We start from the raw sequence: 50,788 nt of genomic DNA, 5'->3' as shown, positions 1-50,788 counted from the left end.
GGTCATCATCATGTCCTCCGTTTAAATGGTTTCTTGGTCGAAAACATTGTATCACGGGTCATGGTGATGACCTATTCTTTTTACACAATTATATGGACTTAATCGACTTTCTCGCTTCGAGGGCTTTATTCCAGGCGAATAGTTACCTGTTTTTGAATTTTCCCCTCTCAAGGGCACTATTCACAGCGAATAGGTACCTCTTTCAGGACTTTCTCCACTCAAGGGCTTTATTCCAGGCGAATAGGTACCTCTTTCAGGATTTTCTCTGCTCAAGGGCTTTATTCCAGGTGAATAGTACCTGCTTTAACCTTTTTCCCCACTCAAGGGCTTTATTCATGACGAATAACTACCGCAAAACTTAATTTCTCATTAAAAGGTCACTATTCTTAAAGAATTCGACTAACCCTTTCGCCCACCACGTTTTTTCCTTGCTGCTGAAGACTTGTTGTCGTATGATTTTTTCTTTTTCTTGCGTGGTGGTCTTGTGCTCCATTCTCCGTCGTCGAATGAATTATTCACTTCGGAATTGTTGTCGCGAGCTCCACCTTTTTTCGTGGAACGATCATCTCTCCGTCGTCCTTTGCCGGTGCCACCATCATTACCTGCGCTCTTTAACTTTACGATTCGTGGTTTAGAAGATTCATCTTCATTGCGCTTGCGATTATTTTTCATTCCGACTATCTCAAAATCGATGTCATGTTCGTCTTTGTTAACTTTAATTACACGGACCGTAATTTCGTCCCCGATTCGGAAGACGTTACCTGTTCTCTCCCCAATCATGGCGAAATGACGTTCGTCGTAACGATAGTAATCATCCGTCATATAGCTGACATGGACAAGACCTTCAATAGTATTTGGAAGCTCGACGAACATACCAAAGTTCGTAACAGAGCTAATTATCCCATCAAACTCTTCGCCAATTTTATCTTCCATAAACTCAGCTTTTTTCATTTCATCTGTATCACGTTCAGCATCAACAGCACGGCGTTCACGCTTAGATGTATGATCCGCAATATCAGGAAGTAATGCATTCCACTTTTCACGTGTTGCATCGTCCAGCTTGCCTTCGATTAAATATGTGCGTATTAGGCGATGCACAATTAAATCTGGGTAACGGCGGATTGGTGATGTAAAATGTGTGTAAAAATTCGTCGACAATCCAAAGTGACCGAGACTTTCAGGGTCATATTTTGCTTGTTGCATGGAACGGAGCATAACAGTAGAGATAACCATCTCTTCTGGCTTTCCTTGCACAGCTTCAATAATTTCCTGCAAAGCACGTGGGTGAACAGCATTTGCAGTACCACGTACAATCAAACCAAAATTCGTAATGAATTCAAAGAAGCGTTGCAGCTTATCTTCTTTCGGATCTTCATGGATACGGTAAATGAACGGCACATCTAACCAATGAAAATGCTCGGCAACTGTTTCGTTTGCGATAAGCATAAACTCTTCGATTATCCGTTCTCCGATTGAACGTTCACGAATGACCACATCTGTTGGTTTCCCGTCGTCATCCACTAGAACTTTAGCTTCTTTAAAATCAAAATCAATTGCGCCACGTTTCATCCGCTTATTTTGCAAAACACCTTGCAGTTCTTCCATTAACTCAAACATTGGCACAAGAGATTCGTACTTATTACGCAACTCTTCGTCTTTTTCAATTAATATTTTATTAACATCAGAGTAGGTCATCCGCTCGGTTGTTTTTATCACACTTTGAAAAATTTCATGGCTGACAACTTCCCCTTGATCGTTTATTTCCATTTCACAGGAAAGTGTAAAGCGATCTACTTGCGGATTTAATGAACAAATCCCATTTGATAAGCGATGAGGAATCATCGGAATCACGCGGTCAACTAAATATACACTTGTACTACGCTCATAAGCTTCCTGATCAATCGCTGATCCTTCCTTCACATAGTGACTTACATCTGCGATATGTACACCAAGTTTATAATTTCCATTCTCTAACTTCTTCAACGTGACCGCATCATCAAGGTCTTTTGCATCTGCACCATCAATGGTTACAATGGTTTCGCCCCGTAAATCACGTCGCTTTGGAATATCTGCTTCATCTACCGTCTCCGGAATTTGATTTGCTTCATCCATCACTTCATCTGGAAATGCTAATGGTAAATCATGCTGGTGGATAATCGATAAAATATCCACACCTGGGTCATTTTTGTGCCCAAGAATTTGAACAATTTCTCCTTCAGCGTTTTTACGTTCTTCTGGAAAAGTTGTAATGTTGACGACAACTTTATGACCATCAACCGCACCCATATCAGCACTCTTTGGAATAAAAATATCATCTGCAATCTTTTTATCATCCGGAATAACGAACCCAAAGCTTTTACTCGCAGAATAGGTTCCTACAATTTTTTGAGAACCACGTTGCAGAATTCGCACAACAGCTCCTTCACGACGTGTACCCGAACTTCCAATTGCAACACGAACTAATACACTATCACCATGCATCGCACCATTTTTCTCATGAGGAGGGATGAAGATGTCATCTAAACCTTTTTCCTCTGGAATTAGAAATGCAAAACCTTTCGCATGGCCAGATAATGTCCCTCGAATCAGATTCATCTTCTCCGGAAGACCATAGCGATTGCTGCGAGTTCTAACGACGAGACCTTTCTCTTCCATTTGGACAAGTGTTTTTACAAGATCTTTAAAATCCACGGCATCTGTAATTTCAAATGCTTCTTCTAGTTCTTGTACGGTTAGAGGCTTATATGCTTCTTCCTTCATATAGGACAAAACTTTTTCCTCAAATTCTTTTAGCTTTTCGCTCATCTTCGTCCCTCCATTCGACTATACCGACCAATCAAGACTTTCTAAAAATTGATAGATGTCTTCATGTAACTCTTCCTTTTCTGGACCAAGCGTAATAACATGTCCAGAGTTTTCATACCATTTTAATTTTTTCTGAGTAGATTCTGCCTGCTCAAAAATAATATTTGCACTGTTTGTGTTAATCATTTTATCGTGTCTCGCTTGTACAACAAAAAGTGGGGCATATGTCATGTCGACATTATCTCGTACATCAGCCATTAATTGTTGTAGTGCTTTTAAAGTATTCATTGGTGTTTTCCGAAATTCCTGCATCTCTGCTTCTATTTGGTCTTCCTCTTTACCTTCGAATTTCTTGAAGTCGCGAGCATATTCTAGAACTCCTTCATACATCACTTCTTCACTTTTTATATACATAGGTGCACACATTGGAATTATTCCCTTTACAGGTACAGTGTAACCTAGTTTTAAAGAAAATACCCCGCCTAATGATAATCCAGCAACAGCAATCTCTTCATATCCTTTATCTTTCAGTAAATTGTATCCATCCATCACATCTTGCCACCAATCCTCCGGACCAGTATGGACAAGCTGTTCTGGTGGAACGCCATGGCCTTTATAATGTGGTGCATGGCTTGTATATCCCTTTTTCTCTAAAAACCTTCCTAGCATCCTTACATCTGCACTATTTCCAGTAAAACCGTGTAATAGTAAAACCGCACGTTTGCCAGCCTCAAAGGTAAATGGCTGTGGTAGTTTCATTCTCATATGTATAAAACCTTCCAATCTGTTGTACTAATTATTATTTGTCTATCTTATTTTTATCAAACTATACAAAAACAATCCAGAAATACGTTTATTATGGTTATTGTATTATTTTATATTGAAACCCTCTTTTATTGAAAAATAAAAAACCTGGCCTACTAAAGACCAGGTTTGTCCGTTTGCTTTATGCAGATACCATTGTAACTCCTATTGTTAATAGGAAGAAAAGTACGGATAGCACTACAGTGATACGGTGAAGGATCAAGTCCATTCCTCGTGCTTTTTGCTTTCCGAACAACTGCTCAGCACCACCAGAAATCGCTCCAGAAAGACCAGAACTTTTTCCTGATTGTAATAAAACGACAGCAATAAGTGCAATAGAATCAATAATAAGTAGTGTTAATAATAATGCTTCCATTGAAGTGCCCCCCAAGACGAACATAAAAAGATACTTTAAATGTACCATAAACACGCTATCAGTACAAGCACATTTTAAAAGGGGTAGTTCATTGGAACCACCCCTAAAAAATTACTTGGAAATGTTATAGAATGTTTTTGCTCCAAGGTATTGTGCAGTGTCAGCCAATTGATCTTCGATGCGAAGTAATTGATTGTATTTAGCTACACGGTCTGTACGTGATGGAGCACCAGTCTTGATTTGACCAGCATTTGTAGCAACAGCGATATCCGCAATTGTGCTATCTTCTGTTTCACCAGAACGGTGAGAGATAACTGCAGTGTAACCTGCACGTTTTGCCATTTCAATTGCATCAAATGTTTCTGTTAAAGTACCGATTTGGTTTACTTTAATTAAGATAGAGTTACCAACGCCTTCTTCAATACCGCGAGAAAGCTTTTCAGTGTTTGTAACGAATAAGTCGTCACCTACTAATTGAACGCGATTTCCGATACGCTCTGTTAGAAGTTTGTGTCCAGCCCAGTCATTTTCATCTAAACCATCTTCAATAGAAACAATTGGGAATTTGTTAACTAATTCTTCATACCAAGAAACCATTTCTTCAGAAGTTCTAACAATACCTTCACCTTTTAGGTGGTATTTGCCATCTTCTTTGTTGAACAATTCAGATGAAGCAACGTCCATTGCTAGTTTTACTTCTTCGCCAGGCTTATAACCAGCTTTTTCGATTGCTGTCATGATTGTTTCAAGAGCTTCTTCATTAGATTTTAAGTTTGGTGCGAAACCACCTTCGTCACCTACAGCAGTGTTAAGACCTTTTTCTTGTAATACTGCTCTTAAGCTGTGGAAGATTTCAGCGCCCATACGTAGTGCTTCTTTGAAGTTTGGAGCACCAACAGGCATAATCATGAATTCTTGGATATCTACGTTGTTATCCGCATGCTCTCCACCATTTACAATGTTCATCATTGGAACTGGTAGTTGTTTTGCATTGAATCCACCTAGGTATTGATATAACTCAAGGCCTAAGAAATCAGCTGCTGCACGAGCTGCTGCCATAGAAACACCAAGAATTGCATTTGCACCTAGTTTTCCTTTGTTGTCTGTACCATCAAGTTCGATTAACGCTTTGTCAATTCCAATTTGATCTGTAACGTCGAAGCCGATAATTTCTTCAGCAATAATATCATTCACGTTGTTTACTGCTTTTTCAACACCTTTTCCAAGGTAACGGCCTTTATCACCATCGCGAAGCTCAACTGCTTCGTATTCACCTGTTGATGCACCACTTGGAACTAGTGCACGACCAAATGCGCCAGACTCTGTATATACTTCTACTTCTACTGTTGGGTTACCACGGGAATCTAATACTTCACGTGCGTATACTTGTGTAATGAATGGCATGTAAAATCTCTCCTTTTATATAAAAAATTTATTTTTCAATCAATGTGCTACCTGTCATTGCTTCAGGTTTTTCAAGTCCTAATAAGTCTAACATGGTTGGTGCTAAGTCTGCCAAGATTCCGCCATCTCTAACTGTAACACCTTGTTTCGTTACAATTACAGGAACTGGGTTAGTCGTATGAGCAGTCATTGGTGCACCATCTAATGTAACAACTTCATCTGAGTTACCATGGTCTGCTGTAATAATAGCTGATCCACCTTTTGATAGAATCAAGTCTACTACTTTTCCAAGGCACTCATCTACTGCTTCAATAGCTTTTATCGTTGGCTCTAGCATACCTGAATGTCCAACCATATCAGGATTTGCAAAGTTTAAGATAATCGCATCAGTAGTTTCGTTTTCAATTTGCTCACAAAGTGCTTCCGTTACTTCATAAGCACTCATTTCTGGTTTTAAATCATAAGTCGCAACTTTTGGTGAATCGATTAAGATTCTATTTTCACCCGGGAATGTTTCTTCACGTCCACCACTCATAAAGAAGGTAACATGAGGATATTTTTCTGTTTCAGCAATTCTAATTTGTGATAAACCGTTCTCTGAAATCACTTGGCCAAGTGTTTGATCTAGGTTCACTGTTTTAAATGCAACGTACCCATTAACAGATTCAGAGAAATGAGTCATACATACGAAATAAAGATTTTTTGGCATATTTGGTCCGCGGTCAAAGCCTAAAAACTCTTCATTTGTAAATACATTTGAAATTTGAATTGCACGGTCAGGTCTGAAGTTATAGAAAATAACTGCATCCTCATCATCTACAGTAGCAACTGGCTTCCCATCTGCATCTGTCATCACAGATGGAATCGCAAACTCATCAAAAATTCCGTGATCATAAGAATCTTTGATCATCTCTAATGGATCAGAATATACTGGTCCTTCTCCATAAGCCATTGCACGGTAAGCTTTTTCTACACGATCCCAACGCTTGTCTCTATCCATGGAATAAAAGCGCCCTGAAATCGTAGCAATTTTACCTACACCGTATTCAGCAATCTTTTCTTGAGTTGCTTTAATATATTTTTCAGCGGTTTTTGGTCCAACATCACGGCCGTCTAAAAATGCATGGATGTATACATCTTTTACATCTTGATCCGCAGCTAATTTTAGCAAAGCAAAAAGATGTTCAATATGACTGTGTACGCCGCCATCTGAAAGTAGACCGAATAAATGAAGCTTTTTGCCGTTTTTCTTCACATGATTAATTGCTTCTTGGAATGTATCATTTTTTACAAATTCTCCATTCCGAATCGCAAGGTTTACACGTGTTAAACTTTGATAAACAATTCTTCCTGCACCGATATTTAAGTGACCTACTTCGGAATTCCCCATTTGTCCTTCCGGAAGGCCAACAGCTTCACCACTAGCAGTGAGCTGATTATGAGGGAATGTATTCCAATAACGATCAAAATTCGGTTTGTTTGCTTGAGCTACTGCATTACCCATTGTTTCAGTACGGCAACCGAAACCATCTAGAATAATGAGTGCAACTGGTGCTTTCTTACTCATTGCCACTTGCCTCCAATAATTGAAGGAAAGAAGCAGCTTCTAAACTCGCACCACCAACAAGTGCTCCATCAATATCTGGTTGATTCATATATTCTTTAATGTTTTCAGGTTTTACACTACCACCATATTGGATTCTAATCGCATCTGCAGCTGCTTTAGAGAATAATTTCTCCACTACTTGGCGGATATGTGCGCAAACTTCATTTGCATCTTCTGCTGTAGAAGATTTACCTGTTCCAATTGCCCAAATTGGTTCATAAGCAATAACAGTTTCTTTTACTTGCTCTTCAGTTAAACCTTGAAGTGCTTTTTCCACTTGAGTGCCTACAAGTTGCGTAGTTTCATTATTTTCACGTTGTTCTAATGTTTCCCCTACACAAACAATTGGTGTTAAACCATGTTTGAAAGCAGCGTGTGTTTTTTGGTTAACTGTCTCATCCGTTTCAGCAAACATTTCACGACGCTCAGAATGACCTAGAATAACGTAAGAAACACCAAGATCTTTTAAAGCAACCGGGCTAACCTCACCAGTAAATGCACCATTTTCTTCAAAATGCATATTTTGAGCACCTATTTTTACATCAGTATTAGCAACAGCATCAACTAATTGACCTAAAAATAAAGCTGGTGAACAAATAACTGCATCTACTTTATCTTGTGAAGGAACTGCTCCTTTTACTTCATTTGCAAAATCGAGTGATTCCTGTAATGTTTTATTCATTTTCCAGTTACCGGCAATAATCGGTTTTCTCATACGATTTCATCCTTCCATAACAGAGAACGCATAAAGCGTCCTTATTTTAAAACTTATTTATCATCAAGTGCCGCAACGCCAGGTAATGTTTTACCTTCCATAAACTCTAGAGAAGCACCGCCACCTGTAGAAATATGACTCATCTTTTCTGCAAGACCAAACTTTTCTACTGCTGCTGCTGAATCTCCGCCCCCGATAATCGAATATGTATCAGTTGCTTCAGCAAGGGCTGTTGCTACTGCTTTCGTTCCATTCGCAAACGCATCTATTTCAAATACTCCCATTGGTCCATTCCAAATAACTAGTTTTGAGCTTTGGATAACATCGCGATATGCTTCACGTGTTTTCGGTCCAATATCAAGAGCTTCCCAGTCAGCAGGAATTTCTTCAATAGATACTACTTTTGTATTGGCGTCATTAGAGAAGTCGTCTGCTACAATTACATCTTGTGGCATATAGAAGTTTACACCTTTTTCTTTTGCTTTAGCGAGGAATGATTGTGCAAGCTCCATTTTGTCTTCTTCTAATAGAGATTTACCAATTTCATGACCTTGTGATTTGATAAATGTATAAGCAAGACCACCACCGATAATGAGGTTGTCCACTTTATCAAGTAAATGTTCGATAACACCGATTTTATCTTTTACTTTCGCTCCACCAATAATAGCTGTGAAAGGTCTTTCTGGATTAGATAGTGCTTTCCCAAGAACTTCAAGCTCTTTATCCATTAAGAATCCAGCTGCTGATGGTAAGTACTTAGCAATACCTTCTGTTGAAGCATGTGCACGGTGAGCTGCACCAAATGCATCATTTACATATACATCTGCAAGTTCAGCAAAAGCTTTTGCTAATTCAGGATCATTCTTTTCTTCTCCAGGATAGAAGCGAACATTTTCAAGTAAAAGAATGTCCCCTTCATTTAATTCAGCAATTTGTGCTTTTACACTTTCACCATGAGCTTCGTCAGCCTTCTTTACATCCTTACCGATTAACTCAGCTAAACGATTTGCTACAGGTGTTAATCTTAACTCTTCTTTCACTTCACCTTTAGGGCGTCCAAGATGACTTGCTAAAATAACAATAGCACCTTGTTCAGATAAGTATTGAATAGTTGGCAATGCTGCACGGATTCTTGTGTCATCTGTTACATTACCATCTTCCATTGGAACGTTGAAATCAACGCGGCAAAATACACGTTTCCCTTTTAGTTCAATATCTTTGATTGACTTTTTGTTCATGGTGCCTGCCTCCTCTTTGGTCATACAGAAACAATGAAACTTTATTATTTCTGTTTATTTACACAAATAAAAGGAGGGGGATTGTTCCCCGCTCCCCGTCACACTGTTATTATAGTTATCACTGCAAAATTTATCCGATTACCGATTAAAAAATGCTCGGTTCAGATTATCTTACAGTCCTTGTTTTGCAATGTATGCAGCAAGGTCTACTACGCGGTTAGAGTATCCAGTTTCATTGTCATACCAAGAAAGAACTTTTACCATGTTACCTTCCATTACCATAGTAGATAATGCATCAATTGTAGAAGAGTGAGTATCACCATTGTAGTCAGTTGATACAAGTGGCTCTTCAGTATAAGCTAAAATACCTTTTAATTCGCCTTCAGCTGCTGCTTGAAGAGCTGCATTTACTTCTTCTGCAGTAACATCTTTTTCAAGTTCAGCAACAAGGTCTACTACAGATACGTTTGGAGTAGGAACACGCATTGCCATACCGTTTAATTTTCCTTTTAATTCAGGAAGTACAAGTGCAACTGCTTTAGCTGCTCCTGTTGAAGTAGGAATAATGTTTTCAGCTGCTGCGCGAGCACGACGGTAATCTTTATGTGGTAAGTCTAAAATTTGTTGATCATTTGTGTACGCGTGAACTGTTGTCATCATTCCGCGCTTAATACCAAATTTGTCATTAAGTACTTTTGCAAATGGAGCAAGACAGTTAGTTGTACAAGATGCGTTAGAAAGAACATGATGACTTGCAGCATCATATTTATCTTCGTTAACACCCATAACGATTGTGATATCTTCACCGTTTGCAGGTGCAGAAATGATTACTTTTTTAGCTCCAGCTTCGATGTGTTTTGCAGCATCATCGCGTTTTGTGAAACGACCAGTAGATTCAACAACGATATCTACGCCTAGATCGCCCCATCCAAGTTGAGCTGGGTCACGTTCAGCAAGAACCTTAATTTTTTGATCTCCTACAACAATTGTATCACCGTCAACAGAAACCTTTTGATCTAGTTTACCGTGAACAGTGTCATGTTGTAATAAGTGTGCAAGCATATTAGCATCTGTTAAGTCGTTAACAGCTACAATTTCAACTTCAGGATTGTTTAGTGCTGCACGGAAAACATTTCTCCCGATTCTTCCAAAACCATTAATACCAACTTTTACTGCCATGTTAATATCCTCCTTTAATTTGAAACATTAAAATTAAAATCTATATTTAAAAGGATACATCTAGGATGCGCCTTTTAAAAACTCTTTAGCTGCGCCTTCGTCTGTAATTAGGATTGTTTTAGTTGGGGCACTTTTTAAATAGGACTTAATAGCTTTTGCTTTTGATTTTCCACCAGCAGCAGCAATCACATAGCGTTTACTTTCTAAGTCTTCTATCTGCATGCCAATAGTAGGTACCTTATGTACTATTTCCCCATTTTCGTTAAAATAGTATCCAAATGCTTCACCAACTGCATTTTCTTCTACTATTATTTTCATGACAGATTCTTCTGTTCTTCTTCGTTGCGCCATTGTAATAGCATCCCCAATTCCATGAAGAACTATTGAAGAAGAATTAATAATATCTAATACTTCTGTGATAGTTGGTTCTTTCAATAGGGATTCATATGCTTCTCGACCAACTTGATCAGGTACATATAGAACTCGATGTGTTCCGCCTGTTTTTTCGGCCATTGTTGCACAGATAACATTTGCTTGGTTTTTCACATCTTCACCGATACCACCACGAGCAGGAACGAACAGCATTTTCCTACCTTCACCCATTTTCCTCGTTAGCATTTGTGCTGTACATGCCATTGTTGTACCACCAGTAACGGCAATTATATTTTCTTTCCCTAGACAACTGGCGAGCATGTCGGCACACGCTTTTCCAATTTCCTCTTTCACGAAATTGGTCTCGTCACTGTCTCCAGGTACAATAATTACCTTTTGGATACCGAGAATCTCAGTTAATTGTTCCTCGATTAAATTGATACCGGAAATTTCCCGCATCATTTCTTCGAGTTCAATTAGTAGTTTTTTACCTTTTGCTGTTACAATCATTCCGATGGTTTTAGCATCGATTAACTTCTGCGTTTTTAAAAATTCTGCTTCGCTTCTTAGAACTCGCTCTGTCATCCCTAGCATTTCTGCTAAGGTTCGGCGCCCGACAGGCTCTGTCATATTTATGGAGCGAAGGATTTGATAACGCTTCTGCATCTGCTTTAGCATATCAGGCACAAGGTAAGATTGCATCTTTATTAATTTGTGCATTTTATTGCTCCTTTAAAACTGTTGGTCGCTATGTGTCCCAGTAAGCCATATTATGTCCCATAGTCATAAAAAAATTTACCAACTGACATTTATTTTAGCACTAATGTCGATAATTATCAATTTATTCCTTTTTTAAATCTTTCTTCTATTGTAAATGGGTCAATGATGCCATATTGAATAAGCTCTCCATTCATTTCGACCACTGGGATCATTAAGCCATATTTTTCTGTCCATTCATCCTTTTCTTCAATGTTTCTTTCATCAATGGTTAATGCAGGATATTCTTTTTTCAATTCAAGTAAAACTAATTTCGCATCCTGACAAAGTGGACATTGATTTCGAGTATAGAAAGTTATTTCCATCTTAAAACACTCCTGAATATATTTGTATATTGATTGATTCTAATCTTGACTGTTGATTTCCGCTGTAGGGGCTCGAATCAGAACATGTGCTTGTCGCCGATTAGTAGGCGCCTAACACTTTTCTACGCCCGCGGAAAGCGATAAAAATGAATTACTTTATTGAAGAAAAATAAACATCTAGAGTATATAAAGCAATTAAAAAATCCGCTCCATATTGATTATAAATAATGCAAAGCTTATTGTCTTACATATTGCATCAATTAATTTCTTTTTGTCTTTTAAGCAAAAATACTTTCCATTTGATTTCAAGGAATTTTATAATCATTTAAAACAATGAGGATTAAGAAAACATACTTTTGAATAACATGTATTATTAAGGATAAAAAAAGAAGGACACTCATAAAGTGTTGATAAAATCAACCTTTACAAATGTCCTTTCATTATTTGATAATTAGATTTATATACGCCCTCGGAGGGAATCGAACCCCCATTACAAGAACCGGAATCTTGCGTGTTATCCGTTACACTACGAGGGCAAGATTTGGAACCGTACGATAAATGATTATATGCTAAAAAAATATCCTTGGCAAGTAGATAAAAGTTTAAAATTTGCGAATTTGGATATTATGTTTTATATAAATGCTACTCATTTGACCTTTACTGACCATTATTGTATGATGTATTTACATAAGTTTTATTAACATTTCATCCATAATAGGTCAATACCTAATAAAAGGAGGAGAAAGAATGAATTTAATTCCTACAGTTATTGAACAAACAAACCGCGGAGAACGTGCATATGACATTTATTCTCGTTTATTAAAGGATCGTATTATTATGCTTGGTAGTGCAATCGATGATAATGTTGCAAACTCCATCGTTGCCCAACTACTTTTCCTAGAAGCAGAAAATCCTGAAAAAGATATATCCATTTATATTAATAGCCCTGGTGGAAGTATCACTGCTGGAATGGCAATATATGATACAATGCAATTTATTAAACCTAATGTACAAACAATTTGTATCGGGATGGCTGCATCAATGGGAGCATTCCTACTAGCTGCTGGTACAGAAGGTAAACGTTTTGCACTTCCTAACAGTGAAGTAATGATTCACCAACCACTAGGAGGAGCTCAAGGTCAAGCAACAGAAATTGAAATTGCTGCAAAACGCATTCTTTTCTTACGCGAGAAATTAAATAAAATCCTTGCAGAACGTACTGGTCAACCATTAGAAGTAATCGAGCGCGATACAGATCGTGATAACTTTATGACTGCTGAAAAAGCACTCGAATACGGTTTAATTGACCACATTTTACACCGTAACGATATTAAAAAATAATATATAATCTAAGAAACAGGTGGAGAATATGATGTATATTCTCCACCTGTTTTTATTTAGACGATCGAACTCCATCTTTTCTAGTGTCCGATTTGTTGGAATTGGATATGATGCAGATTTGCAAAAATACCGCCTTTTTCAACTAGTTCCTCATATGTGCCATCTTCCGCAATTCCATCTTCTGTTACGACAATAACGCGATCGGCATCACGAATGGTTGCTAATCGGTGTGCAATAATTAATGTTGTCCGATTTTCTGCAAGCTCATTTAGTGCTTGTTGTATGATTTTCTCTGTTTCCGTATCGAGAGCCGAAGTTGCCTCATCCAAGATTAAGATTGGTGGGTTCTTTAAAAACATCCTTGCGATGGCTAATCTTTGTTTTTGACCACCTGAGAGTTTTAAACCACGTTCTCCTATTTGCGTTTCATATCCATCTGGGAGTGACGCAATAAAGTCTTGTAAGTGAGCTTTTCTAGCAGCCTCGTAAATTTCACTATCCGTAGCATCTAGTTTCCCATATGCAATATTTTCACGTATTGTTCCGGTAAATAAAAATACATCCTGCTGAACAATTCCTATTTGTGAACGTAGTGAATGTGTCGTCATATCACGAATGTCAATACCGTCAATCATAATTGCCCCTTTGTCCACATCATAGAAACGTGGGATTAAAGAACAAATGGTTGTTTTACCAGCTCCTGAAGGTCCAACGAAAGCAACTGTTTCTCCAGGACGAATGGCTAAGTCAATCCCCTGAAGGACTTCCTTATGTTCATCATACTTGAAGTGCACATCATCAAATATAATATTACCATGTAAGCTTTCTACTTCTACTGCATCAGGGCGGTTTTTAATTTCGGGCTCTTGATTGATTAAATCAAGAAATCTCTTAAACCCAGCCATTCCTTTCGGATAAAGCTCCAGTAGAGCACTAATTTTATCCACAGGCTTAATTAATACATTTACAAATAATATAAAACTAACAAATTCTCCATACGACAAATTGCGATTAAAACTAAACCATGCACCTACTACTAAAATGACAAGTGTTACAAGTCTAGTCATCATGTATATACTCGAATGTGTTCCTGCCATTACTTTATAAGCCTTCAGCTTCGCTAGACGAAAGCCACCATTATCTACTTTAAAACGATTAATTTCAAATTCTTCATTAGTAAAAGATTGCACTACTCGTGCACCTGATACACTATCCTCTACTCTTGCATTAACGTCTGCTATTTTACTATACATGTTCTTCCAAGCTTGGTTCATTTTTATATTACAATAGGCAACTAACCAACATAAGAATGGCACCATAATTACTGCAATAACAGCAAGTTCTGGATTAATCTGAAACATGATAGCGAACGCACCGAAGAATGTCATGATAGCAATGAAAAAATCCTCTGGACCATGATGAGCTAACTCTCCGATATCGAATAAATCATTTGTAACGCGACTCATTACATGTCCCGTTTTTGTATTATCAAAGAAACGGAATGATTGCCTTTGGACATGTGTGAATAATTGTTCCCTCATATCAGTTTCAATATTGATTCCGAGTTTATGACCTAAATAACTAACGATAAATTGTAGAACTGTACTTAAAATATAAACGAGTAATAATAAAGCACCTACTGTTAAAATTTGATTCCAATCCCCACTAGGTAATAACTGATCAATAAACCATTGAACAGCTACTGGAAAAGCTAACTCTAGTATTGCGACTACAACCGCACTAGTGAAATCAATAATAAATAATCGTTTATGCGGTTTATAATAAGAGAAGAATTTTCTAAGCATGAAGATGTACCCCTTTTTGTCTAAAAACCGAAAAAAGAGTGCTAAATGATATTCATTTAACACTCTTAAGTTTTTTAATTCTCATTTTCTATTAATTTGGATAATGCAGCAATTGCTTCTTCTTCATCTTCCCCATCAGCAGAAAGATTAATTTCAGTATCTGGTCCAATTGCTAGACTCATTAAGCCCATGATACTTTTAGCATTTACCTTTCTTCCATCTCTTTCCAAAAAGATTTCAGAAGAGTAACGACTTGCCTCCTGCACAAAAATAGATGCTGCTCTTGCTTGTAATCCTGCTTTTAATTTAACCTCAATACTTTTTTCAACCAAATCTCCCACTCCCTTATGAAATTATATTTTTTTCTCCCTCGCCTCTGCGAATCTTGTCTGCAATTTCATCAATTTTGCGTAGACGATGGTTAATACCAGATTTACTTATAGGTCCACTTGAAACCATCTCGCCAAGTTCCTTTAAAGTCACATCTTGATGTTCAACACGGAGAATAGCAATTTCACGTAGTTTTTCTGGTAATACTTCTAAGCCAGCAACCTTTTCAATATAGCGAATGTTTTCTACTTGGCGAAGTGCTGCACCTATTGTTTTATTTAAGTTGGCAGTTTCACAATTAACAAGGCGATTGACAGAATTTCTCATATCCCTAACTATTCTTACGTCTTCGAAGCGAAGTAGTGCATTATGCGCTCCTATTATATTGAGAAATTCCGTTATTTTCTCAGCTTCTTTCAAATATGTGATGTAGCCATTCTTTCTTTCTAATGTTTTACTGTTTAAACCAAAGTCGTTCATATGTTCACATAATGAATCATTATGCTCTTTATATAAAGAGAAAATCTCGAGATGATAGGAGGATGTTTCCGGATTATTAACAGAACCACCTGCTAAAAAGGCCCCACGTAAATAGGAGCGTTTACAGCATTTTTTCTTTATTAAGCTTTCTTCAATATTATGAATGAGAGTGAAGCCCTCGCCTAAAATTTTCAATTCCCTTAATATATTTTCCGCGTTCTCTTTTAACCTTACAATATACACATTATTTTTCTTGAGACGCATTTTCTTTCTTACAAGTAATTCTACATTTACTGCAAATAGTTTTTTAATCAATATATAAATACGACGTGCAATCGCAGCATTTTCCGTTTGAATATTTACGATTAACAATCGATTGGAAAATGAAAGCGATCCATTCATTCTAATTAGAGCTGAAAGTTCAGCTTTTGCACAACAATCTTTTGTTTCTAGAGTTGTAAGTTCCTTCTTAGTCTCTGAAGCAAACGACATCCCTTTCACCCCCTATCCCTTTTACAAAGGTTCATTCTCTAAGTCTTATTGCTTAGGCAAAAGTGAATATAGTATATTAGCTACTTTATCTGTGTCATGTCTAATTAAGCTACCATCATAGCTAATGATTTGATCTGGAATTACTTCTAATCCTAAATCAAGTAAACGTTCTATATCATAGCGAACTGGCTGTGCCATTTCTTCTTTATAGCGATTTTCTATATCTTCAGGTACTGTTTCATTATTTACGAGTGCTATATCGATGAAACGACGATTCATATGGTCATTCAATGCTTCCACATGATTACTTGCCGTGTATCCAAGTGTTTCACCTGGTTGAGTCATTAAATTACAAATATACACTTTTTTCGCTTTCGATTTACACACTTCTTCCCCAATTCCAGGGACGAGTAGATTAGGCAGAATACTTGTATATAAGCTTCCTGGTCCGATGACAATTAAATCTGCTTCTCGGATTGCGCGAATTGATTCTGGTAAAGGTGTGATATCATCTGGTGTTAAAAAAACACGCTTAATTTTCTTTCCTGCTTCTGGAATTTTAGATTCCCCCTGCACAATTGTACCATCTTCCATTTCTGCATGGAGGACAACACTTTGATTTGCAGCAGGTAGAACCTTTCCATGTACATTTAGTACTCTGCTCATTTCTTGTACAGCATGAACAAAATCACCTGTAATAGAAGTAAGTGCAGCAATTATTAAGTTGCCTAAAGAATGTCCCGCTAATTCATTTGCTGTTTTAAAGCGATGTTGGAACATTTCTTCTACTAGTGGTTCGACATCAGAAAGCGCAGCTAGTACATTTCTAATGTCACCTGGGGGTGGAATTTCCATTTCATTTCTAAGTCTTCCTGAGCTTCCACCATCATCTGCTACTGTTACAATAGCGGATAAATCAACTTGTAGTTTTTTTAACCCGCGTAGAAGTACAGGAAGACCTGTGCCACCACCTATTACCACTATCTTGGGCTTATTTAATTGCTTCATTTAGCCAAGTCCTTTCTATTCTGAATATCTCGATGCGTAACTTGTGTATGGTAGTCATTCTCAAAGAATTTCGCGAAATACTCTGCAAGTGCTACAGATCTATGTTGACCACCAGTACAGCCAATAGCAATTACAAGTTGACTTTTTCCTTCCCGCTTATAATGAGGAAGCATAAAGGATAGTAAATCTGTTGTTTTTGCAAGGAATTTTTGCGTGTCATTCCATTTTAAAACATAGCTAGAAACGTCTTCTTCTAAACCAGTTTTCGGTTTTAAATGCTCTATATAATGTGGATTAGGTAAAAATCGAACATCAAATACAAGGTCAGCATCAATTGGTATCCCATGTTTAAAGCCAAAGGACATTACATTCACGGTAAAAACCGTTTGTTTATTTACTGCGAATTCGGATATGATTTTCTCGCGTAATTCCTTCGGTTTCATATTAGATGTGTTATATATTGTTTGTGCGCGACCTTTTAAGTCACTTAACAAATTTCTTTCTTGCTTTATTCCCTCGAGTGGTAGGTTCGCAGGTGCAAGTGGATGTGAACGTCTAGTTTCTTTATATCTTCGAACCAATGCGGCATCATCCGCATCAAGGAATAGAATTTGTGGAGTTACCCATGTAGACTCAGATAATTCATCTAGCACAAGTAATAATGTATCGAAGAATTCTCTACCTCTTAGATCCATTACGAGCGCTACTTTATTCATTTTATTACCGGATTCTTTCATTAATTCTAGGAATTTCGGCATGAGCGCTGGTGGCAAATTATCCACACAAAAGAAGCCAAGGTCCTCAAAACTATGAATTGCCACAGTTTTTCCAGCTCCAGACATTCCCGTAATAATTACTAATTGTATTTCATCTGCTGTCACTGCGTTCATTTCTCCCACTCCAATTCAGTAAGTCGAATGTTTTACTTATGTCTATTATACAATTTATATGAAGCAAATAACAGTTCTTTACCAAGAAATGCGGAAGGCGCCTCTAACCCGTAGGAAGACAAAAAAAGAGCACGAGCATAGCCCGTGCTTTAGAAGGGATATTGTATAAAAAGGGGGTCAATATCTCATATATATAATGTACCCTAAAATCATTTCACTACTGTTACAATACTATTAAGACCTGATTACTTTTTTGTAAGTATTACGTTAAACGGTTGCCAACTTTTCTTTTAATTCTTCTACATACAGTTGAGCACTTTGCGCTGCAATACTTCCATCACCAGTCGCTGTAACAATTTGACGTAATAATTTTTCTCTTACGTCTCCAGCTGCAAAAATTCCTGGGATTTTTGTTTCCATTACTTCATTTGTTTCAATATATCCTGCTTCATTTGTAATTCCTAAGTTTTCAAATGGCGCTGTCAGTGGATCCATACCGATATATACAAATACTCCATCAGTCTTAAATTCTTTTTCTTCACCATTTTCTGTAGAAACAAGCGTTACAGAGCCAACTTTACCATTTTCCCCATTAATTTCTTTTACCGTATGGTTCCAAATAAAATCTACCTTTTCGTTTGCAAATGCACGATCTTGAAGAATTTTTTGAGCACGTAATTCATCACGACGATGAACAATAGTAACTTTGTTCGCAAATCTTGTAAGGAATGTACCTTCCTCAACAGCGGAATCCCCGCCGCCAACAACGACTAAGTCTTTGCCTTTAAAGAAAGCACCATCACAGACTGCACAATAGGATACACCGCGTCCACCTAATTCTGATTCTCCTGGAACACCTAATTTACGGTATTCCGCACCAGTTGTAATGATGATAGCACGAGTTTTATATTCTTTATTCCCAGCTTTTACAATTTTATATTCTTCACCATTAATGACTTCTTTAATATCGCCATAAGCATACTCTGCTCCAAACTTCTTCGCATGCTCAAACATTTTTGTAGATAAATCTGGTCCAAGAATGTTATCGAAGCCTGGATAATTTTCTATATCTTCTGTATTCGCCATTTGTCCACCTGGAATACCACGTTCAATCATCAAAGTTGATAAATCAGCACGTGATGTATAAACAGCAGCAGTCATACCAGCAGGACCGGCGCCAATAATAATAACATCATAAATTTTATCTTCAGACATAGTTGTTACACTCCTTATTGCAAGCCAATGTTTGCAGTTTTCATCTTATCATTATCCTATAAGACAACTGCTCCATAAGTCCATGTTTTTGCTCATACCAAGTGAACTTCTAGTAATTGGATGTATTTCCTCAATGTAGATGGCGAAATAGCATATTCTTCTGCAATTGTCTTTTGTGTTTTCTTATTATTTCTGTGTTTTAGCCAAATATACTCTACCGCTGCAGCAATTCCTAGCGTATTACGTAAAGTCTCTTCAGCTTTCATACAACTAATAAAGATGGAAAACCAAGATAGTAGTAAATTGCGAGATAAATATCCTTTATCCTTATATTTTTCATACAAGATTAGGGCCACTTCATGACAACGATTTATATCGCCTTCAGGATCTACTTTATCTTTATTTCCAGTTTGAAGCACAATCGCTAAATATATTTTTTCTGTTAATGAAAATTCATCTATTTGTTTAAAATCAGCATGTGTGATTAATTCTTGTTTGCGATTCGAAATTGCAATCATAAATATGCCGTACAACCGTTCTTCTAAACGATCACTTCTTAGCATTTTCATAATCGAGGAATCCCCATCACTTGTCCGCGGATCCTGTTTCGTAATCTCGTTCCATGGCTCCATTTTTTCATAATCAGGATTCAAATTGGCAAGATCTTTCCACGCGTGCTGAGCAACTTTTTCATTTCCTGTAAAATAGGCTGACTTAGCAAGCCAATAATAAAAACCAGGATCCCCGTGGAAGCCCTGTTTTTGAATTTGACGTAACCAATAGTACGCTTGTTCATACTTACCAGTTAATGCAAAGGTTGCACCTAATTTATATCTATGTTCTAGTAATATTGGTTGCACTTTTTCAAGAGCTGTAAGCAATTCTTTTAGTTTTTCCGTTTCATGTTCATAGAAAAGAAAAACCGCTAAATTACAAAGTGCATGTAAATTGCCAGGGTTATTCTCAAATACTTTTTCTAAAACCCCTGTAGCTTTTCCCGTATCCCCTTCATAAAAGTACGCTAAAGCTAAATTATTATGGGCTGGCCAAAATTCAGGATAATCAATAACTGCCTGCTCCAACATTTCAACTGCTTTGTTAAATTCACCTGTCTCTAAAAGAAGTCTCGCTTCATCTAGTCTGTTAATAATTTCATCTTGCTTCTCAAGAACCTCGATGTTTTCATCATCAAATCCGATTAGACTCATCAGTTCTTCCGCATCTTCAGCAAATTCTCCAACTGTATCATTCTCTAAGTAAAGCTGAGCATGCTTATAGCTTTCTGTAAACATACCTAAATGAGCGAAGTTGTTAGCAATGAAATAATGACACTCGGTCATTCTTGCATCTAATTCTTCAAGGACTGTAAATAACAACCTATTAGATTCCTCATACTCTTCTGCTTCTGTATATACAATAGCGAGTTGACAAGCAATCATTGGCTCATAAGGCTCTAGTTCCCAAGCCCTTTTTAAATATTTCTTCGCTTTGTTTATATCATAGCGGTCATATGCTTTTAAGCCTTTATTAAAATAATATTCACCTGTTGGTATAAACGGGAGAATTTTTGCTTTCTCAGCGTGTGCTTTCGAGTCTTTAAACATGCAGATCCTCCGTTGTTATATTCCTATGTCGCTTTTTGTAGTATAACATATTATATGTGCTGTTTTAAACCACGTTAACGACTATAAATGCTGGAAAAATTAATTCCAAGCCCTTTTCTTTGTCATATTAAAAACCTGATGCATGGACGCATCAGGTGTCATCTTCATTACTTCCATATATAAAATCATCTTTCCAACGAGCAGCTAATTCTTCCTTTGTATAAATAATCTTCATTGGGTTTCCCCCAACAAAGGCTCCTTCAGGAACATCTTTATGAACAAGGGTCCCAGCAGAAACAATGGCATTGTCGCCAATGTTAACTCCGGGCAAAATGGTAGAATTAGCTCCTATCATCACACCACTACCTATCTCTACATTACCTAGACGGTATTCTTTAATTAAATACTCATGAGCTAAAATAGTAGTATTATAGCCTATCACTGTATTTGTGCCAACTGAAATTTTCTCAGGGAACATAACATCGAGCATCACCATTAATGCAAATGATGTTTGATCTCCAACCTTCATTTTTAAGAAAACTCGATACAACCAATTTTTCACACGTAAGAAAGGTGTGTATCTAGCAATTTGAATAACGAGGAAATTACGGACTACCTTCCAGAACGGCACTGTTTTATACACGTGCCAAAGAGAATTTGCACCTGTTACTGGAAATCGTTCCGTTCTTCTCATTGAGGAGTTACCTCTACAATATCAAGAAGTTCAGACATATTTTCAATAATATAATCTGGGTCAAATTGTTCTAAATACTCTCTTCCTTTTAATGACCACGCAACACCACAAGTAAATGTACCAGCGTTTTTTCCACCATCAATATCATGGTGGTTATCGCCTATCATGATTGCTTCACCAGGTTCTGATTCTAGTTGAGATAGGGCTTTAATCAATGGCTCTGGATGTGGCTTTGGATTCTCTACTTCATCCAAAGAAATGACGACATCGAAAAACTGATCCAAATTAGTAAGTTTGAGCCCTTTCATCACGGTACTTCCAACTTTTGTTGATACGATTGCTAATTTATAGCCATTCTCGTGTAGTGTCCTTATCGTTTCAAAGACACCATTGAATTCTTTTACTAATAAATCATGTTTTTCCAGATTATACTTTCGGTATACCGAAATCATTTCCTCTGCTTTTTCAGGATTTATCCCCATGAAAACATCATGTAATGTTGGTCCCATAAATGGCAACACATCATTTCTAGTATATTGACCCGGATAATATTGTTCCAGTGTATGTAGATACGAAGAAACAATTAGTTCATTTGTATCAATCAAGGTTCCGTCGAGATCAAATAATAATGTGGTAATTTTCTTCATTAAGAAACTTCCTTTCTGCTGTCCAATCTGGGATGCTTATATTTTTACTTTTCGTAGTAGCGTTTATTAGCTAAGCCGGACATTCTTCTATATACCCATATGATTATCGCAATAATGACAAGTGATACAGAGAATACTACAGCAAATTTCAAATCACCTAACATTAAGCTATCTGTACGCATGCTTTCTATAAAAGCTCGTCCAATGGAATACCAAATCACATAACTTAAGAATATTTCTCCCCTGCGAAGATTTACTTTACGTAACAATATTAAAATAACAAAGCCGATGATATTCCAAATGGATTCATATAAAAAAGTAGGGTGATAATACACTCCCTGAATATACATCTGGTCGATAATAAATTGTGGTAAGTGTAAGCTTTCTAAAAATGCTCTAGATACCTCACCACCATGTGCTTCTTGATTGATAAAGTTTCCCCAACGACCTATAGCTTGTCCAAGAATAATACTTGGCGCCGCAATATCTGCTAATTTCCAAAAGGATATGCCTTTCTTTCTAGTAAACACAATCGCTGTAATAACTGCACCAATTAACGCACCATGGATTGCAATTCCACCTTCCCAGATTTTAATAATATCACCTGGGTTTTGAGAATAGTAATCCCATTTAAATATAACGTAATAAATTCTTGCAGAAATAATCGAAATAGGAATTGCCCATATTAACAAGTCGGTAAATGTATCTTTATGTAAACCGTGTTTATCACTCTCTCTAATTGCTAAAAAAAGGGCTAATCCAATTCCAACTCCAATTATTATCCCATACCAATGGACTGGTATTGGTCCTAAATTAAAGGCAACCGGATTTATCGGTTCTATATTCATAAATTCCCCTCCCATATAAATAACTAATCTAGATTATTTTCACCGCTTATCACTTGTGTTAATCGCTCCGTAAATTGTTGAGCTGCATTTACACCTAATCTTTTCAATCGATAATTCATTGCTGCTACTTCAATAATTACTGCTAAGTTTCGCCCAGGTCGTACCGGAATCGTTAATTTCGTAATTTCGGTGTTAATTATTTTTATTTTTTCTTCGTCTAAGCCGACGCGATCATAATGTTTATGATCATCCCATAGCTCTAAATGAATGGATAGTGATATTTTCTTACTTGGTCTAACAGCACCCGCTCCAAACAATGTCATGACGTTAATAATACCTAAACCACGAATCTCTAACAATTGCTCCAATAATTCTGGTGCAGTTCCAATTAATACTTCTTCATCTTCTTCACGAATTTCTACACAATCATCGGCAACCAACTGGTGACCACGTTCAACTAAAGCAAGAGCAGTTTCACTTTTACCAACACCACTTTGGCCAGTAATAAGTACACCAACCCCATATATATCAACGAGTACTCCATGAACAGCAGTAGATGGAGCTAGTCTACTCTCTAAATAGTTGGTTAATTTACTAGAAAAACGAGTAGTTTTCATCGTTGTTCTCATAAGTGGAACACTATGCTTCTCTGCAGCAATCAAAAGCTCTTCTGGAATATCTAAACCTCTAGAAATAATGATGCCTGGTGTTGCTGGGTCACATAGTTTTTCCATTCGTTCCATTCTTTCTGTAGCCGTTAAACGTCCACAAAAATCTATCTCCGTTCTACCTAGCAATTGGACTCTCTCCGCAGGATAGTAGTTAAAAAATCCTGCTAACTCTAGGGCTGGTCTTGATATATCTGTTGTCGTAATTGGTTTATAAATACCTTCTTCTCCAGATATTAACTCGAGTTTCAATTCTTTGATGATGTCATCTGTTCTCACCTTTGCCAACGCAATCACTCCTAATTTTTATGTTCACTTCGTAAGATTTAGACTGATCGACTTTTCACTTGTTCTATTTTAGCATTACAACAGTAAGAAACTCCACCATTCCATTCATAAAATTCTAATATTATCTAGAAAAGGATATTTTTCTTTTAAAGTGGGAGCTATTTTTGCCCAAATTCTTCCTACAAAAAAAGCAAACTATCTTGAATTGAATTCAAGAAATAGTTTTGCTTTTTATTTCATCTATATTCTTTGTCTGAGTATCATTTATCACGCTTTGGTTCTATTACTGTTTTTTGAATGATTAAGTTAACAATTGACATGATGATAGCGATAAGCAAGGCTAATCCGAAGCCTTCTATTTCTAACTTTTCACCCATTAACGCATCTGTCATTAATAAAGTACATGCATTAATAACAAATAAGAAAAAGCCTAATGAAATTAAAGTAACAGGTAATGTTAGTATAATGAGAATAGGTCTAACTAGCATATTTAGTAAGGATAATATAATGCTTGCAACAATAGCAGCCATAAAACTCGATATTACAAAGCCCTCAAAATAGCCACCAAAGGCTAAAAATAAGAGGGCATTCACTAGAATCCTAATAAACCATTTCATTTACTCACCTTGTACATCAATATCTCGTACTTGGACCGTACCTGTCTTCGTATCTGCTATAACATAAATAACTTCTTCCCCTAAGCCTGTTCTTCTAAACGATACTTGTTTTTGAATCACTTCTCTCTTTTCATGCATGACGTTAATATCATGTAAATCTAATTTATAGCTGCCTAGATTCGAACTAACTTCACCATTAATCGATACGCTTCTCGGAATATCTAAATAGATGTTTCCAGTAACAACTTTAGCTTCAATCTTTCTAGTTCCTGATGAAGGTAGAATAGTATTGATATTACCATTGAATGTTTTCACATCTATATCTTGATATACACCTGTAGGTAAATCAATCGTTCCATTCACTGTTTCTATTTCTAATTTATTCGCTTGTGATTGCTTCACGTTTACTTGGCCGTTAACGGTTTCTATATCAATTTTTTCTCCATTGATACGGGTAATGTCAACTTTTCCATTCGTTGTTTTAAGTGTAACATAGTCAGCATCCATTCCCTCTGCTGAAATTCCACCATGAAAAATACGGATACTTAGCTTTTTATATTGTTTCTTTGGTACATATACAACCGTTTCTACTTTCATCCATTTCGATTGTGTTCCAAAAATAAGGAGACCATTATCCACTGAAAATACAGTATTCTCTAGGAAGTAGTTTCGAGCACTTTCTCGATCATCTGAACGATACACCTTTGCATCACATTCTACTCGCACATCTTGTTGATCCCACCCTACAATTCTAACAGGGCCATTTGCAACATCAATATCAATGCGCTCAATCTCACTGCCATCTTGTTGGAATGTATGTGGTACATCTACAGATTGATTGAATTGCAAATCTATATCTTTTATCTTTTTAAAGGCATTATTCACAAAGTCAAAGATGCGCTCTCCAGCACTTTCTAGCTGTGAGTAAAAGGAATCACTGTCCTTCTTTTCACTATTTTTATTCGTTTCTTCTTGTTTACCAGTAGACTCTTCTTCTTGTGTAGTTTCCTCAACTGGTGTTGATGTTGTTGCGGAATCTTGAGTTGATGCTTTTACATCTGATTTACCATCTAGTGCATCGAGTAGAATTATAGCCTCCTGGGCAGAAAGTTTTCCTTCCTGTACCATTTCGAGTATTCGTTTCCGTTCTTGACTCATATCGACTCCTCCTTTTTATTCCAGGACGGAGATGAAGTACAGTTAGTTAGTGACCTTCTCTCCGTTCCTTACCTATAAAAAGCTATACGATTGAATGTACCAATTAGTTTCGTCTTTATGATTTTGTCACAAGTTGTTCGACGTTTTCTTGCTCATTAATCCATTTCTTCATGCGGTCGCGATCTCGCTCTAGTATTGGTTTTAAGTATTTACCAGTATAAGAACCCTCTGTATCAGCTATTTTTTCAGGAGTACCAGTCGCTAATATCGTTCCACCCTTGTCCCCACCTTCTGGGCCAAGGTCAATTATATGATCGGCTGTTTTAATTACATCTAAATTATGTTCAATCACAAGTACTGTATCGCCATTCTCCACTAGTCGTTGTAAAACAGTTAATAAACGAGCAATATCATCAATATGAAGACCAGTAGTAGGCTCATCTAGAATATACAATGAACGCCCATTCGTGCGACGGTGTAATTCTGAAGCAAGCTTCACTCGTTGTGCTTCCCCACCAGACAACGTTGTCGCTGGTTGGCCAAGTTTCATATAACCAAGACCTACATCCACAATCGTTTGAAGTTTTCGTTTTATTTTTGGAATGTTCTCGAAAAATTCTAGTCCATCCTCGATTGTCATTTCTAATACTTCTGAGATATTCTTCCCTTTATACTTTACTTCCAATGTTTCCCTATTATACCTCTTACCATGACACACTTCACAAGGAACATACACATCAGGAAGAAAATGCATTTCAATTTTTATTATCCCATCTCCACGACATGCTTCACAGCGGCCACCTTTCACATTAAAACTGAATCGGCCTTTTTTATAACCACGAACTTTCGCTTCATTTGTATTGGAATATACATCGCGAATATCATCAAATACTCCGATATAGGTAGCTGGATTAGATCTTGGAGTTCTCCCAATTGGAGATTGATCGATATCAATCACTTTTTCTAAATGGTCAATCCCTTTAATCTCTTTATGCTTTCCTGGTTTTGCTTTGGCACGATTTAAGTGGTGGGCGAGTGCTTTTTGTAATATCTCATTAATTAACGTACTCTTCCCAGAACCTGATACACCAGTCACGGCTATGAACATACCAAGAGGTATTTTGACATTTACATTTTTTAAATTATTTTCGCTAGCACCTTTTATTTCAATATATCTTCCGTCTGCCTTACGTCTCTCTGTCGGTAACGGAATAAACTTTTTGCCCATCAAATATTGTCCAGTTAGTGATGCAGAATTATTTGCTACTTCCTCTGGTGTTCCAACTGCAACAATTTCACCACCATGTATTCCTGCACCAGGGCCAATGTCGATTAAGTAGTCAGCAGCCAGCATTGTATCCTCGTCATGTTCTACGACTATCAGTGTATTACCAGCATCACGCATACTTTGCAAAGTGCTAATTAAGCGGTCATTATCACGCTGATGGAGTCCGATAGATGGTTCGTCCAAAATATACAATACTCCTGTTAGGCGTGATCCTATTTGTGTTGCTAATCGAATCCGTTGTGCTTCCCCACCAGAAAGGGTACCTGCTGCCCGACTCAATGCTAAATAATCAAGTCCCACATTGACAAGAAAACCAAGTCTTTCTCTAATTTCACGTAAAACGAGATTCGCAATTTGCTTTTCTTTCTCTGTTAGTTCAACTGTAAGGAAAAAGTTATTAGCGTCCTTTACAGATAGCTCAGTAATCTCACTAATATGTTGCCCAGCTATTTTTACAGCTAATGCTTCTTCTTTTAAGCGATACCCTTTACAACTTGGACAAGGTTGCTGTGCCATAAACTTTTCCATTTGTTCACGGATATAATCAGAGCTTGTTTCTTGATAACGTCGTTCTATATTTTGAAGGACACCTTCAAAAATAATGTCATTTTCACGAACTTGGCCGAAATCACTCTCATAACGAAACTTAATTTTCTCGCCTTTAGAGCCATAAAGGATTTTATCCATATCTTCCTTTGGTAAATCCTTTACAGGGACATCCATGTCTATGTTGTAATGTGTGCAAACCGCTTCTAATAATTGCGGATAATATTGTGAACTAATTGGTTTCCACGGTAGTATTGCATCCTCATTTAGGGAGAGATTCCAATCTGGAATAACTAATTCAGGATCCACTTCTAACTTAGAGCCAATTCCATCACAAGCAGGACAAGCACCAAAAGGACTATTAAAAGAAAACATTCTTGGCTCTAATTTATCAATGGAGAAACCACATTCAGGACAAGCATGATTTTCACTAAAGAGCAACTCTTCCTCACCAATAATATCAATAATAACCTTACCATCTCCGAGTTTCAGTGCTGCTTCTAATGAATCAGCTAATCGTGATTCCACACCTTGTTTTACTACAATCCGGTCAATAATTACTTCGATCGAGTGTTTTTTGTTTTTCTCTAGTGTTATCTCTTCACTAACATCGAATACCTCTCCGTCTACACGCACACGAACATATCCTTGCTTCTTAATATCCTCAAACACTTTTACATGCTGCCCTTTTTTTCCTGAAACAATTGGTGCTAATACTTGAAGTTTTGTACGCTCAGGATATTCCATGATTCTATCTACCATTTGTTCAATTGTTTGTGATGTTATTTCAATCCCATGTTTTGGACAAATAGGTCTCCCAACGCGTGCATAGAGCAGACGTAAATAATCGTATATTTCAGTTACTGTTCCTACCGTAGAACGAGGATTCCGACTTGTTGTTTTTTGGTCTATTGAAATCGCTGGTGATAAACCTTCAATAACATCGACATCTGGTTTATCCATTTGTCCTAGAAATTGACGAGCATATGCTGATAATGATTCCACATATCGTCGTTGTCCCTCTGCATAAATAGTGTCAAATGCAAGGGAAGATTTCCCAGAACCTGACAGCCCAGTTAACACAACTAATTTATCTCTTGGAATCGTCACATCCACATTTTTTAAGTTATGGGCTCTTGCACCTTGAATAATAATATGATCATGTGCCATCTACGTTCATCCTTCCGCTTTCAATTCCAAAATGGCGTCTCGAAGCATTGCTGCTCGTTCAAAATCAAGTGCTTTTGCAGCTTCTTTCATTTCCGTTTCCATTTGCTCAAGCAGTTTTTCTTTTTCTTTCTTCGTATACTTTTTCACTTTGGATTTTGCAATGTATTCTTCCTTTTCTTCTGCAGCAACTGTTGCTCTAATGACATCACGAATATCCTTCTGAATTGTAGTCGGAGTGATGCCATGCTTTTTATTGTATTCTTCTTGTATGGTACGACGACGTTTCGTCTCACTAATCGCTTTTTCCATGGAATCTGTCATTTTGTCCGCGTACATAATAACATGACCGTTAGAATTCCTTGCAGCACGTCCAATTGTCTGTATCAATGAACGTTCAGAACGTAAGAAACCTTCCTTATCTGCATCTAATATTGCGATAAGAGAAACTTCCGGAATATCGAGACCTTCCCTTAATAAGTTAATTCCTACTAAAACATCATATGTTCCTACTCGAAGTTCCCTAATAATTTCAATTCTCTCTAACGTTTTCACTTCAGAATGTAGATATTGAACTTTTATACCTACTTCTTTTAAATAATCGGTTAAATCCTCAGACATTCTTTTTGTTAACGTAGTGATGAGAACACGTTCGTTTCGAGCAATTCTTTCATTAATTTCACCTAATAAGTCATCAATTTGCCCCTCTATTGGGCGCACTTCAATGGTTGGATCTAATAAACCAGTTGGCCTAATAATTTGCTCCACCATTTCCGGTGTATGTTCTAATTCATATGGGCCCGGAGTTGCTGAAACAAATATAGCCTGATTAATATGCTTTTCAAACTCTTCAAATCGTAGCGGGCGGTTATCAAGTGCTGATGGTAAACGGAATCCATGGTCTACTAGTACTTGTTTCCTTGCTTGGTCACCGTTAAACATACCGCGTATTTGTGGTAAAGTAACATGTGATTCATCAATAATAATTTGAAAATCATCCGGAAAATAATCTATTAATGTATATGGAGTCGCACCGGGAGGGCGCAACGTTAAATGTCTAGAATAGTTTTCAATTCCTGAACAAAAGCCCATCTCCCGCATCATTTCTAAATCATAGCGTGTTCTTTGTTCTAGCCTTTGTGCTTCCAATAATTTATCGTTATCTCGTAATTCTTGAAGTCGTTCCTCTAACTCTTTTTCAATATTCTCAATCGCAACTTTCATTTTCTCTTCACCAGTTACGAAGTGAGATGCTGGGAAAACTGCAACATGTTCACGTTCACCAATAATTTCTCCTGTGAGCGCATCTACCTCACGAATCCGATCTATTTCATCACCGAAAAATTCAACCCGCATACAGTGTTCATCACGAGATACTGGGAAAATTTCCACTACATCACCGCGAACGCGAAAAGTACCACGTTGGAAGTCTATATCATTGCGAGCATATTGTATATCCACTAAGCGACGGAGCAGCTGATTCCGCTCTATTTCCATACCTGTTCGAATGGAAAGCACATGTTCTTTATATTCTTCTGGCGAACCGAGGCCGTAAATACAAGATACACTGGCAATGATAATTACATCTTTCCGTTCAAAAAGTGCAGATGTAGCAGAGTGACGTAGTTTATCAATTTCATCATTTATACTTGCATCCTTCTCAATAAAAGTATCCGTTTGTGGGACATATGCTTCTGGTTGATAATAATCATAATAACTAACAAAGTATTCAACTGCGTTGTTTGGAAAAAATTCTTTAAACTCACTATATAATTGTCCTGCTAGTGTTTTATTATGTGCTATAACAAGTGTTGGCTTGTTTACTTCATTTATTACATTCGATACAGTGAACGTTTTCCCTGTACCAGTTGCACCGAGTAATGTTTGATATTTCTTACCAGAACGAATGCCGGCGACTAGACTTTCAATAGCCTTCGGTTGATCGCCAGCCGGCTTATATTTAGAAACAAGTTCAAATCTATTATTCATAATAGCCGCCTCCTTATGAAGTTCATACCGTTCATTTTTTTATTTGGACAAAATCTGTAGTCACTGCCTATATATTAACATAATATGGAATGCTAATACCACAAAAAACGAACATATTTTCGCTTTTTGTTTTTATTGTTGTTTCTCTAATGCATATAAATCTTCCTCTAACGTCTGCATTCTTTGTTCTACTATGTCGCGAGCATCTTTAATTGCCAAATTATAAAAAACTGGTCCAAAACGATCTCTGATAAACTCCCAAAAAGCTTCAGCAGCGATTTCTCCTATTACTTCGTCTCTTTCTTCTAAAAAGTAGTTTTGTATTTCTTGTATCATTTCTCTTCTTTTTTCCTGTGGTACATTTGTCGTAAACATTTTCATCTCTCCCAATTTATTTCTTTTGTTTTTTCTTTTTCATTTCATTCGCTATGTAAAGTCCGATTGTAAGTGAACCTGCTTCTATCACAATTAACCACCATGTATCAATATACCCTCGATGAGCAGACACGATAATCAATGCCACTGTTAGAATAAAAGCTACTACTCTGTTATATGTTACTCTTGTAAAGAAGACCATTATTATTGCTGGCAGAAAAATTGCGGAAATTAATTTATCTATCATATACGCCACCTCAATTTAGTAGATAAATTCAGTTTTTCCGATAATCACGAAAAATGCAAGTAATACAATCAAAAGTATTGGGGACACGTCTATTTTAATAAGCTAGAAGTCAAAAAAATAAAGTAATTAAGGTGCTACCATTCGTTACTTACATTCAATGACTATTAAATCATCATATTGAAGTGAGTCTCCCTTGTAATTAGGTCAAGGTGAAGTTATGATAATATCTTTTTTAATAGAAAGCTCTGTTAAAGTTCATTGTTGTTAACAACTTAGTTGATTGTAGCGGATGTACACGAGACTCCTGCGGGAACAGCACGAGCCGAAGATCCACTTGGCAAAGCGGTTTTCTTTGCCAAGTTAGCTGAGGCCGTGCCCGCGGAAAGCGAGTGTACAGGAGCGAAAATCAACAAAAGAGTTTAACAGAGCTAATAGAAAAAAACCAAACTATCCTGAAATAACTCAAGAATAGTTTGGCTTTCATTCACTGTACCTCTTTTGTCCGGAAATTATAGCTGTAACTTAATTATTTAATTCGACAATTTTTCCGGATTTCAAATAAATGATGGATTCACAAATATTTGTTACATAATCACCGATTCTTTCTAAAAACTGCGCTACTAGTAGAAGGTGAGTTGCTTGGTTTATTAAGGATTTATCTTTATCCATCAGATTAATTAATTCTGCAAAAATCTTATTGTAGTAGGAGTCTATTACATCATCTTGCTTTGCAATTTTAGATGCTTGCACATGATCTAGATCAATATAAGCAGTAAGAGCTTCATGCACCATCTCTTTCACAAGTTCCCCCATTTTCGGGATATCAATTAATGGTTTGGCGTAAGTTTCGTTTTGCAGTTTTATCGTTGTTTCCGCAATACTTACCGCATGGTCTGCCATTCTTTCTAAATCAGTAGAAACTTTTAAAGTAGTTGTTATTCTTCGTAAATCACTACCAACAGGTTGTTGTAGTGCAATCAATGTAAAGCATTTTTTCTCAATTTCCATTTCTGCGCTATTTATTAACTTGTCGCCCTCTACTACGTCATTCGCAAGTTGCCCATCTTTAATGACAAGCGATTTAACAGCATGATGCACAGCTTCTTCAACTAACGACCCCATCTTAAGTAAATGTTCGTGCAACTCTCTTAGCTGTTCATCAAATTGACTTCTTACAATCATCTGAACTTCCTCCTCCACTATTAAAAACTATCTTAACCAAACCGACCAGTAATATAATCCTCTGTACGCTTATCTGTTGGGTTGGAGAACATCACGGAAGTTTCATCATATTCTATAAGCTCCCCACTTAAGAAAAATGCTGTTTTATCTGAGATGCGAGCTGCTTGTTGCATATTATGTGTAACGATAACAATACTATAATTTTCCTTTAATTCCTGAACAAGCTCTTCTACTTTTAATGTAGAGATTGGATCAAGTGCTGATGTCGGTTCATCCATAAGTATAACATCAGGTTCAATTGCTAAACATCTCGCAATACAAAGTCGTTGTTGCTGTCCACCAGAGAGTCCATAGGCATTTTCATTAAGACGATCCTTAACTTCTTCCCAGATTGCTGCTCCTTTTAAACTTGTTTCTACTATTTCATCTAGAAGCTTTTTATCACGAATGCCATGAATACGCGGACCATATGCAACATTCTCATAAATAGATTTTGGGAAAGGATTCGGTTTTTGGAATACCATTCCCACTTTCGTTCTCAATTCTTCCACACCATATTTCGAATCAAGAATATTTTTTCCACGATATAGCAGTTCCCCAGACATTTTTACAATCGGAACAAGCTCTACCATTCGATTAAGTGATTTTATAAAAGTAGACTTACCACAACCAGATGGTCCAATAATCGCTGTTATATTATTTTCAAGCATATCAAAATTAATATTTTTTAATGCTTGATCTGCACCGTACCACAGATTAAAATTACGAGCTGCGAATACAGTATTTTGTTGTGATTTTTTATTATTTTTTTCCTCTACTACTATTGCCAAAAGAGTTCCTCCTTATTAATAACGTTTAGAAAATTTATTTCGGATAATGATTGCAATGGAATTCATCAGGATTAACATTACTAACAGCACGATAATTCCCGCTGCTGCCACATCATGGAATGCAACTTGTGGTCTGCTAGTCCAGTTATAAATTTGAATCGGCATAGCTGTGAATGCTGACCAAATATTTTCCGGAACGAATGCAATATATGTCATTGCACCAATCATAATTAATGGCGCTGTTTCACCTACTGCACGGGATAATGCCAAAATTGCACCTGTTAATATTCCTGGAATTGCTGCAGGTAAAATAACTCGTCGAATTGTTTGCCACTTTGTAGCACCCATTCCATATGAAGCCTCTTGTAACTCTTTTGGTACAGCACGGATTGCTTCTTGTGCTGCAACTACAATCACTGGAAGTATTAATAAACTCATTGTTAATCCCCCAGCAAGTACACTACGATCTAAACTTAGTAATCTAACAAATACAGTTAAACCTAGTAATCCGAAAACGATAGATGGAACACCTGCTAGATTAGATATATTCATTTGGATAAAGCGTGTAAATCTATTTTTTCTAGCATATAACTCTAAATAAATAGCACAACCAACACCTAGAATAAGAGATACCGGTCCCGTTATTGCCATTAACCAAATAGTTCCGTATATTGCTGCTTTAATTCCAGCCTCTTCAGGTTTTCTTGAGGCAAAATTAGTGAAAAAATCAAGTGAAAGATGCCCAGCACCTTGGTTTATTACTCGATAAATTAAAATTGCAAGAACTATTAAACCAAAAGATGTTGCTAGGAAAAATAATCCTCTGGAAAGCGTGCTCTTAAATAAGCGCATGCCTATTCTTTTTTTTACTTTTTCTTTATTAATTAAACCCATTAATATTCCTCCCTAAAACGCTTGGAGATCCATTGTGCAATAAGGTTCATGATCAATGTAAAGAGGAACAATGTCATTCCTACTGCGTAAATGCTGTAGTAAATTGTGGAGCCAAATCCTGCGTCTCCTAAGCTTACTTGGACAATATACGAAGTCATCGTCTGGATTGTTTCTGTCGGATCAAACGTTAATGCTGGTCTTGAACCACCCGCAATCGTTACAATCATCGTTTCTCCAATTGCCCTTGATATTGCTAAAACAAATGATGCAATGATTCCTGATAATGCTGCTGGTAAGACAACCTTTAATGACACTTCTAATTTAGTAGACCCTAGTGCTAATGCACCTTCTCGCATTGAACGTGGAACAGCTGACATAGCATCTTCAGATAAAGAAGCAATCGATGGAATAATCATAATCCCTACCACTATCCCGGGACTCAACGCATTAAAGAAGTTCAGGTCTGGAATTACTTTTTGTAATAATGGTGTGACAAATGTTAAAGCAAAGAATCCATAAACAATTGTTGGAATACCCGCGAGTACTTCCATTATTGGTTTTACAATTCTTCTTACTCGCTCACTTGCATACTCACTTAAATAAATCGCAGTTGCTAAACCAATCGGAATAGCGACAATCATTGCAATTACTGCAACGAGTAATGTCCCTGAGATGAGAGCTACAATTCCATACTGTGGATCTGCCTCAAAGAACGGGAACCATTCTTTACTTGTAATGAAATGTATAAGATCAACACGTTTAAAGAACGTGAATGTTTCCAAGAGTAATGTAACAACAATACCAATTGTTGTTAGGATAGAAATTATTGCCATTATAAAGAGGAAAATCGGAACTGATTTTTCCACTAGTCCTTGCTTATATTTATTTTTCACTTTGTTTTCAGCTATCACTTTTGCAACGGATAGTTTTTCTTGCTTCAAATCCATAGGAAAACTCCTCACATAGAATCATATATAGAAAAGCGCAAGGCGCCTAAAACTAGATAAAACAAATGCGCAATACAGATGGAGTTAGACCTGACAAGATATCTTGACATTGGCTATCTCAAAATAACGAAAGATATTTTTAACACGGTAAAAAGGTTTTTGACCCCTCTTCATTCAATTTTTCATTTATGATATTGAATAGAGGGGCCTGACACCTTTATTTATTATTTTTTCGCTGCTTCGTCTAACGCTTTAAGGGCTTCATCATATTCTGCTTGTTGTAAACTAATATAACCAACTTCTTCTGCCAATGTGCCTGCGTTTTCTAAAGCAAATTTCACATAATCATAAACCTGTGGTTTGTCAGCTAAAGAATCATTACGAACATAGATGTATAGCGGACGAGAAAGTGGTTCGTAAACTCCATTCATAATTGTTTCATTGTTTGGAGTAACTGCTTCACCATTGCTATTAACGATAGGAACAATATTCAAATTATCTTTGTTCTCTAGGTAGTAAGAATATCCGAAGAATGCAATTCCACCTTTATCTCCCATTACACCTTGAACAAGAACGTTGTCATCTTCAGAAAGTTGTGCGTCTCTTCTCATTTGTTCATCTTCCAAAATTACTTCGTTCCAGTAATCATATGTTCCAGAGTCTGTTCCAGGGCTATAGAATGAGATTTCTTCTTCTGGCCAACCTTCACGAACATCTGCCCAAGTTTTCACTCCACCATCTTCTAACCACATTTTTTTCAATTCATCAATTGTTAAGTGATCTACAAAGTCATTATCTTTATTAATAACTACTGATAAACCGTCATATGCAATTTCAAATTCTGTATATTCAATTCCAGCATCTTCTAATTTTTCTTTTTCTTCATCTTTAATGGGACGAGATGCGTTACTAATATCTGTTTCACCTTCGATAAATTTATTAAAACCTCCACCAGTTCCTGATACGCCTACAGGAGCTTTAACTTTAGGTGCTTGTTTACCATATTCTTCAGATACAGCTTCCATAATCGGGAAAACTGTTGAAGATCCGTCAATGCCTACTGTTCCTGATAATTGTTCTGTTTTGTTACCTGAATCGGATGAATTACCGCTTCCGTTTCCGTTTGTAGTATCATCACCATTTCCACATGCTGCAAGTAATAATGCAGATGAGAGTGTTAGTGTAGCAAGTGCTGATTTCAACTTCATTTAAGATTTCCCCCTGTTTAGGTTTTTTTATTTCTTACAATGACTATATTACTAGAGGTTTATAAACATCTAATAAATGAAACGTTAAGGAATTGTAAAGGTTATGTATAAATAAAATGAAGATTAATAGAATGCTATTTTTTGTATGGTGATTTTTCAGTTAGAAAAGGAAACACTTTGGCAGTAATTAGAGCTTTTGCACTAGTTGGAGCAAGTATTAGTATCCTACATGATAAATAAAAAAAAGATATGAAAGTCAAATAGCGACTTTCATATCTTTATTGTGTGTTTATATATATTCTTGCTTTATCGGCAATGTAACAGTGAATGTAGTACCTTCACCTTCCATACTATCGACTTCAATCGTCCCATTATGGGAATCGACAAGGTGTTTTACTATGGCAAGGCCTAATCCAGTACCTCCTGAATTACGAGAGCGAGCTTTATCTACACGATAAAAACGTTCAAATATACGTGAAATCTCGGCCTGAGCAATTCCAATACCTGTATCTGCAATCCCAAATTTTATTTTGGATTCAGTAGCAGATAAGGTTACTGTTACTTTTCCTCCCTCTGGTGTATAGGCAATAGCGTTTGATAAGAGGTTTAATATAATCTGATGAATACGATCTTTCTCCCCTTCAATCACGATATTCTCTTGTGGCGGGAGATGTAACTGGATATTCTTTTTAGCAGCAGCATTCTTCACCATATCTACTGCAGCATTAATTGCATTTACCATGTTTACCTGGTCTGAAATTAAAGGAACACGATGATGCTCAATACCAGATAAATATAAAATATCCTTAATCAGACGATGCAATCGATCACTTTCTTTGTATATAATTTCAATAAAACTACGACAAAGTTCTGTATCTTCCATTGCTCCATCTAATAAAGTTTCTGCAAAGCCTTTTACAGAAGTGATTGGTGTTTTTAATTCATGTGACACATTAGCAACAAAGTCACTTCTCATTTTCTCCAGTCGTCTGACATCGGTCACATCATGGAGAACGACGATAATCCCTCTCATATCTCCATTTTCCCCAACAAAAGGTGCTAGATGCACATCCAAAATTCTTTCTTTTGGATAATAGAAATGAATTTCATCTCTTATTTCTTTTTTTGTTTTTAGTGATTGTTCAATCAGATTACTTAGAGAAGCGTTTCGCCCAGCTTCTACATGCATTTGTCCTATTAATGATTCCGAGTTTCTACCAAGCATAGAACCAATTGCTTTATTGGCGAGTACAATTCTCCCTTCCACATTAACAAGGATTACGCCACTCATCATATTAGCTAATACTCCACTAAGACGCTGCTCATTTTCTTTAATTTCAATCATTTGGTTTTGTAAACTAGAGGCTAGTACATTAATAGCATTAGCTAATTGCCTTAGCTCACCTTTTGCAGCTGTTTTTACTCGTGCTGAATAATCATTGTCCTTCAGCTGCTCCGATACTTGTATCATATCCTCAATTGGTTCTGTAATATCTTTTGCAAGACGCATACCTATGAGCCCTGTCAAAAGCAATGCAGCAAAGAGAATAAGTGCAACACTTCCCCACATTTTCCTAACTGCAGGTTTTATCGTATCTAATGTTAAGGATGTCCTCATGACCCCAACTAATTCATCTTCATTCATTATAGGAATCGTAACATACATCATACTATAGCCGAGTGTTTCACTATAACGAGTCGAAAGGCCACTAACTTGTCCATCATCTAATATTTGTTTTACTTCTGGTCTATCTCGATGATTCGTCATTTCAACTGGGTCTTCTTCAGAATCTGCCAGTACTACTCCATCTTTATTTATAATCGATATACGGACATTAACATCTTGTGTTAAGAGCTCTACTTCGTTCTGTAGATTGCTCATCTGTTGCTGATCGATATCTATCGCATTAATCGCTAACTCGGCAACTTGAGTCAACTGGTTTTCCTTCACTTTATAATATGTATCTTTCATCATATCAGCTAGGAAAAAACCAGAGATAAATAGCAATAACGACATTAATATTAAAAAGGAGAAGGTAATTCGTAGCCAAAGCTTATGCATCAGGTTTCTCCAATTTATATCCAAATCCACGAATTGTTTTAATATAAAGTGGTTGCTTCGTATCAGCTTCTATTTTTTCACGGAGATGACTAATATGAACGTCTACAATTCTTGAATCACCAGCAAAATCATAATTCCACACTGAATCTAGCAGTTGATTTCGATTTAATACCTTTCCTTGATGATTCGCTAAATAAAGAAGTAGTTCAAATTCCTTCGGAGTCAAATCTAACTTAGTACCAGCCATTCTAGCTTCATATTTTTCTGGTAAAATCGTAAGCTCACCAATCTGTATGGTATCCGCTTTATCTTTTTCAATTTCTGGTTCATCGATTCTTGTTGTTCGTCTTAAAATTGCTTTGACACGTGCGACAACTTCTCTTGGGCTAAATGGCTTTGTTAAATAGTCATCTGCACCTAATTCCAGACCTAACACTTTATCAAATTCATCATCTTTTGCAGTTAGCATAAGTATCGGAATTCTAATTCTTTCTTGTCTAAGTGTTTTGCAGACGTCCATGCCATCCATACCAGGTAACATTAAATCCAACACAATTAGGTCCGGCTTCTTCTTAATCGCCATATCCAAACCGGTCGTCCCATCCTCTGCTGTAATAACGGTATACCCTGCTTTTTCTAGGTTGAAGCGTAAAAGTGTAACGATGGAAGGTTCGTCATCTACAACTAAAATAGTCTCCATAAGAATTCCCCCTTATTTTAAAAGGCCAGACCCCGGAAAGAGGTCTGACCCATTTTTATTAGGATCATTTATTTTAATGTACGTTTTTCCAGTAAAACTGTCAAACTAATTAATGTTACAAGAATGGTTGCACCCATGTCAGATAGAATGGCAATCCATAATGTAAGCAGCCCCGGAATCGTTAATAAAAGGGCGATTATCTTAAGGCCAAGCGCCAAAGAGATATTCAATTTGATAATCGCATTTACTCGTTTTGATATTTTTATTGCAGATGGAAGTTTTCCTAAATGATCTTGCATTAAGACGATATCTGCCGTTTCAATTGCACTATCTGTACCTTTCCCCATCGCTATCCCAAGATCTGCTGTAGCCAATGCAGGAGCATCATTAATGCCATCCCCAACCATTGCAACTTTACTCGAACGAGTTAGTTCTTTCACCTTTTCTACTTTCATCTCAGGTAGTAAATTAGCAAAGTAATTTGTTAAGCCAGTTGATTTAGCTACTTTTTCTGCAGTCTTTTCATGATCGCCAGTTAACATCACAGTATGTTTAATTCCGGCTTTGTACAACTGTTTCACAATCTCTTTACTTTCCGTTCTTATTTCATCTTCTATACCTAATAGGCCTAACACTTTGCTTTTATTCGATACAGCAACTACTGTATACCCTTCATTTTTCAAGCTATTGAGATCCGCTTTCACATTATCTGAAAATGCTTGGAAAGGTATGCTTGATTCATTTCCAAGCCAAAAATCTTCTTCATTGATGGTAGCTTTAATGCCTACACCAGTTATTGTTTCAATTGCTGATGGTTCATAAAGTGGAATCGATTCATCTTCCACCTTCCTCATAACCGCTTTTGCTAATGGGTGTGAAGATGATTTTTCGATGGAACCAGCAATTTGCAAGAAGTTCTTTTCATACATTAACACTTTACTTACATGTGGTTCTCCCTTTGTTAAAGTACCAGTTTTATCAAAGGCAATCGTATCAGTTTTGCCAAGTTGTTCAAGAAAGACTCCGCCTTTAACTAAAATTCCATTGCGTGCATTACGCGCTATACCTGAAATAATCGCGATTGGCGAAGAAATGATTAACGCACACGGACAACCTACAATTAATACAGCAAGACCTTGGTAGAACCAACTGCCCCAGTCACCGCCAAATAGGGGTGGCACTATCATAACAATGATAGCAATCACCATAATAAGTGGTGTGTAATATTTTGCAAATCGATTAATAAATTGTTCTGTCGGGGTTTTTGTTTCTTGCGCTTCCTCTACCAAATGTAAGATTTTAGCTAATGATGAATCTTCATACGCTTTCGTTATGCTAACTTTTAATACACCTTCATTGTTAATACTTCCACCATACACATGCTCACCGATACTCTTATCAACTGGCATGGATTCACCCGTAATCGCCGCTTCATTTACGGAACTTTTACCATCAATAACTGTACCATCTGAAGGAATCTTCTCTCCAGACTTCACGAGAACAATATCATTAACTTGTAAATTAGCGATTGGAATAACTTTTTCTTCCCCATTTACAATTACAGTCGCTTCCTTCGGTGCCACCTTTAATAGAGTTTCCATTGATTTACGGGCTTTTTCCATACCAAGCCCTTCTAAATATTCGTTAATTCCGAATAAAATTGCAACAAGTGTACCCTCTTTCCATTCGCCGATTCCAAAAGCACCAATTAATGCAATCGTCATTAACGTATCTATATTAAATTTGAATTTAAATAAATTCTTAAGCCCTTTTATAAAAGTTGTATATCCACTAAGAGCTGCACCTGCTATATATAATGCAATGGCAATTCCTTCAACACTTTTTTCTGTTAGCATTGCTGCTACATATAAAAGAACCGAAAATCCTATAAAAAGGAGCAGTCGTTTGCCATGACTGTGCTCATGCGAATGGTCATGTCCTTCATGATCATCTTTTTCTTTTACAATGGACGCACCATCACTTGATAATATCTTTTCCACTTTTTCCAAAGCGATTTTATCCGATATAATCAATTTACTAGAATTGTATAAAACTTTCGCATCTTGCCCGTGATCTAGCTTTTGAATTTCCTCCTCCATTTCTCTTGCACAATTTGCACAAGACAAACCTTGGAGTTTATATTCTGCCATCCTTCTCCCTCCGAACCCTATAAGCTCAACTTATCTAATACATTAATGGTGTCTAGCATGGTCAATTGTTTGCTCTAACATCGTCATAACATGTGTATCATCATGTGAATAATATAGTGTTGTACCTTCTCTACGATATTTGACTAATCGCAAGTTTTTCAAAAAACGGAGTTGATGTGAAACGGTAGATTGTAGCAATGACAACCTTTCTGCAATTTCATTTACAGAACATTCTCTTTCTGAAAGCAAATGTAATATACGGATTCTTGTTGGTTCAGATAACGCTTTAAATGTTTGTGCTACGATAAATAATGTTTCTTCGTCAAGTTCTTCTATATGGTTAGGATTCATCTTTTCGTTTTTTTCCATACATTCCACACCGCCTATATTTATATATGAATATATATTCATGTATTAACTTCAGTGTATGCGTCGTAAGGTAAAGTGTCAATACATTCCATCGAAAAATTAGCCCAAATTTACAAAAAAATTAGAAATTGTGACCAATCTCCTAAAGATTATAACGTATGATTGAATGAACAAACATATTTTGTTATATTAAAGTACATAGTAATTAGATTATCTCTTTAACATATACTTCGTAATAAAGGTGGTTTTTGGAAATGTCTCACGTAATAACTGCACCTTGTCAAGGTGAAAAGTTTGGAGAGTGTGTGGAAGTTTGTCCAGTAGATTGTATCTTAGAAGGCGATGATCAATATTATATTGATCCAGATATATGTATTGACTGCGGAGCTTGTGTAGCAGTTTGCCCAGTAGACGCAATCTTCCATGAAGAAGATATGCTTCCAGAAGATGAGAAATACTTAGAAAAAGCAAGAGAATTCTTTGCGAATAACGGCTAAGAATTATAAATGGGATGACCACTATCTCTCATTTATAAGTTATAGAATGAAAAAAATGTTATTTATTACTAATGTTGATTGTAGCGGAAGGAGCGAGACTCCTGCGGGATAAAGGGTCAGCGTGAGACCCCACAGACGCGTTAAGCGTCGAGGAGGCTCACCGAACCGCCCGCGGAAAGCGAGCTCCTGAAGCGGAAATCAGCATTTATGGAAAAAAGGATGTCCTTAAGTCAAACATGACTCTTGGACATCCCTTTTTTCATTTAATGTTAACTTTATTTACTCTCACTTACCTTTTTATCTTTCTCCAATAACACAATTAACCCTGGTAATAAAATTCCTCTTATTAAGAAGGTGTCTAACAATATACCGACTGCAACGATAAATCCAAACACGAAAAGTAATTGAACTGGTTGTGTCATTAAAACTGCAAAAGTCGCGGCCAATATTATACCAGCAGAAGAAATTACCCCTCCTGTATTTGCTATGGCTATCTCTATTGCCTTCTTCACAGGATGATGTTTACGTTCTTCTTGGAATCTTGAAATAAGCATAATATTATAATCAATTCCGAGAGCTACTAAGAATACAAAAGCGTATAACGGAACCCGATCACTGATTGTTCCTATATCGAAGAATAAATTAGATAGAAACGTTCCTAATCCTAAAGCTGCCAAAAATGAAACAAGGATTGTACCCATCATGTAAATTGGCATTTTAAATGATTTCGTCAGCACTATTAATAATCCAAATATCAAAATAGTCTCGAGAATAACGATTACCAATATATCACGATTATTAACAGTACGTTCATCCACTAGATTAGCGGTTTCTCCTGCAAAATACAGTGTTCCTTCTGCCTCAACGTCACTTACAATTTTATCCCGATTATCAATCATTTCTTCCATTGCATCAATTGACTCAAGTGCATATGGACTTTCCTGAAGTGTCACATTAAAGTTAACTGCTTTTGAATCCTCTGAAATTCCATTAATACGCACATTGCTCACTAATGGTTGATCTGCTAATTTACTTTGTAATTCAGCAATATCTTGTTCCGTAACTGCATCTTTTGCTTCAAACAAAACAGTCGTAGGAGCTAAATCACCTTTTTCAAATTCATCTTCTAATATTTCATAACCTACACGGGAAGGCATGTCATCAGGGAAAGACTTCATCGTGTCAAATTCATATTCTAGATTCATTAAGTTACTAGCTGATGCTAGTAAAAATAAACTAATTGCCGCAACTGATAGTCCTGGTTTCTTAACAACAAAGCGACCAATCTTACTCCAAATCGAATTACTTTTAACCTTTTCATCGCCAACTTTAGGAACTTTTGGCCAGAATGATTTACGACCAAATAATGTAAATAAAGCTGGAACCAGTGTAACAGATGCTAGCATAATAATTGCCATGGTTGTTGCAAATGGTGCAGCAAAATTACGATAGTCTCCAAACTGAGCAAAGAATAATACTAGCATTGCTGCAAGAACAGTACCCCCAGAGAAGAATACTGGCATTCCTGTTCCTCTCATAGCTAACTTCATTGCAGTAAATTTATCTTCATGTTCCTTTAACTCTTCTCGGAATCGTGAAAACACAAATAATGAATAATCGATAACGGCTGCAAATAATAAGATCGACATAATTGATATTGTTTGACTTGTCATTACAAGACCTGCACTTCCCATTAATCCAAGGGTTTGCATAACGACCTCATATACAAATACTGCAGCTAATAGCGGAATCAACGCTAATAATGGTGAACGATAAATAACTACTAATAAGATCAAAATTAAACCGATAGTTGAAAAAATTAAGACCAAATCAGCTTTCGAAAATAAATCTACTGTATCCGTTGCGATACCTGCAGGACCAGTAATATATAATTCTAAATCGGTAACATCTTTAACAATAGAGATTATTTGTTCATTCGAATCTTTAATTTTACCTGTATCCAAATCACCTTTATACGTTAAAGGCAAAATTGCAGTTGCTTTATCTTCAGAATAGAAGCCTTCGACTGCTTGTGGAGGTAACTGAGATAGCGGGATAACTTGTTCCACCCCATCAATTTTTTCCGATGAAATCTTATCCGTGATTGCTGTTAAATCACTTAGTTGAATTTCTGATCCATCTTTATGCTGAAAAACTAATATCGCCGGTAGACCATCATTATTACTAAAATAAGTATCCACTTTCTTTTGAGCAATAACCGATTGAACATCGTCTGGCAATGTATCTACACTCGTAACTTGATAATCTTTCACACTTGGTGCAAATAGTGCTAAGATCATTGTCATAGCAAACCATATTGCTAATGTAATCCACATTCCTTTTTTGGTTGCAATACGGTCTGTCAGTGCTTGAAGTAATCCCTTCATATTTGAAAATCTCCTTAATTTGTTTTCTTATAAAGTGACACTGATGTCACTTTGAATACAATTTATCATTCCATTTTTAAATTATCCGCCATAGTGACACGAGTGTCAATTATTAATTAATGAACATTCCATGGCGGATAATATCTTTAATGGAGCGTACCCATTGATCCTTTGGAATCCTACTATGATTAGGGATGGCAACTGTTTGAAAAATAATTCCTAACAATAAACTGTCTTGTAATTCCGATTTCAGTTGCCCCTCTTTTTTTCCATTCTGAATAAAACCACTTAAAATCTGATACATTTCGAGATGTAATCTATCCAGTTCTTTTTTGTTTTCATTCGCTTTATTGCTTATGTTTGTATTTATTTGATTTCCCATCGCAATTAACTGATGGATTTCTTCATTCTTAAATATCAAGTCAAATAAAAAATCAAACTGCTCATCAAAACTGTCATGATGATGGATCTCTCTTAATTCTTGCAAAAAAAGATTCATTTCAAACAGCATGTAATCGGTAATAAGCTCTTCCTTATTTTCGTAATACTTATATAAAGTTCCTCTAGAAACTTCTAATTGTTCTGCTAACAAACTGAATGTAAAGCTGTCATACCCAAATTGCAACAGCCCTTGCTTTGTTGCTTGAAATAATTCTTCCGTTGTAAACTTTCGGACTCTTGCCACTGTTACTCACCTTACCTGTTCTATAATCGAAATACTCTATTTTAGCATTCTACCATGAAGCAGTACACAAAACATCTATCAAATAAAAAAGGCCTGAACAACATGACATTTCATGTTTAGACAGGCATTTTCTTGCTTTCGTCTATTTTCAAAATAAAAAATCCACTTACAAATAAAATGAGCGAGCTAATGAAAAAGATGATATCGAGAGTGAATAAATCAATAATAAATCCACCCAACATAACAGCAGCCCCAGCAAAGATGGAAGTCCAAAAATGATAGCGACCTATTACAGCACCACGGTTATTCCCTTCCGTAAAATCAGCCAACATCGCTTTTTCACTCGTCTTCTGCATCGCACCAACTATTCCGAGGAAAATCTGTATGACATACACTTGCCAAACCATCGTAATAATTGGAAAGATTAATAGTAGCATTGCCATTCCCCAACTATTTACTAATAAAAAAGATTTCCGTCCAATTTTATCTGAAATTTTCCCAATAAAAAGATGTACAATAGCAGAGCTCATTGTAAACAGGCCATATGAAATTCCATATTGGAGGAAACCACCTCCAATTTCTTTTATAAAGATTAAATAAAAAGGAAATACAAGACTACTTCCAAGTATGGCAATACTCTGGGATATGACAATCCATCTCATTAGGCATACTCCTCATAGAACTGATTCATAAAACGTTCCTCTGGATCATATTTTCTTTTTAATTGGAAAAATTCATCTGTTCGTGGATACGCTTCCCTCATTTGCTCCTTCGTTGGGTAGGGATAATATGGTAAGTAATACGCCCCGTTGTATTCCAGAACGAGGTCGATTATTAATCTTACTACTTCTCCGGTTTTCTCTATATCCTTATTGGTAAGCCCTTGATTGATTAAAAATACGATGGCAAACATATCTTCTTTCGCATAGGAAAGGTATGACTCCTCATTTTTGGGAACATAACGAACAGTTGCATTTAAAATATTTAGTTCATTCTCAGTTAACAATTCTCGTAATCTATCAATGAAGTCTGGAAAGTCTTCCACAGGGACAAAATATTCTTGTAATAAATCGGTATCACTATAGCCTTCATACTCTAAAAATTTAATGCCTGGACGCATTTGATTGTTTCTAGAAACAAAATTCACCTTATCTCCTTGAAATGCCTTCTTTTGAACATACCAAACAAGGTTCTTTCCCCAATCAAAATGTCGTGATAAACCAAAAGCAAATTTGTTTCGACCGATATATTTTTCATCTAATAGTTCATCATGATCTTCTATATCTTCTTCTGACCTAATATAGTTTTTCACATACATTTCTGTAAAGAACTGTTTTGGCGTCACAGATATTCTCGTATTATGCATTTCAATATCAGGATTAGCTAATACTTGTTCTTTAAAATACTGTGGATAATCATGGTAGTCCAACCATGTAAAAGTTTCTTTATACACAACATCTTCCGTAAGCTCAATATCGACATCGAGTATAATACCGAATAAACCGTATCCACCATTGACTAACCGGAATAACTCTTCATTTTCAGTTCTACTCACATTTAAAATATCCCCATCTGCATTCATCAAGCGAAAAGACCGAATACTGTCAATTAGCGGGCCGTAGCGAATATCTCTCCCGTGAACATTCACACTCATAGAACCACCGATTGTGAAAATGTTTGGTGCTTGCATTGTCTTTATGGATAAATGAAAAGGATTTATTGCCTCTTGTAGATCCGACCATGTGGCACCACTTTGCACGGTAGCAAGCTTTTCTTCTGGAAGGACCTGAATTACTTTGTTATATGTTGTCATATCAATCACAATTGCATCTTTATAGTATGTGTGGCCACCTTGACTATGTTGTTTGCCTGCAATTGAAACCTTTAAATTTTTCTCCTTTGCTTCTTGTAAAAGTTCTCTAATTTGTTCCATTTCTTTCCCTTGAACAACTTTTTTCACTTTTATAGGAACGAGTTGGCCAACATCATTCATCAGCACACCTGCTTCGTTTTTCTGTTGCCAAGCATAAAGGAAAATCACACCATAACAAACAATAAACAATACTAGGAAAACTGATTTTAGTCGATGGTTAATTGGACTAAGTTTACCCAAATTGCACCTCCACAAATTGGACTACAAATGTAGTTGGTTTTAACCAGCATCCACCTTTTCACGTTTGGCTCTTTCTTCGATGAAAAGAATACCTAATTCATGATGGTCACTCTCATAAAGAGCTCTTTGTAAGAAGCGAATCTCTCCATTTACATCAAAAACTTCTAGTTTACAATAAGCACGGTTAACAAGTAATGCCATATAAAGATCTTGTTTATTGTTAACCTTTCTTCCATTACAGGATTCAATTATTTCCCCAATTTTCAATCCCATTTTATGTGCAGGAGATCCTGGTATTACATCTAATACCATAATTCCTTTATTTTGTGGCGTAAAATAATATAGTGTCGCATTCTCTTCTACACGATGCTGATACGCAATCCACAGTCGTCCCATAATTGCAATAACCGCAACAACTAGAGGAATGATTGTAGGGAAGAAGAATCCGGAAGCAGCAACAACCGTTAACACAACACCTAGTACCAAAACATGCTTGCTCAATCGATGGATTGCACGCTGAGGAAGTGTACTTTGAATTTGATGTTGGAATCCGAGTAAAAACGGAACTAGTATAAGGGAATAACTTTGCGTTCCCCACTCGATAACCGGCCACCAGTCAAGAGATGGACTAATTGGTCCTGTTGGTATAAAGAAAAAGATTGGTAAAAACCAGAAGCGCTTCGCTTGATGAGCACCTACTGTCAATCCGCGTCTACTCTTTCGCAGTTTAGGCGAAATATCAACTTGTCCGTTTTTCAACATAAAGAATCCTTCAGTAAGCGTTAATATCGCAAGGAAAAGCGCTAATCCAATAAAATAATGTTCATGTAAAGATGGTACATCATCTATTAAAGGCACGTTAAACTCAAATAGCTTGGAAGCACTAGCAATTAATAATGTAACACCAATCGTAAGTGCTGGGGAGAGTAGGCGTGCATTTCCGATTAGACTAAATAAAATGGTAATAGCCCCAATCATGATAATAAAAGGCAAAGGCATGGTGAATCCAACACCTACGGCAACGATAGATAGAATGATACCTGTTATGATACCTAATGGAAATAAGTGTTTTAGTTCGTGTAATGTATCTTGAACACGGACATGAAAATCTTTTCGTTCTCTTTTTACACGAAGCATACCAGCAACAATTACTAATAAAATAGAAAAATATAAAAGTGGATGCAAAAATAGTCTTCCAATTGCTTTTATAATTTCCAGAAACCATACTTCCACGATTGCCCACACCCTTTTTAAAATAAAGTAAACTTATCTCCTATTCTATCAGATGTTCTGACAAAAGTGGAAAAAAATATAAGGTCAAGCATCGTGGAATCCCAACGAATACTCGACCTTATTTTTTTACTTTGCAAAGGATTTCAATGCTACTTGTAATTGAAGATCATTTTTCTCATTTTGAATCTTGCTTTCTATTGCTTCTTCCATTTTTAAGGCGGTTTTTACATCAATTTGTCCTGTAATCGGAAGCTTATGAATCGATTGAAAAGCTCGTACTGCTTGTTCCGTTTGTTCATCGAAGTAACCATCGGTTCTTCCTGGAGCAAACGATAAAGCTTTTAACACATTTTGAGCTATCTTCACTTTCTCATTGTTCATGTCTTTCACTAATGTTTCCTCGATTTGTAATGAATGAACATGAAAAGATGCTGGTTGCTGGACTTCTATTGTCGGCTCTATTCCTTTCCCATGAATCCAATTTCCATTTGGAGTAAGCCATTTTGCCATTGTTAGCTTTATTTGACTGTGTTCATCCAGTGGAAGAGCTTGTTGTACTGTCCCTTTTCCGAATGTTTTCTCCCCTATCAGCTCATATCCCTCAATCTCATTCAGAGCACCAGCTAAGATTTCGGAAGCAGATGCACTCCCTTCATCAATTAGGACAGATATCGGATAATCTTTATTTTCCTTTAAGTCAGAAGCATACGTAACTCTTTTTCCTGAACGTTCTTCTATTTGAACATATGGTTTTTCTCCAGTTACGAGTTCTCTCATAATAGCTTCTACACTTGAGAGCATCCCACCCGGATTACCACGTACATCGATAATTAATCCTTCGATACCTTGTTTTTCTAGCTTTTTTAATTCAGTTGAAAATTCTTTTGCTGTTCCTTTGGCAAATTGGGTAATTTCTATATAACCAATATTTTTGTCTCCATTATTTTTCATTTCTGAGTAAACTGTTAAAAGTGGGATCTCATCTCTAGTAATTTCAAATATTAATGGATTTGCTAAATCGCCCCTCACTATTTCTAGTTGTACAGTTGTTCCTTTTTTCCCTCTAATTAATAATGATGCTTGATGTGCATCTAGACCATCCACACTTTTACCGTCTATTTTTGTAATTTGATCCTTTGCTTTAATTCCAGCTTTTTCAGCAGGGGAGTTTTTTATCGGTGCAATAATAATGAGTTTTCCATCCTTCAAGGAAATTTGAGCACCAATCCCATCAAAGGAAGTATCCATACTATCATTAAATTGTTCTGTTGTAGCTGCGTCCATGTAAACAGAATATGGATCTTGCAATGTACCAACCATGCCTTGTATTGCACCTTGAATTAACTTTTCATCTTCTACTTTTTCCACATATGCATTACGAATTATATCGTATGCATGAGAAATCTTTTGCAAATTTCCTTTTAATCCATCCTCATCGCCAACTTGTACCTCCAGTTGATCTGCATCATCTGCCCATAAAGGAGCAACCCACGTTAATCCACCATAAACACCGCCAGCTCCTAATAAAAAAGAACAAATGGCGATAATAATGACCCATTTTCTATTCATGTCTAATCCCCCTAGTGACAATTCCAATTATGAAATCTGTACAAGCTTTTTCTCCACATCATATGCTGGAAGTAGACAAGTTATGAATAGAAATAGGGAAGCATCATCCTACTTAGCATTGCATTTTGAGTATTGATATTTGCTTGTACGAAGTATGTGCTTTTGAAGGGTGGGGGGTGTGCTATAGGATGGTGGATGTAGCTCTCGATTGTTCTTTTGGATGCTGGTATCCTCCTTTTGTCTGCTCAGACATGTCTTTTGAACGCTGGATGGTCCCTTTTCGACGCTTGACGCTTTCTTTTCAACGCTGGGGAAGGTTTATTCGATGATGGGTTTGCTTTTCGATGCTGGGTCCCTTCTTATGTCTGCTTAGACATGTCTTTTGAACGCTGGAGGGTCCCTTTTCGATGCCGCCGTTTCCTTTTCGATGCTGGGGAAGGGTTATTCGATGATGGGTTTACTTTTCATTGCTGGGTGCATCCTTTTGTCTGCTCAGACATGTCTTTTGAACGCTGGACGGACCCTTTTCGATCCTCACCGCTTCCTTTTCAACGCTGGGGAAGGGTTATTCGATGATGGGTATAAATGTCAAGAATACTATGTACACTTTTGATTGTTTAAGAATGTACAAATTTACTCGTCATCAGGCTTTAAATGATTCTTAATTCTATAAGATGGTCCTAT

Annotated in this window: 44 protein-coding genes and 1 tRNA gene; 2 read left to right on the top strand and 43 right to left on the bottom strand. The window is 36.7% G+C overall.

All coding sequences use genetic code 11. The features are described 5' to 3' along the window. Positions 1 to 399 precede the first annotated feature (399 nt). From rnr to ACFPM4_RS17975, 11 genes are all read right to left on the bottom strand, one after another. Complete coding sequence (rnr, locus tag ACFPM4_RS18025; protein WP_382354892.1) at positions 400 to 2,805, bottom strand: ribonuclease R; 2,406 nt, start codon at positions 2,803 to 2,805, stop codon at positions 400 to 402. An 18-nt stretch (positions 2,806 to 2,823) separates the two neighbouring features. Further along, positions 2,824 to 3,570, bottom strand: coding sequence for an alpha/beta hydrolase (locus ACFPM4_RS18020; protein ID WP_382354889.1), 747 nt, complete (start codon positions 3,568 to 3,570; stop codon positions 2,824 to 2,826). Between the two features lie 181 nt (positions 3,571 to 3,751). Beyond that, entirely contained in the window at positions 3,752 to 3,985 is a 234-nt protein-coding gene (secG, locus tag ACFPM4_RS18015) for a preprotein translocase subunit SecG (protein WP_144923918.1), read from the bottom strand. Positions 3,986 to 4,096: 111 nt separating this feature from the next. Continuing rightward, a complete protein-coding gene (gene eno, locus ACFPM4_RS18010) occupies positions 4,097 to 5,389 on the bottom strand; it encodes a phosphopyruvate hydratase (protein ID WP_144923915.1) in 1,293 nt (430 codons plus the stop codon). Between the two features lie 28 nt (positions 5,390 to 5,417). Next, on the bottom strand, positions 5,418 to 6,956 hold the full coding sequence (gene gpmI, locus ACFPM4_RS18005; protein ID WP_144923912.1) for a 2,3-bisphosphoglycerate-independent phosphoglycerate mutase: 1,539 nt from the start codon (positions 6,954 to 6,956) through the stop codon (positions 5,418 to 5,420). Then, positions 6,949 to 7,710, bottom strand: a complete 762-nt coding sequence (tpiA, locus tag ACFPM4_RS18000) for a triose-phosphate isomerase (protein ID WP_144923909.1) — start codon at positions 7,708 to 7,710, stop codon at positions 6,949 to 6,951. The genes gpmI and tpiA overlap by 8 nt, the downstream gene beginning before the upstream one ends. 53 nt (positions 7,711 to 7,763) lie before the next feature. Further along, the gene (locus ACFPM4_RS17995) at positions 7,764 to 8,948 is read right to left on the bottom strand and encodes a phosphoglycerate kinase (RefSeq protein WP_144923906.1); all 1,185 of its coding nucleotides are present in this window, start codon (positions 8,946 to 8,948) and stop codon (positions 7,764 to 7,766) included. A gap of 171 nt (positions 8,949 to 9,119) precedes the next feature. Further along, on the bottom strand, positions 9,120 to 10,127 hold the full coding sequence (gap, locus tag ACFPM4_RS17990; RefSeq protein ID WP_144923902.1) for a type I glyceraldehyde-3-phosphate dehydrogenase: 1,008 nt from the start codon (positions 10,125 to 10,127) through the stop codon (positions 9,120 to 9,122). 60 nt (positions 10,128 to 10,187) lie between these two features. Beyond that, positions 10,188 to 11,219, bottom strand: a complete 1,032-nt coding sequence (locus tag ACFPM4_RS17985; RefSeq protein ID WP_144923897.1) for a sugar-binding transcriptional regulator — start codon at positions 11,217 to 11,219, stop codon at positions 10,188 to 10,190. 116 nt (positions 11,220 to 11,335) lie between these two features. Then, positions 11,336 to 11,581 carry a glutaredoxin family protein gene (locus tag ACFPM4_RS17980; RefSeq protein WP_382354882.1) on the bottom strand — a complete coding sequence of 82 codons (246 nt, stop codon included), beginning with the start codon at positions 11,579 to 11,581 and terminating at the stop codon, positions 11,336 to 11,338. Positions 11,582 to 12,045: 464 nt separating this feature from the next. Further along, a tRNA-Arg gene (locus tag ACFPM4_RS17975) sits at positions 12,046 to 12,117 on the bottom strand. Positions 12,118 to 12,328: 211 nt separating this feature from the next. Here ACFPM4_RS17975 and clpP point away from each other — a divergent pair. Further along, complete coding sequence (gene clpP, locus ACFPM4_RS17970) at positions 12,329 to 12,922, top strand: ATP-dependent Clp endopeptidase proteolytic subunit ClpP (protein WP_144923891.1); 594 nt, start codon at positions 12,329 to 12,331, stop codon at positions 12,920 to 12,922. Between the two features lie 80 nt (positions 12,923 to 13,002). On the opposite strand, the gene ACFPM4_RS17965 is transcribed toward clpP, so the two are convergent. The 26 genes from ACFPM4_RS17965 to ACFPM4_RS17840 all read right to left on the bottom strand — a co-directional run bounded on the left by ACFPM4_RS17965 (position 13,003) and on the right by ACFPM4_RS17840 (position 41,620). Continuing rightward, a complete protein-coding gene (locus ACFPM4_RS17965; protein WP_382354878.1) occupies positions 13,003 to 14,727 on the bottom strand; it encodes an ABC transporter ATP-binding protein in 1,725 nt (574 codons plus the stop codon). A gap of 74 nt (positions 14,728 to 14,801) precedes the next feature. After that, positions 14,802 to 15,059 (bottom strand): HPr family phosphocarrier protein, encoded by a 258-nt coding sequence (locus ACFPM4_RS17960; protein WP_382354875.1) that lies wholly within the window; start codon positions 15,057 to 15,059, stop codon positions 14,802 to 14,804. Between the two features lie 13 nt (positions 15,060 to 15,072). Beyond that, a complete protein-coding gene (gene whiA / locus ACFPM4_RS17955; RefSeq protein WP_382354872.1) occupies positions 15,073 to 16,029 on the bottom strand; it encodes a DNA-binding protein WhiA in 957 nt (318 codons plus the stop codon). Positions 16,030 to 16,074: 45 nt separating this feature from the next. Continuing rightward, positions 16,075 to 17,037, bottom strand: a complete 963-nt coding sequence (locus ACFPM4_RS17950; RefSeq protein ID WP_382354869.1) for a gluconeogenesis factor YvcK family protein — start codon at positions 17,035 to 17,037, stop codon at positions 16,075 to 16,077. Beyond that, positions 17,034 to 17,927, bottom strand: a complete 894-nt coding sequence (rapZ, locus tag ACFPM4_RS17945) for an RNase adapter RapZ (RefSeq protein WP_144923876.1) — start codon at positions 17,925 to 17,927, stop codon at positions 17,034 to 17,036. Before rapZ ends, ACFPM4_RS17950 begins: the two co-directional genes overlap by 4 nt. A gap of 267 nt (positions 17,928 to 18,194) precedes the next feature. Beyond that, positions 18,195 to 19,142 (bottom strand): thioredoxin-disulfide reductase, encoded by a 948-nt coding sequence (gene trxB, locus ACFPM4_RS17940; protein ID WP_144923874.1) that lies wholly within the window; start codon positions 19,140 to 19,142, stop codon positions 18,195 to 18,197. Between the two features lie 92 nt (positions 19,143 to 19,234). Next, complete coding sequence (locus ACFPM4_RS17935) at positions 19,235 to 20,746, bottom strand: tetratricopeptide repeat protein (protein WP_382354865.1); 1,512 nt, start codon at positions 20,744 to 20,746, stop codon at positions 19,235 to 19,237. A gap of 151 nt (positions 20,747 to 20,897) precedes the next feature. Beyond that, entirely contained in the window at positions 20,898 to 21,440 is a 543-nt protein-coding gene (locus ACFPM4_RS17930; protein WP_144923868.1) for an acyltransferase, read from the bottom strand. After that, positions 21,437 to 22,087, bottom strand: coding sequence for a pyrophosphatase PpaX (gene ppaX, locus ACFPM4_RS17925; RefSeq protein ID WP_382354861.1), 651 nt, complete (start codon positions 22,085 to 22,087; stop codon positions 21,437 to 21,439). The genes ACFPM4_RS17930 and ppaX overlap by 4 nt, the downstream gene beginning before the upstream one ends. Before the next feature lie 44 nt (positions 22,088 to 22,131). Next, entirely contained in the window at positions 22,132 to 22,935 is an 804-nt protein-coding gene (gene lgt, locus ACFPM4_RS17920; protein WP_144923863.1) for a prolipoprotein diacylglyceryl transferase, read from the bottom strand. Between the two features lie 23 nt (positions 22,936 to 22,958). After that, a complete protein-coding gene (hprK, locus tag ACFPM4_RS17915; RefSeq protein ID WP_382354857.1) occupies positions 22,959 to 23,891 on the bottom strand; it encodes an HPr(Ser) kinase/phosphatase in 933 nt (310 codons plus the stop codon). Positions 23,892 to 24,151: 260 nt separating this feature from the next. Next, on the bottom strand, positions 24,152 to 24,508 hold the full coding sequence (locus tag ACFPM4_RS17910; RefSeq protein WP_382354854.1) for a phage holin family protein: 357 nt from the start codon (positions 24,506 to 24,508) through the stop codon (positions 24,152 to 24,154). Continuing rightward, positions 24,509 to 25,666, bottom strand: coding sequence for a DUF4097 family beta strand repeat-containing protein (locus ACFPM4_RS17905; RefSeq protein ID WP_382354851.1), 1,158 nt, complete (start codon positions 25,664 to 25,666; stop codon positions 24,509 to 24,511). A 115-nt stretch (positions 25,667 to 25,781) separates the two neighbouring features. Continuing rightward, positions 25,782 to 28,670 carry an excinuclease ABC subunit UvrA gene (gene uvrA, locus ACFPM4_RS17900; RefSeq protein ID WP_382354848.1) on the bottom strand — a complete coding sequence of 963 codons (2,889 nt, stop codon included), beginning with the start codon at positions 28,668 to 28,670 and terminating at the stop codon, positions 25,782 to 25,784. A 6-nt stretch (positions 28,671 to 28,676) separates the two neighbouring features. Continuing rightward, positions 28,677 to 30,656: an excinuclease ABC subunit UvrB gene (gene uvrB, locus ACFPM4_RS17895; protein ID WP_144923848.1), complete on the bottom strand. Its 1,980-nt coding sequence runs from the start codon at positions 30,654 to 30,656 to the stop codon at positions 28,677 to 28,679. A 132-nt stretch (positions 30,657 to 30,788) separates the two neighbouring features. Continuing rightward, the gene (locus ACFPM4_RS17890; RefSeq protein WP_382354844.1) at positions 30,789 to 31,031 is read right to left on the bottom strand and encodes a DUF2164 domain-containing protein; all 243 of its coding nucleotides are present in this window, start codon (positions 31,029 to 31,031) and stop codon (positions 30,789 to 30,791) included. 16 nt (positions 31,032 to 31,047) lie between these two features. Beyond that, a complete protein-coding gene (locus ACFPM4_RS17885) occupies positions 31,048 to 31,278 on the bottom strand; it encodes a DUF2198 family protein (protein ID WP_144923842.1) in 231 nt (76 codons plus the stop codon). 522 nt (positions 31,279 to 31,800) lie between these two features. Continuing rightward, positions 31,801 to 32,460, bottom strand: a complete 660-nt coding sequence (gene phoU / locus ACFPM4_RS17880) for a phosphate signaling complex protein PhoU (protein ID WP_144923837.1) — start codon at positions 32,458 to 32,460, stop codon at positions 31,801 to 31,803. A gap of 32 nt (positions 32,461 to 32,492) precedes the next feature. Then, complete coding sequence (gene pstB / locus ACFPM4_RS17875) at positions 32,493 to 33,290, bottom strand: phosphate ABC transporter ATP-binding protein PstB (protein ID WP_144923834.1); 798 nt, start codon at positions 33,288 to 33,290, stop codon at positions 32,493 to 32,495. Positions 33,291 to 33,305: 15 nt separating this feature from the next. Beyond that, positions 33,306 to 34,184 (bottom strand): phosphate ABC transporter permease PstA, encoded by an 879-nt coding sequence (gene pstA / locus ACFPM4_RS17870; protein ID WP_144923831.1) that lies wholly within the window; start codon positions 34,182 to 34,184, stop codon positions 33,306 to 33,308. Beyond that, positions 34,184 to 35,131 (bottom strand): phosphate ABC transporter permease subunit PstC, encoded by a 948-nt coding sequence (gene pstC, locus ACFPM4_RS17865; RefSeq protein WP_144923827.1) that lies wholly within the window; start codon positions 35,129 to 35,131, stop codon positions 34,184 to 34,186. The genes pstA and pstC overlap by 1 nt, the downstream gene beginning before the upstream one ends. Positions 35,132 to 35,355: 224 nt before the next feature. Then, positions 35,356 to 36,339, bottom strand: a complete 984-nt coding sequence (locus ACFPM4_RS17860) for a PstS family phosphate ABC transporter substrate-binding protein (protein ID WP_144923824.1) — start codon at positions 36,337 to 36,339, stop codon at positions 35,356 to 35,358. Positions 36,340 to 36,628: 289 nt separating this feature from the next. Beyond that, positions 36,629 to 38,401: a two-component system histidine kinase PnpS gene (gene pnpS / locus ACFPM4_RS17855; protein WP_382354837.1), complete on the bottom strand. Its 1,773-nt coding sequence runs from the start codon at positions 38,399 to 38,401 to the stop codon at positions 36,629 to 36,631. Continuing rightward, entirely contained in the window at positions 38,394 to 39,101 is a 708-nt protein-coding gene (locus tag ACFPM4_RS17850) for a response regulator (protein WP_144923818.1), read from the bottom strand. Before ACFPM4_RS17850 ends, pnpS begins: the two co-directional genes overlap by 8 nt. Positions 39,102 to 39,169: 68 nt before the next feature. Further along, a complete protein-coding gene (locus ACFPM4_RS17845) occupies positions 39,170 to 41,251 on the bottom strand; it encodes a heavy metal translocating P-type ATPase (protein ID WP_382354833.1) in 2,082 nt (693 codons plus the stop codon). Positions 41,252 to 41,293: 42 nt separating this feature from the next. Continuing rightward, complete coding sequence (locus ACFPM4_RS17840; RefSeq protein WP_144923812.1) at positions 41,294 to 41,620, bottom strand: ArsR/SmtB family transcription factor; 327 nt, start codon at positions 41,618 to 41,620, stop codon at positions 41,294 to 41,296. A 254-nt stretch (positions 41,621 to 41,874) separates the two neighbouring features. Between ACFPM4_RS17840 and ACFPM4_RS17835 the strand changes: the two genes are divergently transcribed. Continuing rightward, entirely contained in the window at positions 41,875 to 42,117 is a 243-nt protein-coding gene (locus ACFPM4_RS17835; protein ID WP_144923809.1) for an indolepyruvate ferredoxin oxidoreductase subunit alpha, read from the top strand. 275 nt (positions 42,118 to 42,392) lie between these two features. Here ACFPM4_RS17835 and ACFPM4_RS17830 read toward each other — a convergent pair whose 3' ends face one another. The 6 genes from ACFPM4_RS17830 to ACFPM4_RS17805 form a co-directional block, all read right to left on the bottom strand. After that, positions 42,393 to 44,504 carry an MMPL family transporter gene (locus ACFPM4_RS17830; RefSeq protein WP_382354828.1) on the bottom strand — a complete coding sequence of 704 codons (2,112 nt, stop codon included), beginning with the start codon at positions 44,502 to 44,504 and terminating at the stop codon, positions 42,393 to 42,395. Between the two features lie 112 nt (positions 44,505 to 44,616). Beyond that, a complete protein-coding gene (locus tag ACFPM4_RS17825) occupies positions 44,617 to 45,189 on the bottom strand; it encodes a TetR/AcrR family transcriptional regulator (RefSeq protein WP_382354825.1) in 573 nt (190 codons plus the stop codon). 116 nt (positions 45,190 to 45,305) lie between these two features. Then, a complete protein-coding gene (locus ACFPM4_RS17820) occupies positions 45,306 to 45,851 on the bottom strand; it encodes an MFS transporter (protein WP_382354822.1) in 546 nt (181 codons plus the stop codon). Then, positions 45,851 to 47,302 carry an FAD-binding oxidoreductase gene (locus ACFPM4_RS17815; RefSeq protein ID WP_382354819.1) on the bottom strand — a complete coding sequence of 484 codons (1,452 nt, stop codon included), beginning with the start codon at positions 47,300 to 47,302 and terminating at the stop codon, positions 45,851 to 45,853. Before ACFPM4_RS17815 ends, ACFPM4_RS17820 begins: the two co-directional genes overlap by 1 nt. A 39-nt stretch (positions 47,303 to 47,341) precedes the next feature. Continuing rightward, positions 47,342 to 48,535: a PDZ domain-containing protein gene (locus tag ACFPM4_RS17810; RefSeq protein ID WP_382354816.1), complete on the bottom strand. Its 1,194-nt coding sequence runs from the start codon at positions 48,533 to 48,535 to the stop codon at positions 47,342 to 47,344. Positions 48,536 to 48,661: 126 nt separating this feature from the next. After that, entirely contained in the window at positions 48,662 to 50,104 is a 1,443-nt protein-coding gene (locus tag ACFPM4_RS17805; RefSeq protein WP_144923797.1) for a S41 family peptidase, read from the bottom strand. Positions 50,105 to 50,788: the final 684 nt, after the last annotated feature.

The organism is Lederbergia graminis (genome assembly GCF_042655485.1).
GTDB lineage: Bacteria > Bacillota > Bacilli > Bacillales > Bacillaceae_C > Lederbergia > Lederbergia graminis.
The sequence above is the reverse complement of the archived record's forward strand: the minus strand, read 5'-3'. Positions and strand labels throughout refer to the sequence as shown.

Excerpts from the sequence above, each read along its gene's own strand:
- rnr (WP_382354892.1), bottom strand. The coding sequence starts at position 2,805 with ATGAGCGAAAAGCTAAAAGAATTTGAGGAAAAAGTTTTGTCCTATATG.
- clpP (WP_144923891.1), top strand. The coding sequence starts at position 12,329 with ATGAATTTAATTCCTACAGTTATTGAACAAACAAACCGCGGAGAACGT.
- ACFPM4_RS17820 (WP_382354822.1), bottom strand. The coding sequence starts at position 45,851 with ATGAGATGGATTGTCATATCCCAGAGTATTGCCATACTTGGAAGTAGT.
- ACFPM4_RS17985 (WP_144923897.1), bottom strand. The coding sequence starts at position 11,219 with ATGCACAAATTAATAAAGATGCAATCTTACCTTGTGCCTGATATGCTA.
- gap (WP_144923902.1), bottom strand. The coding sequence starts at position 10,127 with ATGGCAGTAAAAGTTGGTATTAATGGTTTTGGAAGAATCGGGAGAAAT.
- ACFPM4_RS17845 (WP_382354833.1), bottom strand. The coding sequence starts at position 41,251 with ATGGCAGAATATAAACTCCAAGGTTTGTCTTGTGCAAATTGTGCAAGA.
- ACFPM4_RS17885 (WP_144923842.1), bottom strand. The coding sequence starts at position 31,278 with ATGATAGATAAATTAATTTCCGCAATTTTTCTGCCAGCAATAATAATG.
- gpmI (WP_144923912.1), bottom strand. The coding sequence starts at position 6,956 with ATGAGTAAGAAAGCACCAGTTGCACTCATTATTCTAGATGGTTTCGGT.
- ACFPM4_RS17905 (WP_382354851.1), bottom strand. The coding sequence starts at position 25,666 with ATGAGTCAAGAACGGAAACGAATACTCGAAATGGTACAGGAAGGAAAA.
- ACFPM4_RS17835 (WP_144923809.1), top strand. The coding sequence starts at position 41,875 with ATGTCTCACGTAATAACTGCACCTTGTCAAGGTGAAAAGTTTGGAGAG.
- phoU (WP_144923837.1), bottom strand. The coding sequence starts at position 32,460 with ATGATTGTAAGAAGTCAATTTGATGAACAGCTAAGAGAGTTGCACGAA.
- trxB (WP_144923874.1), bottom strand. The coding sequence starts at position 19,142 with ATGTCTGAAGATAAAATTTATGATGTTATTATTATTGGCGCCGGTCCT.
- ACFPM4_RS17890 (WP_382354844.1), bottom strand. The coding sequence starts at position 31,031 with ATGTTTACGACAAATGTACCACAGGAAAAAAGAAGAGAAATGATACAA.
- ACFPM4_RS18020 (WP_382354889.1), bottom strand. The coding sequence starts at position 3,570 with ATGAGAATGAAACTACCACAGCCATTTACCTTTGAGGCTGGCAAACGT.
- lgt (WP_144923863.1), bottom strand. The coding sequence starts at position 22,935 with ATGAATATAGAACCGATAAATCCGGTTGCCTTTAATTTAGGACCAATA.
- whiA (WP_382354872.1), bottom strand. The coding sequence starts at position 16,029 with ATGTCGTTTGCTTCAGAGACTAAGAAGGAACTTACAACTCTAGAAACA.
- ACFPM4_RS17930 (WP_144923868.1), bottom strand. The coding sequence starts at position 21,440 with ATGAGAAGAACGGAACGATTTCCAGTAACAGGTGCAAATTCTCTTTGG.
- secG (WP_144923918.1), bottom strand. The coding sequence starts at position 3,985 with ATGGAAGCATTATTATTAACACTACTTATTATTGATTCTATTGCACTT.
- ACFPM4_RS17910 (WP_382354854.1), bottom strand. The coding sequence starts at position 24,508 with ATGAAATGGTTTATTAGGATTCTAGTGAATGCCCTCTTATTTTTAGCC.
- pstA (WP_144923831.1), bottom strand. The coding sequence starts at position 34,184 with ATGGGTTTAATTAATAAAGAAAAAGTAAAAAAAAGAATAGGCATGCGC.
- ACFPM4_RS17830 (WP_382354828.1), bottom strand. The coding sequence starts at position 44,504 with ATGAAGGGATTACTTCAAGCACTGACAGACCGTATTGCAACCAAAAAA.
- ACFPM4_RS17850 (WP_144923818.1), bottom strand. The coding sequence starts at position 39,101 with ATGGAGACTATTTTAGTTGTAGATGACGAACCTTCCATCGTTACACTT.
- ACFPM4_RS17840 (WP_144923812.1), bottom strand. The coding sequence starts at position 41,620 with ATGGAAAAAAACGAAAAGATGAATCCTAACCATATAGAAGAACTTGAC.
- rapZ (WP_144923876.1), bottom strand. The coding sequence starts at position 17,927 with ATGAACGCAGTGACAGCAGATGAAATACAATTAGTAATTATTACGGGA.
- uvrB (WP_144923848.1), bottom strand. The coding sequence starts at position 30,656 with ATGAATAATAGATTTGAACTTGTTTCTAAATATAAGCCGGCTGGCGAT.
- pnpS (WP_382354837.1), bottom strand. The coding sequence starts at position 38,401 with ATGCATAAGCTTTGGCTACGAATTACCTTCTCCTTTTTAATATTAATG.
- ACFPM4_RS17995 (WP_144923906.1), bottom strand. The coding sequence starts at position 8,948 with ATGAACAAAAAGTCAATCAAAGATATTGAACTAAAAGGGAAACGTGTA.
- ACFPM4_RS17950 (WP_382354869.1), bottom strand. The coding sequence starts at position 17,037 with ATGAAGCAATTAAATAAGCCCAAGATAGTGGTAATAGGTGGTGGCACA.
- ACFPM4_RS17935 (WP_382354865.1), bottom strand. The coding sequence starts at position 20,746 with ATGTTTAAAGACTCGAAAGCACACGCTGAGAAAGCAAAAATTCTCCCG.
- ACFPM4_RS17805 (WP_144923797.1), bottom strand. The coding sequence starts at position 50,104 with ATGAATAGAAAATGGGTCATTATTATCGCCATTTGTTCTTTTTTATTA.
- ACFPM4_RS17860 (WP_144923824.1), bottom strand. The coding sequence starts at position 36,339 with ATGAAGTTGAAATCAGCACTTGCTACACTAACACTCTCATCTGCATTA.
- ACFPM4_RS17980 (WP_382354882.1), bottom strand. The coding sequence starts at position 11,581 with ATGGAAATAACTTTCTATACTCGAAATCAATGTCCACTTTGTCAGGAT.
- pstC (WP_144923827.1), bottom strand. The coding sequence starts at position 35,131 with ATGGATTTGAAGCAAGAAAAACTATCCGTTGCAAAAGTGATAGCTGAA.
- uvrA (WP_382354848.1), bottom strand. The coding sequence starts at position 28,670 with ATGGCACATGATCATATTATTATTCAAGGTGCAAGAGCCCATAACTTA.
- eno (WP_144923915.1), bottom strand. The coding sequence starts at position 5,389 with ATGCCATTCATTACACAAGTATACGCACGTGAAGTATTAGATTCCCGT.
- tpiA (WP_144923909.1), bottom strand. The coding sequence starts at position 7,710 with ATGAGAAAACCGATTATTGCCGGTAACTGGAAAATGAATAAAACATTA.
- ACFPM4_RS17965 (WP_382354878.1), bottom strand. The coding sequence starts at position 14,727 with ATGCTTAGAAAATTCTTCTCTTATTATAAACCGCATAAACGATTATTT.
- ppaX (WP_382354861.1), bottom strand. The coding sequence starts at position 22,087 with ATGAAGAAAATTACCACATTATTATTTGATCTCGACGGAACCTTGATT.